Here is a 54438-nt window from a genome sequence, read left to right as displayed (position 1 = left end):
ATTGGCTTGGCAAACAAGCGGACAGCGATGGAGCCTTGATCCTTTCAGGGAACCCGCCTCTGCCTATCAGCGACAATCACTTCGAGGGCGATTAATCTTGGACGCGCCGCAAATGGTAGCTCTCGCGCTTACCGTAATGTCAATCTAGGCTGGGACATGACCCAAATCTCGGACCAAACGACCACCCTGTTGATGCTCTGTGACTTGCACGAGCAGCTAGGCCTCCAAGGGCTGACGAGTCCAAAGGCGATCCGCAACGACATCATCCGGCAGAATTTCGTTTGGGGAAACACCCGGGGGCGAGAGCAGGAGCTTACGGATCACTACATCGACTTCGTGATCGATGTGCTGTCGATGTGGCGGCACATCGAACTGAGCGTTGGAGACGACATCATCCTGTTCTTTTTCCCGAAAGAAGGACAAGCCGGAGGACTTTTCCATGGGTTCGACGACGAGGACGGGCGCAACTTCGCCGCTTTGGGCAACCATCTCGTCGACGACCTTGGTCTTCTCCAGCATTTCAAGGGGAGGGGTCTGCAAGGGAACGTGGAGGGGCTCAATGACAGCTATGAGCGGATGCTTCCTGTCTACCGCGAGACTATCGCTGGAGACACCAAGACGCCGATGACGATGGACCAGCTAGAGATCGTTCTGGGGCCACATGCAGTACCCAAGCCAAGGCGCTGGTTGGATGTGATGGACGATGAACCAGCCTACGATATCACCGACGTGTAACGGTGCCATTTACTCTGTCCGGTCCTCAGTCGCGACAGCTATGGGTCGAAACCGGAAAGGCGAACCAGACGCGCGAGCGGACATGAAAAAGCCCCGCCGGCGCGAGGGCGGCGGGGCGAGCGCGGCTTCGCTAGGCGCTCGGCGGACCGAGCCCCGACCTCGGCCGGCGACTCCACAATCGCGGTTCGACGATGTGCAACCTCTACCGCCAGCGCAGCGGCCCGCAAGCCATCGTGGACATGGCCAACGCCATGCGCTCGACGGTCGGCAACCTGGCACCGGGCGACATCTATCCCGACTACAGCGCGCCGATGGTGCGCACCGGGACCGATGGCGTTCGCGAACTCGCCTTGGCGCGCTGGGGATGCCGTCGTCCAAGAAGGCCCAGTTCGAGGCCGCGTCCAGCCGGGCGGACAAGCTGCGCGCAAAGGGCCAGGACGTCGACTTCCCCAAACTGCTGGAGCTGGAGCCCGACAAGGGCACGACCAACGTCCGCCACACCACGTCCAGCCACTGGCGCCCTCACCTGACCCCGGCCCAGCGCTGCCTGATCCCCTTCACGGCGTTCAGCGAGCCCGGCCGTGACGCCGCCGGCAAGTATCGACCCGTGTGGTTTCGGCTGGCCGGCGACGACCCCGAGCCCCTGGCCTTCTTCGCTGGCATCCACCTTCTGGCCTGGACGGGCGTTCGCAAGATCAAGACGGGACCGGAGACGATCGACCTGTTCGCCTTCCTGACGACCGAACCCAGCGAACCGGTGAAATCGATCCATCCAAAGGCCATGCCGGTGATCCTGACGGAGCGGGACGAGATCGAAACCTGGATGCGCGCGCCTTGGGAAGAGGCGAAGGCGCTTCAGCGGGCGTTGCCGGATAGGGCGCTCGTAGTGATCGCCTGACCGACGAAACGCCGCCCCGGACCTACCGAGCGGCCTCGGATGCGGAGGCCGGGCCTCCACGCCTATCAGCGTCCAGCTGAGCCATACGCGAGCATGATGTCCGCGTATTGCTCAGCCTTTAGCTGGGCGGGCGCAATCTCTCGGCCTGGGTTCGCGCAATCGCTCGAAGCGGCGATTTAGCGGCAACGCGTTTCGCGATTCAGTGCTGCGTCAAGCGATAGCTTTGCGGGTATCTGCCCGCCGGCTGGATGCTCTCGCTAAAACGGGTTCGCGCTTCGCATCGGCGTCTTCAAGTCTGAACGACGCCGATTATGCTTCAGCAGCAGAGGCCCTAGGAATGACTGTACGCATTGCTTGGCAGCCGATCAAATGACTTCGGTGGATATGACTGAAGCCGCCGTGCTCGCCTGCTCATGCGGACCAAAGTGACGGCGGATAAAATTCCGTGTTATCGGTTCCGCCCATGCGCGTCCTCATGTTCCTGCTGCTGCTTACCACGCCGTTCCTGGGACACCCGTGGGGGCTAATGAGCGTTCTTGCCCTGTGCGGCTGGGCTGTTCTCGACTCGATGCGGCGCGAGCAAATGCTGAAAGTGCGTCTGCGTAATACGGTTGAAGCGATGGATTTTGCTGAGCGTAACGGCCTAACAGTTCCAGAGCTTCGCGCGCGGATTGAGAGTCAGTGGCGCGATAGACGGCGTTCAGCGCTTTCTGAGCCGGACCCGAGTACGCCAGACCCGTGGCAATGATCGGGGCGCCCATCGTGGCGAAGTTGGCGGCCCCCGAAAGGACGCCCAGCATCCCCAGCCTGTCGGCCGTCCCCGGGTTGCCGATCAACGGCGGCATGACCTTGTTCGCGTCGGTCGCCAAGCCCTGCATGATCGCACCACCGCGCGCCCGTTGAGACTGACTGGCCCCGGCCGCCACGGCGCTGGAGTATTGCGCCGGGCTGAAAACGCCCTCGTTCCGCAAGGCTCCGCGAGAGGCCGCCGCCTTCTCCGCTCGCTTGAGCTTGGCATAGCCCCGGTTGATGTTGCGGATGGCTTCGCCTTCGGCCGGGTTCTGGCGGGCCACCAGATCGCGAACCAGCTTCTGCGCGTCCCCGATCATGAAGCCCAGATCACGCGACGCCCCGTCTCCCGACTGCATGGCGGAGCGGGCGAGCGTTCCGAGTTGGCTTTCAAGCGCCTTGAACTGTTCTCCGGTCACGGGGCCGCCGCTTCCGAAGTTTCGCAGCACCCGCTGACGAATGATGTTCTCGAACTGCTTGGCGTAGTTGTCGGGGAGCCTTACCGCCGCGTCGGTTAGAAGGTCGTCCACGTCCCGGAGGAAAGAGCGGTCAGCCTGGGCGGTGACGCGGGGGAGGATCGCGTCATAGGCTTCGCTCATCTTCGTTTGGGCGTAGTCGATGGCTTCAAAGCCCGCGTTGACGCCCTTGGGGAGACGTTCGCCGATTTCCTTCAGCCCGGCGTTGATGGCCGCCCGGTTCATGGTCTGCGTTGCCCGGTCGCGAGCGCTGACCACCGCGCCCCCGGTGAAGGGGATCGAGGCCCACGCGTCCTCTGCCCGGCGGAACAGTCCTCCGACCGCTGGCGTCTGGCCGAGGATTTGCCCCGGCGTCAGGTCAACGCCTTCACGTGAGAGGCGGCGGGCCGCGTTGACGTTCGCGGCTCGCAAGGCTGGATCCAGGGTTTCGACCAGCTTCTGACCACCGGCCCCCGTGGCGAAGCCCGCAAGCGCGCCGATCCCGGCCCCCTGCGCCCGGTCTGAAAAGCCCCCGTCGGTATTGCCGGCGCCATAGAGCGCACCGAAGCCGGACGACGCGACGCCTGCCCGGGCCGCGCGCTCCAGCGCATTGGCTCCCCCGCCGATGAACTTCCCCGAAGCCGCGACGCCGGGGAGGAAGAGGCCAGCCCCGAAACCACCGACACCGCCCGCGATACGCGCTCCCCGGTCGCTTTGGTTGTATAGCTCCCGGTCCAGCATCTGCTGTTCGCGGATGGCGTCATAACCCCGGCCGGAGACCAAGCCCGCGCCCGCCGCGACCGCTTCGTCAGCGAAGGGGACTTGTTCGGAGAAGGCCGTCCCGAACGCCGCCGCCGTGTCCAGGGCGTTGGGCTCGCGAAGATTGATCCCGCCATCGGTCATGCGATCCGAGGCGCGGCGGTTCTGGTCGATGAAGGGCGAACCTCTCAACGTCACCACCTCGCCCGAAGGCAGTTGCACCCGATCTCCCCGGCCCAGCTGCATCCGCTGTTCTGGCGAGAGGGCTTCCCAAACCACCGGAGTCGAGTTGTCAGGCGGCGGCGTGTCGCCACCGGCCGCCGGGTCTTCCATCCGGCCGAAGGCGGCGAACGGGTCGCCCGCGTCGGTCATCTGCGCCGGAGCGCCGCCCGAGACGCCGTTTTCAAACTCGCGCATCGCTGCGGCGATTGAGCCCATTTGCTCCGCCGGAACTACGTCGTTGACGCCAAGGCCGGTGCGTCCGCTGAGGTGTCCGATGTAGTTGGCCACGCTCTCCGGGCTGTTCTCCGGGCCGGGCGGGGCGTAGCGATTCACAATCTGCCCGAGGGTCATCCCGGCATAGTTGGCCCGCAACAGGCTTTCCTGCGCCGCGCGTCCGGCCTGAGGGTCCGCGAAGATGGCGAAGCCGTCGGGATCGGACCCCTGATAACCGGGCTGACGGCGGGCGAACGGCCCATCCTTCAGGTTGCCCTCGTTGTTGTTTCTGATCCCCCGGGGCTGACGGGGCGCTTGCGGCCTGGGTTGCTGCTGCGCCATCGGTTGGGCCGGGCGCATCGGGTGCGGCCATTTGCCCGCCAGATGCCGCGCCAGTGGCCCCATATGCCGCGAATGGGTCACCACCGCCGGAAGGGGCTGACGCGACTCCAGCGGCCATCCCCGGGGCCTTGGCGGGCATTTGCTGTTTATCGATGCGTTGGCCGAAAGCGGCGAACGGGTCGTTAGGATCACTGGCGAACATAGACGCTCCCATTCGGTGCGCGGTAGCGGGTGCCGAGCGGTAGGCGCGCGGCTTCGTCGGGAGTGCGAACGTCCACGACTTCGCCGTCGCCCCCGCCACTGTAGGCGGATGCCGTCGATCCGCTTTCGAGCGCACGGATGCGGCCCTCGCGGAAGGTGATGGCGCGGTCGTTCAGGTCTTCCAGGCGCTGAAGCTGGGCGGAGACCACCCGCTCGTCGTTCATGTTCTGCATGATCGTGTTGAGGGCGCGTTGGGCGTCGCCTTCGGTCTGGACGCCCTTGTGCAGCATTAGGATTTGGTTGCGCCAGCTTTCCAGATCGGCCCGGAAGGTCGCCTGATTGATGCTGTTCGCGTCGGAGAACCCGATATTGTTCCGCGCGGCTCCGATGGCGTTGGCCACCGGCCCAAGGTTCAGAGCGCCGTCCTTAATCAGCCCGCGATACCTGGCCAGTTGTCCGTTCATCGAGTCCAGGCTTTCGACCTGGGCGTAATAGTCCTCCAGCGTCGATTGAGCGCGGGCGCTGAGGGTTGGGGCCTTCGCCGGGCCTGCAATGGAGTTGATCGGCTGGCCCGTGGCGGGGTCCAGAACCAGCGTCTGCCCGCCCTCCGGCGTGTTCGTCACCGTGAGAGGTCGGAAGCCCTGCGCCACAGTCCGCCCGTCTTGGGTGTTCACAAGGGTGTCGTTCTGGCCGAGGGTCGCGCGCTCAGCCTTCAGTCGGTCGGTTTGCTCCGCCGCCGTCATGCCCCGAGCGTTCGTGTAGCGCGTTCCAGCGTCCGGGTTCGATGGGTCGAAGTAGCCGAAGCGGTCTTCGAACTTGTCGGTAATCGGCGCGGTATAGACGGGCCGTCCGCCGTTCTGACCCGGAATGACGACGCTCGTTCCCATCGCCGCCGTGACAGGGCGGAGCGCATATCCGGCGTTCTCCGCCCATGCCTGGGGGTTTGCCGCATAGATGGCCATTTCGCGGGGATCGCTGATGAAGCCGGAAGCCTGCTGCATCCGCTGGGCTTGCTGCGCCTGCTGCATCAGCGCCGCTTGGTTCGGCCGCGATCCGTCGTTGTAGTAGGAAACGGCGTCGCTGAGGCGCTGAAGGAAACTGAGGCCGCCGGGCTGTTGCCGTTGGCCTTGCCCCTGCTGGGCGGGGAGACGTTGCGCCTGGGCCTGCGCTTGGCGGGCCGCCTCAAGCTCTTGTTGCGTCCGCACCGCATCCTGCGAAACGTCCGCCATCTTCGCCGCCGCCGCCGCGCGCGCACCGCCGAACAGTCCGCCCTTGGGCGAGGCGGTCATTTCGGGGGAAGTCCCTTCCCGGGAATGGGCGCGGGCGTCATCGCGAAGGCCGCTTGACCCGCGCCGATGGCCTCCGGGGAGAACCCCATTTCGACTAGCTGACGAATCTTGTCGTCCTGGGTTTGCGCCGAACGGCGTCCGCCAAACAAGGCCATCAGATCACCCCGCTTTCCGACCGAACAGCCCGCGCGAAGGGAGCGCCCGAGGCTGAGGCGCATTTCCCATGCGCCGTTGATTTTCCATCATCTGCTGACGCCACAGGTCTTGCGTCCCGCCGCTCCAGCCCCCCAACGGGTCTTCGGCCGGCGCCCCATCGTTGTAGGCTTGAGCGAACTTCTGCGCGGCCCCCAGGATGCCACCCGGCCCTGCGGGGGCTGGCCTTGTCCGGCCTGGGCCTGCTGTTGAGGCGAGGGGATGCCGAGGGCGTTGTAATCGACCGTGGCGACGCCGCCCGGTCCCATTCCGACGGCCTGGGGATTAGTCTGCGCTACCTCGTTCGCCATCGGGCCGATGAAGGATTGCCCGGAGGATCGCCCTTGTAGTTGAACTGATAGAGAGCATCCCCCGACGGGGCGGCCATGCCGAGCGGTTGAACGTTCGACTTCATGCGCGGGTCGGAAATGCCCGTCCCGACACCGCCGAGGATGCTTGCGGCCGGTCCAGCGCCCGGGATGAACGAGAGACCCGCGCCGAGAAGGCGCCCCAATCCATCGAGGAACCCGATTGCGTGGTCGTGCTGTTCGTGTTCGAGGTCTGCCCGTTGAAGAGGCCGAGAGGCAGGCCGCTAAAAAGCTGGGTCTGGAGTTGCAACAGGTCCAGCGGAGCGGCGCGCTGTTGGCGATCGATCTCCCGTTGTTGGGCGCCAAGGTCCGCCATCAGGCCCAGGTTGGCCCGTTGGTCGCTGCTCATCTGAGCCCCCAAGTTGCCGAGGAACTGGCCACCCGAGAGCATCCGGGCGAGGGCGTTGTCCTGCTGACCCGCGTTGAACTGCGCGCCTTGATTCGCCGCCGCCGCGTTCCATTGGTTCGCTGCGTCCGTGCGCCCGGTGAAGTCCGACATTGACTGATTCCAGGCGTCCGCCCCGAACCGGCCCGCCGTGTCCGCCCGGTTGGCGTAGTCGAGCGCCGATTGCCCTTGGATGCCGAGAAGCTGCGAAAGGGCGTCGTTCTGAGCCCCGGCGTTGGCAAGGTTCGTCTGCTGCTGGAACCCGGCGTTCTGAAGCGCGAAGTCGTTGGCGGCTCCGGCATTGAACTGGTTTGCCGTGTTCGCCGCGCCCGCGTTGAACAGGCTGGCGTTATTGGCGGCGTTGGCTCCAAACTGAGAGGCCGTGTTCTGCGCGTTCGCGTTGTTCGCCGCCGCCTGGTTCTGATAGCCCAGGTTGGTCTGCGTCATCGCGTTCTGCTGGCCTGCATTGAACTGCCCGGCCGCGTTCGCCGCGTCCATGTTCGCCAAGCCGAACTGGTTTTGCGCCGATTGGTTCGCGAGGTTGGTCTGCTGCTGATAGCCGCTGTTCGTGAGCGCGAAGTTGTTCTGCTGGCCGGCGTTGAACTGACCGGCCTGATTTGCCGCATTTTGGTTGCCTTGCGCCCCCTGGAACTGCAGCCCGGCCAGTTGCGAGGCCCGGTTCGCGTCGATCTGCGCTTGAGCCAAGGCTCCTTGCGTTTGGTTCGACGCGTTCGCCATCGAAACCTGTGCTGAACGGTTCAGGTCCGACGTGGCCAGGTTTCCGGCCTGGTCGTAGGCGTTGGCGCGGATGTTCGCGAGGCCGGTGTTCGTGGCGCGGCTCAGTTCGCCGTCCAGAACCGCCGCCCGGATTGCGTTGTTCGAGTTCCGAGCCCCACCATTCGCCGCGGCCGAGGCCGACTGCTGGGCTCGCGCGGTCCCGTTGTAGGCGTCGTAATCCGCCTGCGCCGCCGTGATCTGGTCGCCAAGCCCGGCGTTCAGGTAATCGTTCAGGTTCAGGTCGGTGATGTTGCGCGACGACGCCCGGCCGATGCCGCTGACCTGCGTCGAGCCGATGCCGATCCCGACAGGTCCAGCATGGTCGGGTTGTATGTGGAGGCCTGCCCCGCGCTGGCAGCTTGTCCAAGGACCGCCTGTCCCGTGGTCGGGTTATAGGTCTGCGCCGTCCCGGTCTGCGCGTTGTAGGTCGTGGGGCTATAGCCCTGCGATGTGGCGCTCGTCGCCTGATAGCCCTGCGCCTGTCCAGCATTGGCCGCCGTGGCGAGCGCGGGGTTGTAGCCCTGAACCTGAGCCGGTCCAGAGGCGGTGTAACCTGTCGTGGGGGCGGGACCGGCCGCCTGATAACCCTGCGTCGTCGCGAGGTTCGGCCCGGCCGTCGCGGCTCCGAAGCCCAGCAGGCCCGCGAGGTCATAAAGGCCCATCCCGCCGCTTGCGGCCGTTCCGGGCGCCGCTCCGGTAGGGGCTCCCGGCGAGGTCGGGGAGGTGGAAGTCCCCTGAGGCTGATTGCCCGGCCCGGCGCTCGTCGGCATGACCTGGGGGCCGCCGTTCGGGGCCGTGGTCGGCTTGCCCGCAACGCCGCCAGGGCCTGCGGAGGTCGGCATGACTTGCGGGTTTAGGTCCGGCCCCGTGACCTTTCCGCCCGTCGGCCCAGCCGAAGCGGGCATGACCTGGGGGCCTTGCGGCTGCTGACCACCGCCAAAGCCCAAGCTCCCCAGGCCGCTAAGCCAAGAGAGCGTCGGCTGATTGCCGAGGTTCATCCCGCCGGAAAACGCTGCGTTTTGCAGATCGTTCGCCGGGGCGAAGTAGGTCGATGGGTCTTGACCGCTAAGCCCCGTAATCTGGTTCGCTAGGTTCTGGACGCCGCCCGTCACCCACGCCGGATTGGTCGGCGTCGTGGTCGTCGTCGCTTTCGTGGTTTCTTTTTTCTTCGAGCTGGACACCTAGCGGGCTCCGGGTCAGGCGGCTTCGGGGGGAGCCGGGTCGTCCGGCGGGGATTGATAGTTGGCGGGCTTGGCCTTCGGCGGACGCGAGCGAACGAGGCGCATTTCCGCCATGTCGCGGGCGGTCAGGTCCGGCTTGGGGTGCGGTGCGGGATTGCGAGTTTTCGCGGGCATCGACATCAGACCAAATCCTTTACGAGGGTGACGGACTGGACCCGGTAGCCGTGGCCCTTGAGGGCGCGGACCCAGCCCGCCCGTCCGGTGATCGTGGCGCGGTGACACCCCCAGCCGCGCGCCTGATCTTCGGCCCGCTCGCGTTGGAAGGTCAGAAGCTCCCCGAGGTCGCCGCCGCCTAGCCAGACATGGATTTCCCGAAGGTCGGGGCCGTAGTCGTCAAGCTCCGTCACCATGACTGAGCGCTCGCCGGGCCACAGCGCCGCCGTGTTCGCGTCCAGGCGGGCCGCCACGTCATCGAGCGTCAGGCGTCCGGCCTGGTCTAGCGCCGCCTGAAGCCAAGGCGCGCACCGTTCAAACTCTTGGCGGACAGCGGGGAGCATCATTGCAGCGCCCCCGGGGAAGCGGGCGGCGTCTCTCCCATCAGAGCATCAACCACCGGGATCGGCGTCGCGATAAGCAGCGCGCGGCCCATGTTGATGATCGCATTAGGGTGCGTCGTGACCGTCTCGACCGGATCGGCCCGCAATGAGCCGAAGTGATAGGCCAGCACCGTGGCGCCGTTGTCCACGTCGAACGTGACCGATGCGGCGGCGTGGATGCCATCGGTCGCCGCCTTCAGATGATCGACGCGCGAGACCAGACAGGGCGCTTCCATCATGCCGATGCGAAGCGCGTTCCACAGGTAGGCCCCGAACGTCGCGCAAAGGCCGGTGCGGGCTTCGGGCGGGATGCTGTCTCCGAACAGGACTTGCGAGGTCGGGCGGCCCATCTTCCGGCGAAACTCCATCGCCAGAAGCGGCATTTCGCCAGCGTCGCGAACGCCCGTCAGAGCCCAGGCCAGAACCGCCGCCGCTTCGGCTGGGCCGATTTCGCGACCAGCGGGCTCCGTCGAAAGGATGCGAACAAGCCGCTCCGCCGTCTCCCGGCCGCAAGCGACTTCCACCGGCCGCACGAGGCTTTCCATCTGAACCAGCATCAGGCCGCCGCCTCCGCCGGGATGAAGGGGCCATCAACGCCCGCTCGAATGTCCGAGGGGGAGGGCGATTGCAGGGGCGGGGTCTGGGCCGGGTCGCTCAACGTCTCATTGACCACCGAAGCGGCCAGGGCGTCGGCAAGGGTGCGGTGCAGATGGCGGAAGGTGTTTCCGCTGACCACGCGGCAAGTGACCAGATCGGCCGGCGCCCGTCTGTCGCCATAGAGGGCGGTCACGGATACGCCGTCCACGGCATAGGCCATTTCGATTGCGCCGCCGCCGTCGCTGTCCTCTCGCAAGGTCATCGTGACCACCCGGGCCGCGTCGTCCGCCTGCGTCAGGGCGCGAATAACGGCTTCGACCGGGTTCGCCGCCACAAAGGCCAGTTGCGGGTTAGTGGCGACGTTCGGGAGCGTCAGATCAAACGTCCCGTCATGGCCGCTGAGGATGACTTGCGAGAGCGGGAGGCCTTGCGCGCTCCTCCAAAAGCTGGCGGTCATCCTCGACCATCGCCGTCCAGATCAGGAAGGCTCCGGCCATCTGAAACCACGTCCAGGGCTCGCCCTCTTGGCGATAAACCCCAGCGGCTTCCACGCATCCGGGCCAGCGGACGGCGTGATCCGCGCCGAAGATGATTTCAAGCGCGGAGCCGATGACCTGGGCGGGATCGAACGAAGCGGGGCGGTTCATGGTTAGAGTCTCCCTGAGGCCGGACCTTAAGTCTGTCCGTACAAACGCAGTTTTTGGGGGTTATCGGGCGGCGTCGTCTGTCGAGACGCCAAGCCCTTGGGCGAGGTGCTGGAGCGCGTAGCGGATGACGCGCGCCCGGTTCGGCCCGGCGTCAGGCCACAGGTGCGCCGCCAGCTTGTCGATGACCGCAAGCTCCGAGTCGTTCGCCCGCATTTCCAGGCGGCTTTCCTTCGGATCGCGCCATGCGGACATTTGCGTCCCGGGCGGGCGGGGCTGACGGATGCTCATGCGGCCTCCGCCAGAACGTCCGCCGGGGCGAGGCATCCGGGTTCGCCGGGGGCGGTCCCATCGCGCCGCGATCCCACGCGCCCTCATTGCGGTAGTTGGCGACTGCGATCCGCCAAACGTCGGGTTCCCACGTCGCCACGTCCTGAACCGGCGAGGCTTGGCGGTTGCCGAGGCGAGAAGCGATCCCCCGCGCCGCCGCTGTCAGGTAGCCTTGCGGATCGGGGGTTCCGCCTTGCTGGGCGGTCATGATCGACGGGCGCAGTTGATGCGCGGCTAGGCGGTGATCGCGCAGCAGTTTCCCGAACATCGACCGGGCGGCTTTCTCCGTCATCCGACCGTTGGCCGTCAGCAGGGATACCCCCTCCTTCCATGCCATCGCATCCGGCGTTTCCGACGCCCCCGAAGGGGTTATATTCTTTCTGGCATCTGGCTGCTTGTCGTTTGCTTGGTCGTTTGCTGAAGCATTTGCTGACGCCGCATCGTTATTTTTCAGCGACTTAGCCTCTGCGCCGCGCTTCCCAGCGGCAGAGCGATCCGCGCGTATGGCCTCGACCTTTTGGCGCTCCGAAAGCAGTCGCTTGTTGGAAATGGTGGCGGCGTCCGCGTCGAAATACGGCGCCAAGGTTTGCCAGCGGCGGCCCCAAGCTTTCGGGGAGCAACGGGCGATCCGGGCGAGGCGGCCGGGGTCGTTCGGTAGGGCGCCGCCGCCGTTCCACATGGCCCCCAGCAGCAGCATATAGGAGCCCATTTCCGCGTCGGACAATGCGAGGGTGTCACCGACCAGATCGGAGAAAAACAGCTTGAAGAAAGGCGCGCGGCTCATTGTGCGCCCCCATCAATCTCGCGGTTTCCGACGGCCGAGGTCGCCGGGTCGCACCACGCTTCCACAATGCCCGTGGGGCCGTGGCTGTTCTTCTCGACCACAAGCTGAAGGACGCCCTTCGCCTTCATCGCCGCCGCCTCGCGGGCCGCGCGATCAACCGGGGATTCCTTGGACGGGTCCAAGGGCGGCCGGAGGTAGTAGGCCGGGCGATAGATCATCACCACCGCCCGGGCGTCTTCCTCAAGCTCTCCGGCTTGTCTCAGGTCCGATAGCTGGGGCCGCTTGTCGTCCCGGCCCTCAACGCCCCGGTTCAGCTGACATAGGGCCACCACCGGAACCCCCAGCCGCTTGGCCATTTCGGCGGCATGGCGGGACACGTCCGCGACTTCGGCCGTCTTGTTGCCGTTGCGGGCCTTCTCCGGCCGGACGATCCCAAGATGGTCGATCACCACCGGGCCGGGCTCGATCCCCTTCTTGCGCCACTTCCGATGCGCCCGGCGAACCGCGCTTTCGATCCGTGACATGGTGAGGCCGGGGCGAGCGTCCAGCAGCAGGGGAAGGCGGGAAATATCCGCCTGGGCGTCGTCCAGCCGCTCCCATTGCTCCCCGGTTAGGTTGCCCTTCGCGGCGGAGACGTACCACGGGTTCCCGTTGGTCGTGGGCTGGCCCGAATAAAGGGGCTCCGTGCGGTCGTGGGCCGTGGCGCAGGCCATCCGAAGGCCAAGGGCTTGGGCGGACATTTCCAGCGATATGAGCGCGGTTCCGAGGCCGCGACGGGCGTTCGCCAGCGCGATCCGGGCGGCAACGCCGGTTTTCATGGATCCAGGGCGGCCCGCGAGGATGACACTTTCCCCGGCATTGAGGCCGCCGGTCATGTCGTCCAGCCCATCAATCCCCCAGGTGTAGCGGATCACACCGTCCCGAGCCTTGGCCTGGGCGATGGCGTCTGCGATGGCGGAACCACCATCTATCCATGCGTCATCGGCTCCCCGGCTGGCGATTTCCGCTAGGCCCGCCTCCAGCGCTGCAATCTGCGCCTGGGCGTCCGTATCGGGGTCGGGGGCGGCATGGATAGCCGCCTCCGCCGCCGCGACCAGCTTTCGCCGCGTCGCCAGATCGGCCACTAGCTCCGCGTGTTGCCGGAGCATGGTCGGGCCGCAATGATCGAGAAGGTTCGCGAGATACTGGAAGCCGCCGAACGCCTCAAAGGCCGGGTGATGCTTCACCCTGTCCACGACGGTTGCAGGATCGGCCCGGCGGCCCCCGCAACCGTCGTGGCGATGGCGTCGAACAGGTCTTGGTGAAAGGACTCCGCGAAGCTCTCAGGCTCCAGAAGGCCGGACACGTCCTCTAGGCGCTCACTGTCGAACAGCAACGAACCAAGGATGTTCTGTTCCGCCTCCAGGTTCTGGAGCTTCTGGCGCGCGAGCGAGACCGCCGCGCCGTCGGTCGGAAGGGTCGCCACGGTCATGCGTCCCCCTCCGATGCCTTGGCGGCCAGATAGGCGGCGGTTTCCTCCGGGGTGCAGGCCGTCCAGACGATGGCCTTGCATCCGCCCTCGCCGGTTTCCCGCTGTCCGCTGTCACGGATCAGGCCCAGGCGGGCAAGCTCCGAACAGCGCGGGCGGATCGAGGTCAGGACGGTGCGGACGCCTTCGGCTCGCAGGTCCGCTAGGACCGTCTCAGGGATAGCCGGCGCCTGTCGGATGCGGTCTAGGACCAGATGGCGAAGCGTGGGCTTCTTTCCGGCCTTGGCGGCTTCGCGGGCTGTCTCTCCGATGCTGGCGCGCTTCCACAGGGCGGGGGCGTTGAGGTCGGGCGTCATGCCAGCACCTCCGCCGCTTTCCAGAGGCCGCGCGCTTGCTTCGCGTAGAGACCGGCGAGGGCCAGCAGCGTGAGGCCGGTTGCGTCGTGATGCGATCCCGAGAGACGGGCGCACCGCCGGGCGGCGGCCTCAAGCTCGCGAGCGCGGTCCTGGGCTTCCGATGCCGTCGCGGGCATGAAGGCCGGAGCGTCGCAAAGGTTGGAGCCTTCGACCACCGGCCGCTCTCGCTTGGCGCGAGGGAACGGGACGACATGGCCGTGTTGATTGTGGGGGAGCGCTGCGCTAGTCTTGCTCTTGTCCCGCCAGACAAGATGACTACCGGATGCCCCGCCCTGAGTGGCGGGGTTTTCCATGTGGGGAGGCATCGGTCAGGCCGCCTCCGCCAGACGGGAGGCGAACCACGCATCAACCGCTTTCGCGGGGAAGGCCACGCGGTTGGCGCTGAGGCGGATCGGACGGGCAAGGTTCCCGCGCTCGATCTCCGCATAGACCGTCGAGCGGCTGAGGCTGGAGCGCTTGCAGAACTCTCCGATGGAAATGAAGTCGGGCTGAACGTCGGCCATTTCTCGCTTTCTCCTCGCGTCCCAACGACGGAATGACGTTGGGCGGTACGGGGAAGTTGCGGCCGGACAGTCCGCCTAAATAGGCAGCGGGATTATATCGGGGAGGCGGTTTCCGAGGCGGTTTCCGAGGGGGTTTCCGGGGAGATTTCCGGTGAGTTATAGACCATCAGGCGTCTTCGCCCTGTGAGGTTTCGGCGCGAAGGCGAGGGCGCCCCCTTTTCTCCAGGCGGGCGCATTAACCTCGTTGACCGCTCGCTCGCGAGCGCGCTCAAACTCCCTACCGCCGATAGAGCGGCCTAGATCATTTTCCAGCATCTGCCTGAGCGTTGGCGATTCAATCCGTTCCGTCGGCTGACGTTCAACGATGGCGCGGATGCGGCGATAAAGCTCGTTCTCGCCCTTGATCGTCGCCGCCGGTTTGCGGCTTCCGAGGTAGGCGGTCAGGCTGTCTTGCGTGACGTAAAGGCGGCCGTTCAATCCTCCGATTTCGCCAAGCGTGGATACTACGGAGCGAAGGGCCGCCGTAGAGCGCCACAGCGCGAAAGGCGGCTCATAAACGTTCCCGGCCACGTCCACAAAGCGGGCCTCAAGCTCCCCATAGGCCAGCGCCCGGCAGACCTCGTTCGCGGCACTGTAGAAGCGTCCGACCGCCGCCGCGTCGTCTTTCACAAAGCGAGTGTTCTCGCGACCCAGGCGAGACCATTCATGGTCCGGCCATGACAAATCAAACGTTTCCGTAGAACCTTCGGCGTGAAGCCGCCGCTGAGTAGCGCTTGCTTCCTCTAACGCACGATGGACGAACGCCATCCCGACCCCATGCCCCCGGGGATATTTGACCTGCATTGGTATGATGGGAACCAGCGTCGGTTCCTTGCCAGTCCACCCCTCAACAGCGAGCGGCGCAATCTGCAAAAGCGCGTCCGGCATAAAGACAAGTCCCGGCGGTGCGAACGGCGGCCAAGCAGCCTTTGATGTCCACGCTTCCGGCGAGTGAACAAGCGTCACAGCGCTGCTTAGATAGATCGGTCGATTCATGCCGCCCCCGGATCGGGGCCACGTTCGACGGCCTGGGCCGCTCCCCGACGATTTCGAGCAACAGCCCTTCCCACGCCTCCAGCGCCCGGCGCTTCTCGGAAACATACTCGTTGGCGTCATAGTGGATGGACGACACGGCGGCCCCGCCTCCGGCGTCGGTCCCATGCCCCAGCACCTTGGACCGGATGAAGGGCGACACGCCCAGGCGCTCGCTTGTCATGATGGTTGAGCCCGTCCGCCTCAGGTCGTGGACAGTCACGTCCTCCAGCCCCAGCGCGCCACGGATGCGGGCGACGGCCTTCGTCAGCGCGTCTTCCCGGATCGGGGACGCCAGGTCTTTAGGCGACGGGAAAACCACCGTCACAGGGTCTTTCGTCCGCTCCGCCGTGATCGCGAGGCTTTCGCGGATCAATGCGACGGCGCGGGGCGGGAGGGGGACTTGATGCGGGCGTCCGGCCTTCATCCGCTCACCGGGGATGATCCAAGTCCCGGCCTCTAGGTCCACTTCCGCAACCGCCATATGCGCTATCTCGACGCGGCGCTGTAGCAGCAGGATTGAAAGCTGAACCGCGATCCCGACTTGGCGCGAGACATAGACCCGATTCCCGTCCGCGTCCCTCAGGCCGGAGGAATCGCTACAGGTCGCCCAGAGCTTGGCGAGGGCGTCGTCCGGCCAGATGCGGCGGCGCGGCACGTTGTCATGTGGCGACGGGACGTTGAGCGCCGGGTTCATGGCGGCAAAGTCGTTCGCGAGCGCGAAGTTGAAGGCTTGGCGGACGATGGCGTGAACGCGGTTGGTCTGCGCTCCAATGCCCTTGTTCAGCATTTCGGCCAGCAGCGTTGCCACCGTGCCCCGCTTGATCGACGCCAGCGACAGAGACCGGAAGTCCGCGCCTATGTGTCGATCCGCAAGCCGCTTCTCATAGGCCAGCGTCTGAGGGCGCTTTCTCTTGCGCTTGGGCTTCCACGTCCCGGCCTCGCAAGCGGTCCAGTAGGCCGCCAGCAGATCATCGAAGGTCCGAACCGTGATGGCCTTGGCTTGCTCTCGCGCGGCCCGTTTTGTCTCCAGCGGGTCCAGGCCCTTGTCTAGATCCGCCTTGAGCCGTCCGGCCTCCAGCCGCGCCGCTCGCAGGCTGAGGGTCTTTGGGTCGCCCAGCTTGAACCGCTGAGACGCCCCGGCCTGGGTCCGGTATCGCAGCACCCACGATTTCACACCCTTTTCCGTCACCCTCAGAGTGAGGCCCGGGGTTAGGGCGTCGTGCAGTTCCAAGCGCTCGCCCGGCTTCGCTTTCGCGGCCGAAACGGCGCGGTCGGTCAAAGAGACCTTCGGCATCCTGTTTGTCCTTCGTCGCCAGACGATGTGTCCCCTGTGTCCCCGGGCCGAAGCTGGGGACACATGAAACATGGACAGTATGATGCGCCCTCAACACGGACGGACGCAAGGCGTGCAGCAATCCCGGGGCTTCGATCTTGGGGACGAACGCCCCCGGACACCCTCAACACGCGGTCCCACGGCTTTCCTAAAGCCGAGGTCGGAGGTTGGAGTCCTCCCGGGGTCGCCATCGCGCCGGTCAAACCGCCCCCGCAGGATGACACCAGCGGCGCTGTGGGGCGCTGCATCGCGCCGCCGCTTCGACGTGGGATCGATCCTCTCACGCAACCGTCAGCCCGACGACGCAACTTCAAGCGATCAGGAGCGTATGATGGAAGCCGGCGCCCCTTGGCCGGATATCGCACAAGTCCCGGCTTTCGCGCCGTTCGCACGGACCTTATCCTTCAACGTCCCTTGGGACTTCATGGTCAGGAACTCTGGTTATGCGTCGTTTCCATATGATCATTTCGGCGCTTTCGGCGGTGACGTGACCCCCTGAAACTCCTCCAGGAATAGCTAGAGTCCGCCCAACGAAGGACGGACAGAATGAAGCGATCGAGGTTCACGGAAGAGCAGATCATCAGGATCCTGCGGGAGCAGGAGGCCGGTGTAGCGACGGCGGAGGTGTGCCGACGCCACGGGGTCAGCTCGGCGACCTTTTACAAATGGAAGGCCAAGTTTGGCGGGCTCGACGTGTCGGAGGCTCGGCGGCTCAAGGCGCTCGAGGATGAGAACGCCCGGCTGAAGCGGATGCTGGCGGACGCGATGCTGGACAACGTGGCCCTGAAGGACCTGCTGGGAAAAAGTGGTGACGCCCGCCGGCTATCGCGAGGCGGCTGGCCATCTGCAGGCCGCCTACGAGATGAGCGAAAGGCGGGCGTGCCGTGTTCTGGGCGTCGATCGGACGAGCGTGCGCTATCAGGCGACGCGCCCGGACGACGGCGCTCTGCGCGACCGGCTGAAGGCCCTGGCCCAGGAACGTCGACGGTTCGGCTATCGTCGCCTGCACGTGCTGCTGCGGCGCGAGGGCCATGCGGTCAACAGGAAACGGGTCCAGCGGATCTATCGCGACGAGCAACTGACGGTGCGCCGGCGCGGCGGCCGGAAGCGAGCGATGGGCACGCGGCGACCGCTGGACCTGCCGCTGGCGCCCAACCAGCGCTGGTCGCTGGACTTCGTCGCAGACCAGCTGACGGACGGGCGGCGCTTCCGCATCCTGACGGTGATCGATAACTGTACGCGCGAGTGCCTGGCGCTGGTGGCCGACACCTCGCTGTCGGGCGCGCGGGTCGTGCGGGAGTTGGACGCCGTCATCCGGCAGCGAGGGCGGCCCGACACCATCGTCAGCGACAACGGCACGGAGTACACCTCGAACGCGGTCCTGGCCTGGGCCGACGACACCGGCGTCGGCTGGCACTACATCGCGCCGGGCAAGCCCCAGCAGAACGGCTTCAACGAAAGCTTCAACGGGCGGCTGCGTGACGAGCTGCTGAACGAGACGCTGTTCCGCTCGCTGCCGCACGCTCGCGCCGTGCTGGAGGCGTGGCGACGCGATTACAACGAGCAGCGTCCGCACTCGAAGCTCGGGTGGCTGACGCCGCAGGCTTATGCAGAAGCGCTCACCGGACACATCGGCCGGCCTGCTGCGCTGGTTGATGGCTGCGCAGACCGGCCTCTTGCCAACCCAGCCGATCACAGCTCAGATCAACCTAGGACTCTCGTTATGGCTGGATGAGAAACGGGGTCACGTCAGCGGGCGTCCTTCTGGCGCCGGTCGACATGGCGTCGGCCCAGACGACGCCGTCTGATGTTCGTGACCTGATCGGGGTCCGCGGCTCGAGCGGCGAGGCGCAATTGCAGCAGCGGGGGTACGAGAACACCGGTGGTCAGGTGGGAAGCGACCGGGTCTGGACCTACTGGTGGAACGCGCGCCGCGGCGTATGCCTGACGGTCGCGACGGTCGACGGGCGTTATCAATCGATCGTGTCCGGCCCGTCGGCCGACTGCCGCCGTGACGGCGACCGCCCGACGACGCTGCCCGGACCGGTGGGCGGGCCTGTCGCCAGCGGGCCGACCGAGACCATCCAGTTCGCGCGCGGAACGTCGTCGGCGACGCGGCGGGGCGCGATCACCGGCTATGAGACGCGGACCTATCTGCTGACGCTTCGTGCAGGGCAGACCTTGAACGTGACCATGCAGACGTCGAACCGTTCGAACTATTTCAACATCACCGCGCCCGGCGCGCAGCAGGCCCTGTTCAACGGCTCGAGCAGCGGGGCTCGGTATTCCGGTCGCACCCGCGCCAGCGGCGTCTATCGGATCGAAGTCTATCTGATGCGCAACGCCGCGCGTCGCGGCGAGACGGCGCGCTACACCCTGAACGTCGGCGCGCGTTGACCGTCTGAGGCCTCTACGCCCGTCGGGCCGGGCCGGCGGTTGAGGCTGGCCCGTCGAAGGGGCGGGAGCACGACGGCTCCCGCCCTCCACCGGTTCAGAACCGGGCCTTGACGCCCGCCAGGAAGCGGGGGCCGTAGTATTCGACCTGGAGCGGACGATCCTCGTCGCCGAGGTAGTAGAACAGCTTCTCGTCGGTCAGGTTGGAGGCTTCTCCGAACAGGGTCACCCGGTCGGTGAGGTCATAGGCCAGGTTGAAGTCCAGGCTGGTGTACTCGCCGTAGTAGCTGTCCGAGGCGGCGTCGGAGCCATATTCCTCGATGAAGGCGCCCTTGTAGTTCAGGGCCAGGCGGCCCGACAGGCGGCCGTCGTCGTAATAGACGGCGACGTTGCCCAGATTGTCGGCCTGGCGCGGGATGGCGGCGTGGCGCCCGTCGGGCAGTTCGAACTCGGACTGGATATAGGTGTAGTTGGCGTTCACCCCGACGTGCGACAGGGCGCCCGGCAGGAAGGTCAGGCGGCGCTGCAGGTTCAGCTCCAGGCCGTACAGCCAGCCCGGCTCGCCGTTGGCCGGCGTCAGGAAGGCCACGCCGTCGACGCCGCGGAAGCTGCCGATGGTGCGCGAGTCGAAGATCGGGTCCTCGATCCGCTTGTAGAAGGCACCCGCCGAGATGACGCCGACGTCGCTGTAGAAGCGCTCGAACATCAGGTCGAGGTTGGTCGAATAGGTGGGCTTCAGATCGGGGTTGCCGCCGGCGAACTCCAGGTCGGCCTCGATGAAGGCGCCGCCGGGGGCCAGGTCGCCGAAGTCGGGCCGGGCGAAGGTCCGGGTGACCGCGGCGCGCAGGTTGGTGTCCGCGTCGAGGCTGTAGGTGAGGTGCAGCGACGGCAGCACGGCCAGATAGTCGTTCGACCGGTGCTCGGGCGACAGGTCGCCGTCGATCAGCACCTGCCCGTCGACCGCCGTGTCGGTGTGCTCCAGTCGCAAGCCGCCCAGGACCGTCCAGCGCGGGTCGGGCCGCCAGGTCGCCATGGCGTAGGCGGCGCTCTGCTTCTCGTTCAGGGTGAAGGTCCGACCCAGGGCGCCCCCGTTCTCCAGCGTCGCCGAGCCGGCGGCGTCCAGGATCAGGTTCTGGCGATTGGCCCTGTACCAGGCGGTGATGTCGTCCTCGGACACCACCTGGGAGAACTGGTTGCGATACTGGGCGCCGATGTCCAGTTCGTCCAGGAAGTCGCCGCGCCCCGGCTGGTCCATCAGGGCGAAGTCCGCCAGCGTGGGGACCGGGCCGGCCGCCGGGTTCCAGGTGTAGAACAGGTCCTCGAAGGCGGCGTCGCGCTGCTTGTCGCGATATTTGGCGCCGAACTTCAGCTCCAGGCTGGAACCGATCTCGCGGGTGTAGTCGACCTGGGCCACGACGCGGTCGCGCTCGGTGACGGCGACCTTGTAGAGTTCGACATTGGCCAGGCGCGTCAGGGCCGGGTTCATCTGGAAGCCGGCCGGCAGGTGGTTGCTGATGGCGTCGGCCGGATCGGTCCCGCCGTCGATGGTGTTGTAGGCCAGGGTGCCCGCGCCGCGGTTCTCCAGCCCCTGGTAGCCCACGCCGCGCTGGTCGAAGCGGACCACGAAGTAGGAGTGATCCTGCCCGTCAGGCGTGTCGCCGTAACGGAACTCGTTCTGGTAGGAGCCGATCTTCCAGTTCAGGTCCCCGCCCGCCAGCGGATGACGGCCGCCGATCTCGCCGCCGCTCATTTCCGTGATCAGGGTGTTGAAGATGTGCTGCACCTCGACGCGGTTCGAGGCGAAGTTCAGGCGGTGCTTGTAATGGGTCTCGTCGTCTTCCAGCGTGCCGTAGATGGCGCGGCCGAAGACCTGGCCGCCGTTGTCGAAGTTGTATTCCGCCGCGCCGTTCAGGCCGACCGTCTCGCGCGTGCCGGTGTAGTCGCGCAGCTCCAGGCGGGTGACGCCGATGCCGTCGCCGCCGCGCCGCGGCTCATAGTTGTCGGTGGCCCAGTCGCGGACATAGCGCGTGCCGCTGAGCAGGAAGCCGAACTTGCCGTCCATCAGCCGATCTCCGACCGTCAGGCTGAGCAGATCGCCGTATTCGCCGGCCTTGTCCGAATAGGTCAGGCCCCCGGTCGCCTGCACGGTCCGCTCCGCGGGCGCGGTGCGGGTGATGAAGTTGACGCTGCCGCCGATGGCGTCGCCCTCCATGTCCGGCGTCACGGCCTTGGAGATTTCGACGCGGTCGATCAGTTCGGACGGGAAGAAGTCGAAGGCGGTGGCGCGGCTGGTGGTCTCTTCCTCGGCGGTCGGCAGGCGGTCGCCGTTGATCAGGGTGGAGTTCCACTGAGACGGCAGGCCGCGCACGGCGACGAAGCGGCCCTCGCCCTGGTCGCGCTCGATAGCGACGCCCGGCGCGCGCTGAACGGCCTCGGCGGCGTTGCGGTCGGGCAGGCGGCCGATGCCGTCGGACGAGACGACGTTCAGGATGTTGTCGGCGTTCTTCTGGATGTTGAGCGCGCGCCGTTCGCCGCTGACGATGGCGCCGGTGACGACGATGTCGTCGACCTGGGCGGGCTGGGCCGAAGCTTGGCCGGAAGTCTGGCCGGAAGTCTGGGCCAGCGCCGGAGCGGCGGCGGCGAGGGCGACCGAACTGGCCGCGACGAGGAGGAAGGCGCGCTTCATCGGAGGTCTCTCAAGAGGTTTCGCCGACGTTCGCGTCCGGCGATGGACCTATCACCACGACCGCGTCATGCGAACCATTTGATTGCCTCAATGCCTCTCATAGATTTCGCGAGAGATGTGCTTCGCAAAAACGTCACGTAACGCCGGGCGATCTTCAACGCAGCTTTCGTGAAAAGTATACGGCGCTGATTATAGTCAGGACACAGCCTATAATCGACGACCACACCGCGCTGGCCATAAAGAAGGACAGCCACGGCATGGAGACGGTCGCCAGATTGCGCGTCAGGGTCAGCACCACGCTGCCCAGATAGCCCGAGGCGTCGGCGAGGTAGATCAGGAACCCGGCCGTGCCGACCTGACGCGTCGCGGCGATCAGGCGGTCGAACAGCATCGCATTGAACGGCGTATAGGCCAGGTAGAGGCCCGCGCCGGAGGCGATCATCCACGGCAGGGGCGCCAGGAGACCGTGCTGGAAGGCCACGGTGGACAGGCCGATCAGGGCCAGGCCGAAACCGGTGATGGCGTGGATGGCCATCAAGGCCTGTCGGTTGTCGCGCAGCAGCATCAGGGCGCCCAGGGCCGCCAGGCTGATCGCGGCGACGGGCAGTTCGCTGGCGGTGAAGACGCTGGAGACGCCCTCATAGCCCAGCTCGATCCAGATCTCGGCGGCGAAGTTGTCGCGGAAGTCCCGCAGCGCGGTCAGCATCACATAGGCCAGGACCAGCATCAGCACGCCGAAGCCGTAGCGGCGCAGGAAGTCGCGGCGCTGGGCCGCATACATCGGACGGCGCTCGACCCGCTCGGCGATGTCGGCTGCATCGGGGGCGGCATCCGCGACAGGCCGGCGACCGACAGCGCCAGCAGGGGCATGAACAGCAGTCCGGTCGCGGCGGGCATCCACCACTCCGTGACCCCGCGGTCGGTCATCAGCCACACCGCCACCGACTTCACCACGCCCGAGGCGACGATGAAGCTGGCGCAAAGGATGGCGCCCAGGACTTCGGACGTGCGCCGGCCTTCCAGATAGCTGAACACCAGCCCCCAGATCAGGCCCAGCGGCAGGCCGTTCAGAAACAGGGCGAACACCTTCCAGCCGGGCGGGACGACGGCGAAGAGAACCAGGGCCAGCCAGGAGACGCCGATCAGCCCCAATATGGCGGCGCCGCGCCGCGCGCCGTTCAGTTCCGAGATCAGCTTGACGCCCGCCAGCTTGGACAGGGCGTAGCCGACGACCTGGGCCACGACCAGGGCGACCTTGAAATCGACCACCGCCGACCAGCCGACCACACCCTCATAGGCGGCGGCCGCGAACGGCTTTCGAAAGGCGTACATCGACAGATAGACGCAGAAGGCGGCGACGCCGCCCATCAGGATCACGCCGGCGTCTCGCGACGGGCGGGCGGCGGAGACGTCGGCGGTCATGGTTGGATCCCCGGCTCAGGCGCGGACCGGAGCGATGCAGACACAGTCGGCCTGGCCCGGCTTCAGGCCCCGCGCGACATGGTCGTCGATGATGGCGAGGGCCTGCGACAGCTGTGCGACGCTCTCGATCACCACATCGGCGCCGGCCGCCTCGTGCGCCTCGGCCGCCTCGGCCAGGCGCGTCGCCCGATCCTGCGGCGACAGGTCCAGATAGTCGGCCAGGGGCAGGCCGACGCCGTTGCCGGACCCCGCCAGCCCCACGGACCAGCAGCCGGCGTTGCGTCCCGCCTCGACGCCCACGGCCGCGTCGTCGACCACGACCGCCGCATCGGTCGGCCAGGCGCCCAGCTCGACCAGCGCCTTCCAGATCATCAGGGGGCGGGCCCCCCTCGCGCGTCTCGCCCGCGCAGACGACCGTCTCGGGGCGATAGCCCTGGTCCGCCGCGCGGGGCAGGATCCCGGCCATCATGGTGCGGGTGTAGCCGGTCGTGGATCCGACCTGGACGCCACGCGCCCTGAGCGCCTCCAGCGCCTCCAGCGCGCCGGGGATCAACTCGGCCGTGGCCTCGGCCTCGCGGCGCATGGCAGGCTCCAGGGCGGCCATCAGCTCGTCGATGTCCGCCTCGGTCCAGTCCGCGCCCTTCTTGGCCCGCCAGAGGTCGCCGGTTTCGGTCTCGGACAGGATGGCGGTCACATGGGCGCGCTTGGCCATGCCCATGTATCGCCGCGCCGGACCGTCGCCGATCGGCACGCCCGCGTCCGCGAAGACGGCCTTCAGCGCCCGCACCGGGGCGCAGGAGCCGAAGTCCACCATGGTGCCCGCCCAGTCGAAAACGACCGCCTTGATCGCGCTCATCACGCCGCTCCCTTCAGTGAAATCCTCGTCGCGGCCGACACCACGTCCTCGCCGATGGCGAAGCCGGTCGACATGCCCGCGCCGCAGGTCACCACGGTCATGTGCACGCCGGGCAGGACCTCTTCGGTGAACCACGCACGCCGGGGGGACCAGGCGTAGAAGCCGATCCACCGCTCGACCGCCGGGGTGTCGTAGCCCGGCATGGTGTCGCGCAGGGCCTGCAGGATCAGGTCGTCGACCTCGCGGCGCTGGAAGGGATCGGGCGAGGCTTCGTATTCATGGCTGTCGCCGACCACCAGACTGCCGTCGGCGGACTGCACCGCGATCAGATGCACGCCCAGGTCCAGCAGGTCGGCGCGCTCCTCGCGCAGCCGCTTCAGCAGGGCGTCGGCCTCGGGCAGGGCGGCGTAGCCTTCGTAGCGGGCCAGGCTGAGATCGGCCATGATCGGGGTGGCCAGGCGCCGGCCCGGCGACGCGAGGCGCAGCATCTGCAGCTTGCAGCGCTGAACCGCGTGACGGGCCAGAACCTCGGGGAAAAGACCGTTCAGGTCGTCGCCAGGGCAGATGAAGACGGTCTCGGCGGCGATCTCGCCCCGGCTGGTCGACAACCGGCCGGTCTCGCAGTCCAGCACCGTGGTCGAACCCATGAATTCCACGCCCCAGCGCGTCTTCAGCCAGGCGGCCAGGGCCGGCAGGGCCAGGCGCGGCTCGACCCGCAGTTCATGGCTGCTGCACAGGGCGGCGCGGAAGGGGGCCAGCCCCGCGCAGTCCATCCGGTCCGCCAGGGTGCGGGGCGAAACCCGTTCGCAGCCCTCGGCCATTTCGGTCGCCATGAAGGCGTCCAGCACCGCCTCCGCCTCGGGACGATGCGCCAGGACCGTCAGCCCCGCCTGTTCGACCGCCACGCCGGCGGCCGGGGCGACCTCGGCCCAGACGTCGCGCGTGCGGCGGGCCAGGGTCCACATCTCGCCCCGCGCCTGTCCGGTCACGGTCACGAAGCCGAAATTGCGGATACTGGCGCCCCGGGCCGCGGGCTCGCGGTCGATCACCACGACCTTCAGGCCGGCGCGCGCCGCCGCGTGGGCGTGGGCCAGGCCGAGGATGCCCATGCCGACGACGGCGACATCATAGCGAGGGATCATGGACGGGCCTTTCGATGGAAGCGGGCCGACCTCTCACGCCCCGCCGCGCGCGGCCATGTGATTATGGGAATGGGGGGCATAGACGCAGGCCTTGGCCAAATCGTCGCATTTCATCGCTAAGCGGACGGTCGGGGGACCTTGTCATGGCCGTCAATTTCCAGCAGCTCCGTTCGTTCCACGCCGTCGCCAGCGACCGCAGCGTGACGCGCGCGGCCAATCGTCTGGCCATCACCCAGCCGACGCTGTCGAAACAGATCAAGGATCTGGAGGCGCGCTATCAGGTCCAGCTGTTCACCGGCAGTCGTCCGCCCCTGACCCTGACCGCCGCCGGCGAAGCGCTGTTCGAAAAGACCCGCGACCTGTTCCAGACCTCGGCCGACATCGAGGCCCTGCTGGGGGACACGCCGCCGGAGGAAGGCGGCCTGCTGCGGATCGGCACGGATTCGCCCCCTACGCCGCCGACCTGATCGCCGCCTTTGCGAAAGAGGCGCCCAATCTCGACTTCAAGGTGACCATCGGCAACGCCAAGGACACCAATGCGCTGCTGATGAACGCCTCGGTCGACATCGCCGTGGTCTGCGAACCGATCGGCCACAACGACTATACCTACCGGCCCTATTACGAGGATCGGCTCGTGGCGATCGCCGCCGTCGATGCGCCCGAAGCCCAGGCCGAGGTCTTCAATCTGGAAGCCCTGTCCCGTCGCGTCCTGCTGACGCGCGAACCCGGCTCTCGCACCCGGCTGGCGATGGAGCGGATGCTGGAGGCGCACCAGGTCCAGCCGTTCCGCGTGATGGAGGTGCACACCCGCGAGATGATCCGCGAGACGGTGGCGCGGGATTTGGGGGTCAGCTTCATGTTCGCGCGCGAATGCCCGCCGGACGCCCGCATCCGGGTGATGAAGCTGGCCTTGGAGCCCGCCCTGATCTCGGTGTCCGGCTATATCGCCTGCCGCACCGAACGCCGCCGCCACCCGGCGATCCGGCGTGCTCTGGACCTGGCCGAGACGCTGTCCGCAGGCTGACGACCGTCAACGGCGCGCGACGGTCAGGACATAGTCGCCCGTCTCGCCGCGCCGGGCCGTGGCGCGCGGCTGGAACGGGGTGACGACCAGGGTCATGTCCCGTGTCGCCGTGACCACGGCGGTCTCGCCGTCCACCTCGCCCCTGTGCAGGGCGCCGCCGCTCGTGTCCGCCGCGTCGCTGACGTTGAAGTAGAGATTGGCGTTGGACGGTTCAAAGGCGATCGTCAGGGTCTGGCCCGCCGCCAGGGCGAAGCCATAGGTGGGCGCCGTATAGCCCCGCACCGTCCCCTTCAGCACCAGGTCGCCGGTCGCCGGCAAATCGGGAAGCTCCAGGCTCCCTCCGTCCTGGACGAACCGCTCGACGGAGGCCCGGTCGACGACGGGATTGGGCGTCGTCGTCGGCGTTTCGGAAGCGTCGGCGGCGGGGGCGGGGGCGGGGGCGGGAGCCGGGGCCGGCTCCGGCGCCGATGGCGCGGGATCGCAGGCGGCGCAGGCCAGGGCGGTCGTCAGGACGACGGCCAGGGTGACATGGGGGCGCAACATCAGGTCGTCTCCGTCGCCGGTCCGGTGCGGACAGCAAAGCGTCACCCTCGCAGAGGCGCGCACGCTGTTCAACGCGAGGGTTCAGGCCTAGCGTCGCGGCCGGGCCTGGGAGGCGACATGACCACCAAGAAACAGAGGCGCGGCTATCCCTTTCAGCCGGGATCGGACCAGGCCTTGTCGGGACGGGGCTGGGCCCTGGTCATGGCCGGTTGTCTGTCGGGATTTCTGGCCCTGGCGACGGTGGGGGCGGGGGTTCCGGGCGCCGCCGGCCATTGGTTGTCCGTCCTGTTGTTTCTGGGCTTGCCGTTGGCTGGGCTTCGGCTTGCGGCGGGACGGGGCTGGAGCCTGATGTTTCCGCCGCCGACCGGGCGCGATGTCTGGATCGGTCTGGCCTTCGCGCCGGCGGTCCTGGTCGCCTCGGCGATCGTCGCCCTGATCGTGGTTCGCGCCGGCCTGACCACGGCCAATCCGGTCGTCGGCCTTCTGGCCGGCCTGAAGGGCTGGGACCTGGCCGTGTTCGTCGCCAGCACCCTGCCGCAGCTGCTGGGCGAGGAACTGATCACCCTGTTGCCGTTCCTGGGCCTGCTGGCCCTGTTTCATGGCCGTTTCCGCATGGGACCGAAGTCCGCGGTGATTTGCGCCTGGCTGATCTCGGCCCTGCTGTTCGGCGCCCTGCACCTGTCGACCTACGGCTGGAACCCGGCCCAGGCCGTCGGGGTGATCGGCGTCGCCCGCCTGGTGCTGACCTTGCCCTTCCTGATCACCCGCAGCGTCTGGTCGTCGACCGTCACCCACGTCACCCATGACTGGCTGCTGTTCGGGTCGATGCTGCTGTTCGGCGCAGCCTAGGTTCGACTTCAGCCGAGCCTTCCTGTCTGACGCAGGCCCTCCCACAGGGCCATGCCCGCCGTCACGGACAGGTTCAGGGAGCGGGCCTCGGGGCGCAGGGGGATGACGACGCGGGCGTCGGCGGCGGCGTGGACGTGCTCGGGCGCGCCGGCCGTCTCCTTGCCGAACAGAAGGGTGTCGCCGGGCTGGAAGACGAAATGATCGAGCCGTGCGGCCCCCGGGTGGTGAACAGCACCAGCCGGCCGGGCGGCCGGTCGCGCTGGAAGGCGTCCCAATCGACGTGGCGCGTCATGTGCGACAGGGGGCCGTAATCGAGGGCGGCGCGCTTCATCGCCCGATCGTCGAAGCGGAAGCCGACCGGCTCGATCACGTGCAGGTCCACGCCGAAGCAGGCCGACAATCGGATGCAGGCGCCGACGTTCTGAGGAATGTCCGGTTGAAAAAGGGCGAGACGCATTCTAAGGCCTCCAATACGCGCGACCTGGGGTTTGTCGCGGTCTGTTTTGCGAACGTTTCTCAAGAAGCGTCAGCAACTTGCGGCGAGGGGCCGCAAGCCACGGGCCAGCGGGGATCCTTCGGGTTCGTACATGTGGGTCCGCGCCGGATCGGGAGGCTCCCGAAGAGGCGAGGGCGGTGTTCGAGAGGTGAAACGTGACCGAATCGGTCGTGCATTCTGAAGGCTCCCACGGCCCCGAGAGCGGCGATCCCAATCGCCGTGACTTCATCCACATCGCCGCGGGCGCCGCGGCGGTGGGTGCGGGCGTCATGGTCGCCTGGCCCCTGATCAACCAGATGAACCCCGCGGCCGACACCCTGGCGTTGGCCTCCATCGAATTCGACCTGACCAAGGTTCAGGAAGGCCAGCAGGTCGTCATCAAGTGGCAGGGCAAGCCGGTGTTCGTGCGCTATCGCACCCCGGCCGAACTGCAACGCGTCATCGCCGACGACCACGCCCCGGACCTGAAGCAGCCGCAGACCGACGCGGAGCGCACCAAGCCGGGCCACGAGCCCTATCTGGTCGTCATCGGCTCGTGCACCCACCTGGGCTGCGTGCCGACCTTCGGCGCCGGCGATTACGGCGGCTGGTTCTGCCCGTGCCACGGCTCGCACTACGACGCCTCCGGCCGCATCCGCAAGGGACCGGCTCCGCTGAACCTGGTCGTGCCGGACTACGAATATCTGTCCGACACCCGCGTGAAGATCGGTTGAGGACCAGGGGAGGATCATGAGCGATCACGAGAGCACCTACGTCCCGAAGACGGGCGTCGAGAAGTGGCTGGACAGCCGTCTGCCGATCATCCGCTTCGGCGCCGACTACATGTCGCTGCCGACGCCGAAGAACCTGAACTACTGGTGGACCTTCGGCGGCATCCTGGCCCTGTGCCTGATGACGCAGATCGTCACCGGCATCGTCCTGGCCATGCACTACACGCCGAACGTCGACCTGGCCTTCGCCTCGGTCGAGCGCATCATGCGCGACGTCAACGGCGGCTGGCTGATCCGCTACGTCCACGCCAACGGCGCGTCGATGTTCTTCATCGCCGTCTATCTGCACATGCTGCGGGGCCTCTACTACGGCTCGTACAAGGCGCCGCGCGAGATGATCTGGATCATCGGCTGCGTGATCTTCTTCCTGATGATCGCCACCGCCTTCCTGGGTTACGTCCTGCCGTGGGGCCAGATGTCCTTCTGGGGCGCCGAGGTCATCACCAACCTGATCGGGGCCATTCCGGGCATCGGCGAGCCGATCCTGATCTGGCTGCGCGGCGGCCCGGCGATCGACAACGCCACGCTGAACCGCTTCTTCTCGCTGCACTATCTGCTGCCGTTCGCCATCCTGGGCTGCGTGGTCCTGCACCTGTGGGCCCTGCACCACGCGGGTCAGAACAACCCGGTCGGCATCCTGATCCCCAAGGATCGGGCCAAGAAGGACCTGGTCCCGTTCCATCCGTATTTCACGGTCAAGGACGGCTTCGCGATCATCCTGTTCCTGATCCTGTTCGCCCTGTTCGTCTTCTTCATGCCCAACGCCCTGGGCCATGCGGACAACTACATCCCGGCCAACCCGCTGCAGACGCCGGCGCACATCGTGCCCGAGTGGTACATGCTGCCCTTCTACGCCATCCTGCGCGCCATCCCGGACAAGTTCGGCGGCGTGGTGGCGATGTTCAGCGCCATCGGCGTGCTGTTCGTCCTGCCGTGGCTGGATACGTCCAAGGTGCGCTCGATGCGCTACCGCCCGACCATGCGGACCTTCTTCCTCATCTTCCTGGCGGTTGGGCTGGGCCTGGGCTGGTGCGGCGGACAGCTGCCGGACGCGCCGGTCTGGCCGGGCATGCCGAGCCCGGTGATCTTCGATGGCGCGCTGAACTCGTACCTGTGGCTGACGCGTCTGCTCACCCTCTACTATTTCGTCTTCTTCCTGGTGATCATGCCGCTGGTGGGCCTGAAGGAGACGCCGCTGCCGATCCCGGCGACGATCTCCGAGCCCGTGTTGCCGGGGCCGGACGCCCCCTGGGCGCCCCTTCGGCGGCCGTGCCGGCGTCGCCCGAGAAGAAGGGCTGAGCGCGTCATGATGATTGGGAAACTCACCGTGTCGACGACCAAGATCATCGCAGCGGCGGCCGTGGCGCTGGGCCTGGCGGTTTCGGCCGCCCCGGCCCTGGCCGCCGGCGGCGCGGCGCACCCGCGCTCGGGCGGCTTCAGCTTCGAGGGTCCGTTCGGCGTCTATGACCAGGGCCAGCTGCAGCGCGGCTACAAGGTCTATCACGAGGTCTGCGCCGCCTGTCACAGCATGAACCTCATGCACTACCGGAACCTGGGCGACGCCCACGGCCCGTTCTGGAATCCGAAGTATCCGAACCCGAACGACAACCCGGTGGTGAAGGCGCTGGCCGCCGAAAACCAGGTGCCCGACATCGACAGCGAGACCGGCGAGGCGATCATGCGCGACGCCACGCCGGCCGATAAGTTCCGTCAACCCTATCCGAACGCCACGGCGGCGGCGGCGGGCAATGGCGGCGCGGCGCCGCCCGACCTGTCGGTGATGGCCAAGGCCCGGCACGACGGCGCCAACTACATCTATTCGCTGCTGTCCGGCTATCGCGCCGCGCCGGCCGGCCTGCAGATCCGCGAGGGCCAGCACTACAACCCCTATATGGCCGGCGACCTGACGCCGTTCTGGACCGGCGACCACGACCATGTGCCGGAAGGCGGCTTCATCGCCATGCCGCCCCCCTGCAGAACGGCCAGGTCACCTATGACGACGGCTCGCCCCAGACGGTGGACCAGTACGCCAAGGACGTCGCGGCCTTCATCGCCTGGACGTCGGAACCCAAGATGGTCGAGCGCAAGCAGGCCGGCTTCGGCGTGATGATCTTCCTGCTGATCTTCGCGGGCCTGACCTACGCCAGCTATCGCCGCATCTGGAAGGGCGTGGCGCACTAGGCCTGATCCGGCCGTCAAGGCCGCGAGACCGAACCCGTCAGGCGTCGCCTGGCGGGTTTTCTCTTTGTCGCGCGCGAGGATAGGCGCCGGCGCATCGACAGCGCCGCTTCGCCTGCCTAGGGTCGGCTCCGAAATTCCCTGGAGCCGAGGTCCTCATGCGTTTCATCTCCACCTTCGCCGCGGTGCTCATGACGGGCGCGGCCCTGTCGGCCTGCGCCACCGCCGACGGCTCCGGCGCGGCTCCGGCGTTCGACGCCGCCCGCATCGCGCAGGACATCCGCATCCTGTCCGACGACAGCTTCGAGGGACGCGGCATCGCGACTCCGGCCGAGGAAAAGGTGGTCCGCTACCTGAGCGAACAGTACGCCGCCGCCGGCTTCCAGCCGGGCGGCCCCGACGGCCAATGGACCCAGGACGTCATCCTGAACCGCTTCACCCAGTCCAACGTCTCGGCCGCGCTGAAGCTGGGCGACTGGACCCTGCCGATGACCCAGGGGCGCGAGGTCGCCATCTCCACCCGCCGCCCGGCCGAGCATGTCAGCCTGAAGGACGCCCCCCTGGTCTTCGTCGGCTACGGCATCAACGCGCCCGAGCGCCAGTGGAACGACTTCAAGGGTCAGGACCTGCGCGGCAAGGTTCTGGTGGTCCTGGTCAATGATGCGGACTTCGAGGAGCCTGCGTTGAACACCTTCGGCGGCAAGGCCATGACCTACTACGGCCGATGGACGTACAAGTACGAGGAGGCCGCCCGTCACGGCGCGGCGGGCGTGCTGATCGTGCACGAGACGGCGCCGGCCTCGTACGGCTGGGCGACGGTGGCCAACTCCTGGGGCGTGCCCCAGTTCGACATCCTGCGCCAGAATGCGGCGGCCGAGCGCGTGGCGATGGAGGGCTGGATCCAGCGCGACGTGGCCGTGGACCTGTTCCGCCGCGCGGGACTGGATTTCGAGGCGTTGAAGGCCCAGGCGCGCCGCCGCGACTTCCAGCCGGTCCCGCTGCCCGGCGCGTCCTTCTCGACCGAGTTCGACGTGGCGACCAGCCAGGTCACCACCCACAACGTCATCGCCCGCCTGCCGGGGACGACCCACCCGGACGAGACGGTGCTCTACACCGCCCACTGGGATCACATCGGCATGGGCGAGCCGGACGCGACCGGCGACCGCATCTTCAACGGGGCGGTGGACAACGCCTCGGGCACGGCGGGCCTGCTGGAGCTGGCGCGGATGTTCGGGCGGGCGCCCCGCACCGAGCGGTCGGTGGTGATGATCAGCTTCACCGCCGAGGAAAGCGGCTTGCTGGGTTCGGAATACTACGCCGTCAATCCGGTCTATCCGCTGGCGAAGACGGTCGGCGGCTTCAACATGGATTCGATGAACGTCTATGGCCGTGTCACCGGCCTGGGCGTGACGGGCTATGGCCAGTCGGACTTCGATGAAAGGCTGGCGGCCGCCATCCAGCCCCAGGGGCGCGTCCTGGTCCCGGATCACGAAAACGCGGCGGGCACCTATTACCGGTCGGACCACTTCCCGCTGGCCAAGCGCGGCGTGCCGATGGCCTACGCCGGCAGCCGGGGCGAATTCCGCGACGAACCGATCGCCGCGCGCGAGGCGGCCCGCAGCGAATACGGCGCCAAGCGCTACCACCAGGCGGCCGACGAATGGTCGCCGGACTGGGACTACAGCGGCATGATCGAGGACCTGACGGTGTTCTACGATGTCGGCCGCGCCCTGGCGAACGGCCGCGACTGGCCGGAATGGAAGACCGGATCGGAGTTCGGCCCGGTCCGCGCCGAGACGGCGGGCCAGCGCCAGGACTGAAGATGACGAAAATGTAAGGCGGCCGCCTTGCATCGCCGCCTTACAGCTTCGGCCGTCTGTCACCGAGAGTTTTCGATGCGCTTTTTGCTCGCCACCAGCGTCGCCGTCGCGGCGATGATCGCCACCGCGGCGGCGGCCCAGGACTTTTCCGCCCAACGCCTGTCCGACGAAATCCGCGTCATCAGCGCCGACGACTTTCAGGGTCGCAAGCCGGGCACGGAGGGGGAAGAGAAGACGCTGGCCTTCCTGCAGGCGCAGTATGAAGCGATGGGGCTGCAGCCCGGGGCCCGGACGGTCAGTGGCGGCAACGCATCGAACTGAGGCGTTACACCCCGGTCCAGGGCGCCGCGGCCCTGTCGCTGACCGGAGCGGACGGCCAAGCCTATCCGCTGGTGCTGGGGACGGACGCGATCGTGCGCGCCGCAACCAACGACGGCCGGGCCGACGTCTCGGATGCGCCCCTGGTCTTCGCCGGCTTCGGCGTCACCGCGCCCGAGCGGGGCTGGGACGACTATGGCGATGTCGACGTGCGCGGCAAGGTCGTGGTGGTGGTCGAGGGCGAGCCGGACGGCGACCTGTTCAACGGCGCCTACACGACCCACTACCAGTCGGCGGGCTACAAGGCCGACGAGGCCTTCCGCCGGGGCGCGGTCGGCCTGGTGATCCTGGCGGGCGAACGCGGCTGGGCGCGCGCGCGGGGCGGGGCGGATCAACGCATCCTGACCCCCGGCGCGGCCGACCTGGAGTTCATCGCCACCCTGGACGAGGCGGGCAAGGCGCGGCTGGCCCAGGCGGCGGGGGTCGATCCGGCGCGCCTGACGGGCGGGCAGGACGGACGCTTCAAGGCCTTTGAACTGACGGGCGCGACCCTGACGGCGCGTCAGTCGGAAACCATCGACACCCTGGTCACGCACAATCTGCTGGCCCGGATCGAGGGAAGCCGGCGGCCGGACGAGGTCATCGTCTATTCGGCCCACTGGGACCATATCGGGGTCGGCGGCGAGCATGCGGGCGGCGAGGACACGATCTTCAACGGCGCCTGGGACAACGCCTCGGGAACCATCGGCGTGCTGGAGATGGCGCGCGAACTGTCCAAGGCGCCCCGGCCGGAGCGCACCATCGTCTTCGCCCACATGGCCGCCGAGGAGATGGGGCTGCTGGGCGCCTACGCCTATGTCGCCGATCCGGTCTATCCGCTGGAGACGACGGTCGCCGACATCAACATCGACATGCTGCCGCTGTCCGGGCCGACGCGCGATGTTCCGATCTTCGGCAAGGGCCAGAACACGCTGGAGGACGACCTGGACGCCCTGGCCAGGGCCGAGGGGCGTTATGTGTCGGACGACGGCCAGCCGCAGCAGGGCTTCTACTACCGCTCCGACCACTTCCCGTTCGCGCGGGCGGGCGTGCCGGCCCTGATGCCCTGGCATGGGGTGGATTTCGTGGGCGGCGGCAAGGAAGCCGGCTGGGCAGCGTGGCGCGAACGCTTCGGCCGTGTCTATCACCAGCCGTCGGACGAATGGTCGGCCGACTGGGATCTGACCAGCGCGGTCGAGAACCTGACCCTGCTGTATCGCCTGGGCCTGAACCTGGCCAATGGCGACGAATGGCCGACCTGGAAGCCCACGTCGGAGTTCGGCCAGGTCCGCGCGCGCAGCGAGGCGGCGCGGTCTTCCCGCTGAGGGCTGGGGCTGAACCCCAGCTTGGCCTTGGGCGTTAGGGCGGGATGAAATCGTCCTCGCCGCTGCTCCTGGCCCTGCTGCTCGCCGCCTGCGGTCCGGGGACCGTCAATCCGCCAGACGAGCCCGCCCGGCCGGTCCAATCCCCGGACGCCCTGCAGGAGATCCAGGCGCCGGGGCCGTCGTCCCTGGCCAATCGCGGCGCCAAGAGCTTCGTGGGACGGTGGGCGGCCAGCGCCGCCTGGTGCGTCGATCCGCAGGGCGACAAGCGGCCCATCGACATCACGCCGATGCGCTTCGAGGGCTACGAGAACCGCTGCGACATCGAGCGGATCGCCGAGGTCGCCAGCGGCTACGAACTGTCCCTGGTCTGCGCCGCCGAGGGCCGGACGCGGCGCGAGCGGGTGTTCGCGGCCGTCAGCGGCGACATGCTGAGCTTGGTCTATCTGGATCGTTCAGGCGATGCCGCGACCCGTCTGGGCCGCTGCCCGGGCTCGCCGAAGCCCGAGGCCCAGACCAGCGGCCTGATGAAGATGCTGAAGAAGGGCGGCTAGCGCCCTTCCCGCCGCAGGTCACAGGCCGCCGCTGGCCGACAGCAGCTGTCCCGTCACCCAGCCGGCGTCATCCGACGCCAGGAACACCGCCACGCCGGAGATGTCGTCCGGCTGGCCGACACGCCCAAGCGGCGTCATGGCCACGATGCCCGTCTGCATGTCCGAGCCGATGTAACCGGCCGCGATGGAGCCTTCGGTCTCGACCATGCCCGGAAGGATCGCATTGACGCGGATGCCGCGCGGACCCAACTCCTTGGCCAGGACACGCGTGATGGCGTCCACGGCGCCCTTGCTGCCGGTGTAGACGGCCGAGTTCGCCGGCGCGATCGTGGTGATCGACGACGAGACGTTGATGACGCTCCCGCCTTCGCCCAGATGGTCCAGCGCCGCCTGGGTCGTCAGCAGGACGCCCAGCACGTTGATATCGAACATCCGGCGATATTGGTCCTGGGTCATCTGCTCGAGCGGCCCCATCTCATAGACGCCGGAGTTGTTGACCAGCACGTCGAGCCGGCCGAATTCCTGAACGGCGCGCGTCACCAGGGCCTGGGCCTGGTCCGCGTCGGACACGTCGGCCTGAACGGCGATCGCTTCTCCGCCCGCAGAGCGTATGGCCGCGACGACGGCGTCGGCCCCGGCCTTGCTCGACGCGTAGTTGACCACGACCCTTGCGCCCTCGGCGGCGAGGGCGGCGGCGATGGCGGCGCCGATGCCCTTGGAGCCCCCGGTGACGAGAGCGACTTTGCCATCCAGCTTGGCCATGTTCGATTCCTCTTCATTCGGATCAGCGCGCCGGGATTGGCCTTTTCATCCGAAGTTCGGGAACTTGGAACAATTGATCTCGCATTCAAGGGGCCGCATATGAAAAGTCATGCGACCGCTTTTTCACCCCGCGATCGAGGACGTCCGCCCGGAAGCCATCCTGCACGCCCTGTCCGATCCCGAGCGTGTGCTGATGTACGCCCAGCTTCTCGGCTCGAAACGACGGAAACATGCTCGGCCCTGTCGCACCTGGGCGAGCGGGTGATACCCAAGTCGTCCCTGTCGAACCACATGAAGGTTCTGCGCGAAGCGGGCCTGATCCGCAGCGAACGCCAGGGGGTCGAAATCCGCAACCAGACCCGCAGCCGCGAACTGGACGCGCGGTTCCCCGGCCTGGTGCCGGCCATCCTGGCCGCCTATGGGCGCAAGGTCAGTTGTTGAACAGGAAGTGCATGACGTCGCCGTCCTTGACGACGTAGCTCTTGCCCTCGGCCCGCATCTTGCCGGCTTCCTTGGCGCCGGTTTCGCCCTTCAGCGCGACATAGTCGGGATAGGCGATGGTCTCGGCGCGGATGAACCCCTTTTCGAAGTCCGTGTGGATCACGCCGGCGGCCTGGGGCGCGGTGTCGCCCACGTGGATGGTCCAGGCGCGCGCCTCCTTGGGGCCGACGGTGAAATAGGTCTGCAGGCCCAGCAGGTTATAGGCCTCGCGGATCAGTCGGTTCAGGCCCGGCTCCTCAAGACCCAGCGTTTCCAGGAATTCCTTCTGTTCGGCGTCGTCCAGGACGGCGATCTCGGATTCGATCTGGGCGGAGATGACGACGGAGTTGGCGTTGTCGGCGGCGGCGCGCGCGGCGACCTTGGCCGACAGATCGTTGCCCTTGTCGGCCGAGGCTTCCTCGACATTGGCGACATAGAGGGCGGGCAGGGCGGTCAGCAGCTGCAGCATGTCCCAGGCCTTCTTGTCATCCTTGGACACCTCGGCCAGGCGCGCGGGCTTGCCGGCGTTCAGCTGGGCCAGGGCCAGGTCGATCAGCTTCAGGTTCAGCTGGCTCTCCTTGTCGCCGCCCTTGGCGCGCTTTTCGACCTGGACGCGGCGGCGTTCCAGGCTTTCCAGGTCCGCCAGCATCAGCTCGGTCTCGATGATCTCAAGGTCGGCGATCGGGTCGATGCGGTTCTCGACGTGGGTGATGTCGTCGTCGACGAAGCAGCAGCGGGCGACGAAGGCCACGGCGTCGCAGTCGCGGATGTTGGCCAGGAACTGGTTGCCCAGGCCCTCGCCCTTGGAGGCGCCGCGCACCAGGCCCGCCACGTCCACGAAGGTGATGCGGGCGGGGATGATCTCCTTGGACCCGGCGATGCCGGCCAGGACGTCCAGACGCGGCTCGGGCACCGCCACGTCGCCGGTGTTCGGCTCGATGGTGCAGAACGGATAGTTGGCCGCCTGGGCCGCCGCCGTCTTGGTCAGGGCGTTGAACAGGGTGGACTTGCCGACGTTGGGCAGGCCGACGATCGCGACTTTCAGAGCCATGGGTATCCTCTCGAGGCGCGAGCCTTTAGCCGGTTCGAACCGGTTTGTCAGGCGTTGGAATGATAAGCGGCGACGCGCCTTGTTTCCGGGAACAGGCGAGTTTGATTTGAGGAACGTCGCTGGAAGATGGCGGCGATTATCTCGCCAGCGGCAGAGATTCGCCTTCGGAAGGGGCGCGACAGACGCGGTCCATCACCCGATAAGCGACGGAGCCTTCGGACGGCGTGGTCCAGGACGCCGAGTCGTTGTTCTGGCTGGCCAGTTGCCCATGTAGATTGTGGCCTTCGAACAACGTCATTGAGATGACGCGATGCCGCCGTTCTTCGCAGTCGATCACGCGAGTCTGGAGGTTGGACGACGTCTGAAAGGGGCCAATCGTCGTCGGCCTGTAGTATTCGTGCCTGATCTGGGCCTGAAGGTCGCCATCGGCGCGCACAATGACACCATCGGGGCTTCCCAAGGCCACCGCCATCCCGTCGGCGGCGATGACGGCCCATCCTTCCATTTCGATGTAGGTGTCGAGCCAGTCCGATACCCCCGCATCGTCCAGCCGCTCGGGAGGCGGTGTCGCGGGTTCAGTCTGCAGCGTCGCAGACGTGAACGACCCGAAGAGGATCGCGACCAGAAGGTTGTGCATCCGATCCTCCCGCGCTGATCAGCGCATCACCCCACCTTCACCCGCGTCGCCGCCTCGGGCAGGTCCTCGCCGAAGGCGCGCTGATAGAACTCCGCGATGGTCGGGCGTTCCAGCTCGTCGCACTTGTTCAGGAAGGTCAGGCGGAAGCTCAGGGCCACGTCGCCGCCGAAGATCAGGGCGTTCTGGGCCCAGGTGATGACCGTGCGCGGGCTCATGACGGTGGAGATGTCGCCGTTCATGAAGGCGTTGCGGGTCATGTCGGCGACGCGGACCATGGCGGCGACCTGGCGACGGCCGTCGGCGGTGGCGTATTCGGGCGCCTTGGCCACGACGATCTCGGCCTCCACGTCGTGGTCCAGGTAGTTCAGCGTGGTGACGATGTTCCAGCGGTCCAGCTGGGCCTGATTGATCTGCTGGGCGCCGTGGTACAGGCCGGTGGTGTCGCCCAGGCCGATGGTGTTGGTCGTGGCGAACAGGCGGAAGAAGCGGTTGGGCCGGATCACGCGGTTCTGGTCCAGCAGGGTCAGACGGCCCTGCGCCTCCAGCACGCGCTGGATGACGAACATCACGTCCGGGCGGCCGGCGTCGTATTCGTCGAACACCAGGGCGATCGGGCGCTGCAGCGACCAGGGCAGGATGCCTTCGCGGAATTCGGTGACCTGCTTGCCGTCCTGCAGGACGATGGCGTCCTTGCCGATCAGGTCGATGCGGCTGACGTGGCTGTCCAGGTTGATGCGCACCAGCGGCCAGTTCAGGCGGGCGGCGACCTGTTCGATATGGGTCGACTTGCCGGTGCCGTGATAGCCCTGGACCATGACGCGGCGGTCGAAGGCGAAGCCGGCGCAGATGGCGATCGTGGTCTGCGGGTCGAACCGATAGGCGTCGTCGATCTCGGGCACATGGCTGTCGCGCTCGGCGAAGGCGGGCACGGTCATGTCGCTGTCGATCCCGAAGGCTTCGCGCAGCGTCACGCGGCGGGTCGGTTCCAGCGTCAGCAGCGGATCGGGGGAGGCGTCGAGCGGGGAGGTCATGGGTGTGCGATTAGCGCAGGCGGACCGGGTGGTCGAGGCCCATGCCGATCCCGAGGACACGATTGATCAGCGGCGGAAAACGGATGGCGATGGGAGGGACCGTCCGCTTCGCCAGCTCGGCGACGGGGCCTGTGTTCCTAATGAAGCCGGTCAGGGCGCGCACGTTGCGAACGACGGCGGCGTCCACGGGATGGCGCAGGCCGTGATAGGATTCGAGACGATCGGTCTCGCCGCTCAAAAAGTCGGCGGCGCAGGCCGCGAAGACGTAGGCGTCCTCGATTCCCAGGTTCATGCCCCGCGCCCCCACGGGAGAATGGATATGGGCGGCGTCTCCGCCCAAAGCCACGCGGCCGATCGTCAGCCGTTCGGCTATGCGGTGGGATATCCTGAATTCACTGCGCCAATGGATTTCCCCCACGCGCCAGCCGTGCGGGATACGTTCGAGCAAGGGGCGACCGAAGGCGAACAGGCGAAAGGACCGACCAGAAAAAGGCAGGCAGATGAAGCCGCCGTCCGGCTGAAAGTCGATCCAGCCCTCATCGGCGGGCGGGCCATCCAGGTCCACATCCATCAGATGCCAGGGCTCCGGCCAGCCGTCGCCGGGAAAACCGATCTCCAGAGACCGCCGGGCGACAGAATGGGCGCCGTCAGCTGCGAAGACAACAGGAGCGGTGATGGTCTGGCCATCGACCAGCACGGCCGTCGCCGCGTCGCAGGTCTGGGCTATGGAGGCGAGCGCGCAGCCCCGTTCGACCTGGACGCCCAGACGGGACAAGGCGTCGATAAACAGGGCCTCGGAACGCGCTTGCGGCAGGATGACCATCGGATGGCGGGCGCCCAGGGCTGTCCAGTCAGGCGTGATCTTCGCCAGCGGGCGACCGCGATGGTGCAGCGCCAAGGCGCGGATGGGCTGCGCTTCGGCCAGGATGGCGTCGGTGACGCCAGTTTCCTCAAGGAGGTCAAGGGTGCGGGGATTGACGCCCAGCGCGCGCGAGGTTGTGCGCGGCGCGGGCTCGGCGTCGAGGATGCGGACCACAACGCCTCGACGGGTCAGGAAGAGGGCCGCCGCCAACCCGACCGGACCGGCGCCGACGATCAGGACGGGCGGGACGGCGGCCATGAGATCACACGGCGCTCAGCCGCACGTCCACGTTGCCGCGGGTGGCGTTGGAGTAGGGGCAGACCTGGTGGGCCTTCTGGATCAGGTCGTCGATGACGGACGGCTCCAGGCCGTGGTCGGAGACGGTCAGGTCGACATCCAAGTTGAAGCCTTCGCCCTTGGTGTTCTTGCCGAAGCCGACGCCGGCGGTGACCTTGGTGTCGGAGCCGACGGGCGTGCCGGCCTTGCCGCTGACCAGACGCAGGGCGCCCAGGTAGCAGGCGGCGTAGCCGGTGGCGAACAACTGCTCGGGGTTCGTGCCGTCGCCGCCCTTGCCGCCCATCTCCTTGGGCGTGGACAGTTTTACGTCGATCTTGCCGTCGTCGGTGGCGGAACGACCGTCTTCGCGGCCGCCGCCGGATGCGGTGGACTGGGCGCGGTACAGGACTTCCATGGGACAGGCTCCTTTGCGGTGAGGCTTGCGATATGGGGCCTAACGGGAGAGGAGGAAGGGGCGTTGCATCGGCGCCCTAGCATCAAGGGGGCGACGCGGGCTAAAGCAGCCGTTCGGGGCGCGTCTTTCGGAGTGCATGGGTGAAGATTGCCGAACGCTGGTTCGTGTGGGCCGGAATGCTTCTGCTGGGCGCGATCGCCCTGGCGGGCCTTGTGGTCGCGGTCTATGCGGCCTGGCTGTTCCACGACCTGCCCGACGCGTCCGAGCTGGCCGACTATCGCCCGCCGACGGCGACGCGCGTCTACGCCGGCGACGGCACCCTGATCGGGGAATTCTCCGACGAGCGCCGAATCTACGTTTCCTACGACCAGATTCCGGACACCGTGATCCACGCCTTTCTGGCGGCCGAGGACCGCAGCTTCTTCCAGCACGGCGGCATCGACGTTTCGGGCATCGCCCGCGCCTCGATCAAGAACGTGCTGAACCTGGCCAGCGGGCGACGGCTGGAAGGCGGGTCGACCATCACCCAGCAGGTGGCCAAGAACGTCCTGCTGACCAACGAGACCAGCCTGAACCGCAAGCTGAAGGAAGCCATCCTGGCCAACCGCCTGGAGGCGACCCTGTCCAAGGAGCAGATCCTCGAGCTGTATCTGAACGAGATCTTCCTCGGATATCGGTCGTTCGGCATCGCCTCGGCCGCCTACAACTATTTCGGCAAGTCGCTGGCCCAGCTGACCCCGCAGGAGGCGGCCTTCCTGGCGGCCCTGCCCAAGGGGCCCAACAACTATCATCCCAAGCGCCATCCCGGCGCGGCCAAGGGCCGGCGCGACTGGGTGCTGGGCGAGATGGAGCAGAGCGGCTGGCTGACCGAGGCCGAGCTGCAGCAGGCCCGCGCCGCGCCGCTGGTCACCCGCGACGCGCCCCAGCGCGCCGACTACAAGGACGCCGACTTCTTCGTGGAAGAGGCGCGTCGCCAGGCCGCGGCCAATCCCCAGTTCGGCGAACAGCTGCGGGCCGGCGGCTTCTACATGCGCACCACCCTGGACCCCACGCTGCAGACGGCCGCGCGCGAGGCGTTGATGCAGGGGCTGGAAAACTACGACCGCCGCCACGGGTGGCGCGGCGCCTGGGGCACGACCGACTTCGCCGACGGCTGGGAAAAGGCCGCCCTGGAACAGCAGAAGACCCCGCCCGAGCGTCGCTCGTGGGAGGTCGCCGCCGTCGAGAGCGTCAGCGGCAATACGGTGCGCATCCGCACCGCGCGCGATGACGCCGCCGGAACCCTGATCGCCGCCGACGCCGCCTGGGCCAACGCCAACCGGCCGCTGAAGCGCGGCGACCTGATCCATGTGCAGAAGACGGGCGGCCAGTACGCGCTTAAGCAGGTGCCGCGCGTCAACGGCGCCCTGGTCGCCATCGAGCCGCAGTCCGGCCGGGTGCTGGCGATGGTCGGCGGCTATTCCTACGCGCTCTCCAGCTTCAACCGCGCGACCCAGGCCAAGCGCCAGCCGGGGTCGTCGTTCAAGCCGTTCGTCTATGCAACGGCGCTGGAGGGAGACTTCACCCCGGCCTCCATCGTTCTGGACGCCCCCATCAGCTTCGCCGGCGGACCGAACGGCCAGCGCTGGTCGCCCGAAAACTACAGCCGCGAATACTACGGGCCGCAGACGCTCCGGCGCGGCCTGGAGCTGTCGCGCAACGTCATGACCGTGCGCCTGGCCCAGCAGGTCGGGATGAAGCGGATCGTGGAGCAGTCCGAGCGGATGGGCCTGCCGGGCCTGACGCCCAATCTGTCGGTCTCGTTGGGGGCCGGCGAGGTCACGCCCTACGACATCACCGCCGCCTACGCCGCCTTCGCCAATGGCGGGCGCCGGGTGCAGCCCTATCTGATCGACTACGTCCAGGACCGGAACGGCGAAACGATCTTCAAGGCCGACGGCCGCCAGTGCCGCGAATGCGGCCGCGGCTTCTCGGGCCAGGAATCGCCGCGCCTGCAGCCACGCGGAACCCAGGTCATCGACCCGATCACCGCCTATCAGATCAGCTCCATGCTGGAGGGCGTGGTCCAGCGGGGCACGGCGACCGGCGCGCGGGGCCTGGGCCGCTGGGTGGCGGGCAAGACCGGCACGACCAACGAATATCGCTCGGCCTGGTTCGTGGGCTTCACCACCGACATCGTGGTGGGGGTCTTCATCGGGTTCGACGACAACCGGCCGCTGGGTTACGGCGAGACCGGCTCGACCGCCGCCGTGCCGGTGTTCACCCAGTTCATGCAGACGGCGCTGGAACAGCGCCCGGCCCGGCCCTTCGTGCGACCCAAGAACGCCGTCTTCCGCATGGTGCGCGGCGTGGAGGAGGCGTTCCGGCCGGGCACCGAGCGCCAGGCGCCGCCGCCGGTCCAGGCCCCGGTCATCCCTGAAGGGCCGCAGAACTACTATGACGTGATCCGCCGCGAGCAAGAGGGCCGCGGCCGCTGCGGCCGCCACCGCGCCGCCGCCGTCCGCCCCGCCGCCGCCCAAACGAGAGCCGGCCGAGGATCTGAGCGGCCTCTACTGAGGGCCGCTCTCGCCTGAATCCGGGGCCTGATCCCTCGGATCAGGCTCAGGCGCGGAACAGCAGCGAGCCGTCGCCGTAGGAGTAGAAGCGGTAGCCTTCGGCTACGGCGTGGGCGTAGGCCGCCTTCATCGTCTTAAGCCCGGCGAAGGCGCCGACCAGCATGAACAGGGTCGACTTCGGCAGGTGGAAGTTGGTCATCAGAACGTCGACGGCGCGGAAGCGATAGCCCGGCGTGATGAAGATGGCCGTATCGCCGTGGAAGGGACGGATTTCGCCGTCCTCGGCCGTCGCGCTTTCCAGCAGGCGCAGGGAAGTGGTGCCCACGCAGACGATGCGCCCCCCCGGGCGTGGACGGCGTTCAGGGCGGCGGCGGTTTCGCCCGACACCTCCCCCCATTCGCTGTGCATCCTGTGGTCGGCCAGGTCGTCGGCCTTGACCGGCAGGAAGGTGCCGGCGCCCACGTGCAGCGTCACGGCGTGGGTTGAGACGCCTTTCGCCCGGATGGCGTCGAGCAGGGCGGGGGTGAAATGCAGTCCCGCCGTGGGCGCGGCGACCGATCCGTCGTGCTCGGCGAAGACGGTCTGGTAGTCCGACCGGTCGCGATCGTCCTCGGGCCGCTTGGCGGCGATGTAGGGCGGAAGCGGCATGACGCCCACGTCGCGAATGGCGTCGTCCAGCGCCGGGCCGGACAGGTCGAACGTCAGCGCGACCAGGCCGTCCTCGCCCTTGGCCTGGACCGTGGCGTCCAGCCGGCCCAGGTCGCAGGCGGCGTCGGTTCCGCGTGCGAAGCGGATGCGGTCGCCCGGCTTGATGCGCTTGCCGGGCTTCATGAAGGCGGACCAGACGTCGGGCGCGTCGCGGTGATGCAGGGTCGCCTCGACGTCGACGACCAGGGGCTCGCCCTCGGGTCCGGAACGCTGGCGGACGCCGGAAAGGCGGGCGGGGATCACGCGGGTGTCGTTGAACACCAGGGCGTCGCCGGGCTGCAGGAAGTCGGGCAGGTCGCGGATGATCCGGTCATCCAGGGCGCCGTCCCTGACCACCAGCAGACGGGCGGAATCGCGCGGATCGGCCGGACGCAGGGCGATGCGGTCCTCGGGCAGGTCGAAATCGAAATCGGCGGTTTTCATCAGGCCGGGCACAGGCCACGAGGCGGGCAGGGGGTCAAGGGGCCGACGCCTGTGAACCGTGCGGCGACTGGCGTGTTTGATGCGGATGAACCCGATCCGTCTTCTCCCCTCCGTCCTCATCGGCGCGGTCGCCAGCGCCCGGTCCATGACCCCGATGGCCGCCATCGCCGGGGCGCGCCTGGCCCATGCGCGCACGCCCGGCCGACTGGTCCTGCTGGATCATCCGCTGTTCAAGTTCGGAGCCCTGGCGATGGGCGTCGGCGAATTGTTCGGCGACAAGATGAAGTCCGCGCCGGATCGCACGGTCTTCCTGGGGCTGCTGGCGCGCGTCATGAGCGCCGGCATCGCCGGGGCGGCCCTGGCGCCGCGCGGCCGCGAAAAGACCGGGGCCGCTCTGGCCGTCGGCACGGCCGTGCCGCTGGCCTATCTAACCCTGGCGGGCCGCAAGAGGGCCATGCGGCGGATCGGCCAGACCAAGAGCGGCGTCATCGAGGACGCGCTGATCGTGGCGGCCGGCGCGGCCGTCACGGCGTGGGCGGTCGGCCGGCGCCGCTGAGGCGTTGACCGGGGCGCGTGGACGGGCCAAACGCTCGGCCCATGCTGCAGAACCTCGAAACCCTCGCCCGCGAGGCCCGCTCGTGGCCTTTCGAACAAGCCCGCAATCTTCTGGCCCATGTGCTCAAGAAGCGGCTGAGCGACGCCGAGCGTGACGCGGCCAAACTGCTGATCGACGCCGGCAAGACCGACGAGGCGCTGGCGACGTTCGAGGCCTTGCAACGGTCGGTGATCCTGGAGACCGGCTACGGTCCCTCGGGCCTGCCGCACATGGGCACCTTCGGCGAGGTGGCGCGCACGACCATGGTGCGCAACGCCTTCCGCGCCCTGACCGGCGACCATTGGCCGACGCGTCTGATCGCCTTCTCCGACGACATGGACGGGCTGAGGAAGGTGCCGGAGGGCATCCCCAATCCGGAAATGCTAGCCGAAGACCTGCACAAGCCCCTGACCCAGGTGCGCGATCCGTTCGGCACGCACGACAGCTTCGGCGCGCACAACAACGCGCGGCTGCGGGCCTTCCTGGACTCGTTCGGCTTCGACTACGAGTTCATGTCCTCGACCGAGACCTACAGGTCGGGTCGGTTCGACGAAGTGCTGCTGCGCCTGCTGGAACGATTCGATGCGGTCCAGGCCATCATGCTGCCCACCCTGGGCGAGGAACGCCGGGCGACCTATTCGCCGTTCCTGCCGATCAGCCCGATCACCGGCCATGTGCTGCAGGTTCCGACGCTGGAGCGGAACGTCGAAAAGGGCACCATCGTCTTCGACGATCCGGCCGGCGGACGCACCGAGGTTCCGGTCACCGGCGGCCATGTGAAGCTGCAGTGGAAGCCGGACTGGGCCATGCGCTGGACCGCGCTGGATGTCGACTACGAGATGTCGGGCAAGGACCTGATCGAAAGCGTGCGGGAATCGTCCAAGGTCTGTCGCGCGTTGGGCGGCACGCCGCCGGAAGGCTTCAACTACGAACTCTTCCTCGACATCGAGGGCAAGAAGATCTCCAAGTCCAAGGGCAACGGCCTGACGATGGAGGAATGGCTGCGCTACGGCACGCCCGAGAGCCTGTCGTGGTACATGTTCCAGTCGCCGAAGTCGGCCAAGAGCCTGCATTTCAACGTCATTCCGCGGGCGATCGACGACTATCTGGCCTTCGTCGAAAGCTACAAGACGCAGGAGCCGGCCAAGCGGATCGACAACGCCGTCTGGTCGATCCACGCCGGCGATCCGCCGTCGCATACGTCGCCGGTGTCGTTCGCCCTGCTGCTGAACCTGGTGGGGGTGGCCAATGCGTCCAGCAAGGATCAGCTGTGGGCCTATTTCGCGCGCTACCTGCCGGAAGCGACCCCGGAAAATGAGCCGCTGCTCGACCGGCTGATGGACCACGCGCTGAACTACTACGAGGACTTCGTGAAGCCGGCGAAGTCCTACCGTCTGCCGGACGCGAAGGAAAAGGCGGCGCTCTTGGATCTGGCGGAACGGTTGAAGGCCCTGCCGGCGGACACGACCGATGGCGAGGCGATCCAGAACGAGGTCTATGCCGTGGGCAAGGACCATGGGTTCGAGCCTTTGCGGGGGTGGTTCGGGGCTCTGTACGAAGTGCTGCTGGGCGCATCGCAGGGGCCGCGCTTCGGGTCGTTCGCGGCGATCTACGGCCTGCCGCAGACGATCGCTCTGATCGAGGCCGGCGCGAACGGGGAGTTGGCGGGGTAACGATCCTCTCCCGCGAAGCGGGGAGGGGGCCCGCCCGAAGGGTGGTGGAGGGGGCGGAAACGGGCGCGATGTGTCCGGCGGGATCCGGTCTTAATCCCGTCCTCCGGTGCGGCGTCCGCCCCCTCCACCGCTTCGCGGTCCCCACCCCCGTTACGCTGCGCTTCACGGGGAGGATTGACGACCTGCGGCTCAAGCAGGCCGAAGGCCGGCAGCCGCAGCGAACATGAACCGAAAATAACCGCGCGGCTCCGGGAGCCTTCAGCTTGGCGGCGGCATTGTTCTGTCCATCGACGCACTCGATGACAGGAGAAGAGCCATGTCGAACAAGATCTTGAACACCGGTCTGGCCACCGCCGCGGCGCTGGCCGCCCTGGTCACCGCTGCTCCGATGGCGGCCCAGGCCCAGGCCAACGGCGTGACCAACTGCGACGCCCCGGGCGGCCGCCAGCAAGCCGGCGCGCTTCTGGGTGCGGTGGTCGGCGGCGTGGTCGGCTCCAATCTGGCCCGCAACGAGCGCACCCTGGGCACGGTGGTCGGCGCCGGCGCCGGCGCTGCGGCCGGTTCCTACATCGGCTGCAACCAGCAGCGCGCCCGCGCGGCGTCTCAGGCGAACGCCAACACCTATCGCGCCTCGTCCAACCTTCGCATCCGCAGCGGTCCGGGAACCGGCTACCGCCAAGCCGGCAGTCTGTCGGCGGGCCAGCCCTTCACCGCCATCGGTTCGCAGGGCGAGTGGATTCAGATCGCCGGCGGCGGCTGGGTCAACGCCCATTACGTCACGGCCAACTGAGGCCCCTGGCGTCGTGAGCCGCCCGGGACCTCCTTCGCCCCCAAAGGTCCCCGGCGATCACGATGAATCGCTCGCGGTGCGCCGCTGAGCACGAACCCCCGTCCGGTCCGCCGGGCGGGGGTTCTCTATTGGCTGACCCACAGGATGCGCGCCATCCACTCGATATCCGCGCGCGGCACGACCCGGGGCGGATAGTCGGGATTGGCCGAGGTCAGGGTCGCGGTCCGGGAGGTCAGGCGCGCCAGTTCCTTGGCCACCACCTCGCCCGTGGCCAGTCGGGCGACAATCCGATCCCCGCGTCTCGGCGGAGCGGCCTCGCGGTCGACGATGACCCGGTCTCCGTCGCGATAGGCCGGAGCCATGGAGTCGCCGCTGATCCTGAGGCTGAACAGGCCGGCGGACGGTCGGGGCAGTTCGGTCTGATCCCATCCGTCGCCGACCGGCAGACCCGCCTCGTCGAAGAAGCCGTCCTGGCCCGCGCGGGCCAGGCCCAGAAGCGGAATGACGGCGGGCGTTGGGGGCGCATCGTCCGCCAGGGCGGCGAAGTCGGCCAGCGAGACCCCGGTCGCCTCCAGTATGCGCGTCAGGCTTTCGGTGGAGGGCCAGCGCGGCCGAGGGGGATCGCCGGCGCCGAAACGCTTGGACGGGTTGAAGGCGGTCGCGTCCAGACCCGCCCTCAGCGCCAGACCGGACGGCGACAGGCCTTCACGGCGCGCCAGGGCGTCCAGCGCCTTCCACAATCGGGCATGAGACAGGGGCATGACGCCCTCCGGAAGCGATTCGCCTCAGCCTATCGCAACGAGATAGGAATGTCTGCCTATTCCAGCCCGGCGGCCCGCCGCTCCTGCCAGGCCCAGAAGGTGCCGACGGCGATGCAGCCGATGGTCAAATAGCTGACCAGATTCATCACCGTGTAGAGCGAGGTGATCGGCAATCGCGCATCCGTCATGATCAGGAGGTGGCTCATCACCGTCATCAGTTGCAGCCCGGCCGCCCACACGGGCCAGGTCCGCCGATACCGCCAGCTCAGGGCCACGAACACCACCAGCGTCATCAGGTCGATCAGGAACATGCCGTAGGGTATGGCGGCCGTGGCCGTATCGCCCTGCACCAGGATGGAGGCGAACCAGGCCAGCAGATAGGCCCCGGCGCCGATACGCTCCACATCCCCGCCTTTCAGAAAGGCGAAGATGCACATCGCGATCATCACGATGGCCCCGATCTGGGCATAGAGCATATTGAACATACGACATCGCCCCCAAAGCCGATCAGCCTTGGGGGCGATAATGACCTAAAATGAGCGGTGCGGGTACCGGATACCGCTCAGGTTACCGTATTTCACGCAACGCGAAGGTGGTTCTTGGTGCGTTCGCGCGGCTGCGGGTCGAGCCAGTCGTCGGGCTTGCCGACCGGGCCCGCGGCGTAGGTGCCCCAACCCAGGCGGCGGTGGTCCTTCTGCATTTCGGCGTGGCAGGCGACGATGGCTTCGCGCGCCGTCGCCAGGGCGGCGATCGCTTCCATCGCCTTGGCTTGCGAGCCCGTGGCGGCGACAGGGGAAAGCTCGAGGGCCGCACGGGCGCCGATGAACGATTGCACCAGGGTCGTGGCCTGGGTGATGGCGGCGTCGATGGCGTGTTCGGTGGCGTAGAGATCGCCGGCGACGCCAGCGACGACTTCAGTGCGGTCCATGAAAAGCCCCTATGGGTATGGTCAACGAGGCCTTAACCCTAACACGATTTAACCTTGTTTCCTAGGGGTCTGTTTACTTGCCTGCAATCAGGGGAAGTTGACCGCGCGCGCCATGCGCGTGCATCATGAGTGACGGGATGTGCGGATCGGCGCAAACGCCGGTCTAGGCGCCGTCTTCCAGCAGGAAATGCGCCGTCAGCGAGGCGATGGGTTGGTCGCGGCTGTCCTGCCACGCCTCGGCCAGCACATGGGCCACGCGGCGACCGGCGCGGCTGATGCTGGCGCGCGCGAAGACGTCGCGTGGCCGGCCCGTGCGCAGATAGGCGACGGTGACGTTGATGGGACGTGGCAGCCGCGCGCCGGGAAAGGCCAGGGCGACCTGGGCCATCGCCGTCATCTCCAGCAGAGCCGCCGTCGAGCCCCCGTGCAGCGCCGGCAGCATCGGGTTGCCGATCAGTCGGTCCGCGAACGGCATCACCACGGTCAGCTCGTCTCCGTTCATCTGCGTCCGCAGGTCCAGAAACCGCGCATAGGGAAGACGGTCCAGCAGGGGCGGGGTCATGCGGCGGCCTCCGTCTTGGCGGATCGGGAGGTGTTGACCACATAGGCGGCCTGGGACGCCGCGACCGGGTTCGAAGGGTCGTCCTCGAACGCCCAGCCGCGCACGAAGGCGATGGTCGGGGTCAGGCGAAAACAGCGCGCCTGGGCGAACAGGTCGCGGCCCGGCTCGGCCGCCCGCATGTAGTCGACCCTGAGGTCCAGCGTGGCCACGGGCTGGAAGGCGTCCATGGCGACCCAGACGGCGAGGCCGCCGACGTGATCCAGCAGGGTCGTCACCAATCCGCCCGCCAGGACGCCGGTGTCCGGGTCTCCGATCCATTCGGGGCGGTACGGGACGCGGATGCGTGGCGACGCCTCGTCGTGCAGCCCCTCGAAGACGAAGCCCAGGGCGTGGGTGTGCGCCGCGCCCGAAGCGAGCTGGGGCAGGATGTCGATCAGGGTGCTGTCGGCCATGGGGGTTCCGTGCGATTCCGTCGGGCCACTCTAGGAAGCGCGACCGGAGCGCGTCGAGGGCGTTAGAGGGAGATGATCCGACCCGAAGACTTGCTGCACCCGACGCCGGCCGGCCTCTATTGCCCGCCGGGCGACTTCTACGTCGATCCCGTCCGGCCCGTGGATCGGGCGGTGATCACCCACGGCCACTCCGATCACGCCCGAGCAGGGCACGGCTCGGTGCTGGCCACCCGGCAGACGCTGGCCATCATGGCGGAACGCTATGGCGACGACTTCGCCGGCCGCGAGCAGGCGGCGGAGTACGGGCAGGCGACGGCGATCAACGGGGTGGACCTGCGCCTGGTCCCCGCCGGTCACGTCCTGGGTTCGGCCCAGGTCGAGGTCCGGTGGAAGGGACTGACCATGGTGGTGTCGGGCGATTACAAGCGCCGGCGCGATCCGACCTGCGCGCCGTTCGAGCCCGTGCCCTGCCATGTCTTCATTTCGGAGGCGACCTTCGGCCTGCCGGTCTTTCGGCATCCCCGATGGCGAGGAGATCGGCCGGCTGGTGCGCTCGCTGGGACAGTTCCCAGAGCGGGCCCATCTGGTCGGGGCCTATGCGCTGGGCAAGGCGCAGCGCATCATTCGTCTGTTGCGCGAGGCGGGCTGGAGCCGGCCCATCTACGTCCACGGCGCGATGGAGCGGTTGAACGCCCTTTACGAGCGCGAGGGCGTGGCGCTGGGCCCGCTTCTGCCGACCCGCGACCTGCCTCGCGGCGCCCTGGGGGGCGAGGTGGCCATCGCGCCGCCGGGCGCCATCCAGGACCGCTGGGCGCGTCGATTCGCAGACCCTATCCCCGCCTTCGCCTCGGGCTGGATGGGCGTTCGAGCGCGCGCGCGCCAGCGTGGCGTGGAACTGCCGCTGGTGATCTCAGACCATGCGGATTGGGGCGAACTGACCGCGACCTTCGAGGAGTTGGACCCCGAGGAGGTCTGGATCACCCACGGGCGCGAGGAGGGGTTGCTGCGCTGGGCGGAACTGCGGGGAATGAAGGCCCGCGCGCTTCGCCTGGTCGGCTATGACGAAGAGGACGAACGGCCCGACGAGGCGGCCGAGGGCGCCTAGGCGGCGGAGCGGCCGTCGGCGGCCTCGCTGGCCTCTTCGTCTTCGGTCAGGGCGGCGTTCATGGCCATGCGCAGCCGTTCCGGCTTGATCGGCTTTTCGACCACCGCGGCCATGCCGATGGACAGATAGTGTTTGGCGTCGTCCGGATCGGCGTTGGCGGTCAGGGCCACGATCGGGGTGCGTCCCGCGGCGCCGGGCAGGGCGCGGATGGCCTGGGTGGCCTGGACGCCGTCCATGCGGGGCATCTTGATGTCCATCAGGATCAGGTCGAAGCGTTGCTCCTGCACGGCCGCCAGGGCCTCCATGCCGTCCTCGGCCAGTTCGGAGCTGCAGCCGAACATCTCGCACAGCGCCTGGGCCACGACGCGGTTGGTGGCGTTGTCGTCGACGATCAGGATGTGGGGCGCGCTCTTCAGCTCCAAGTCCGCCAGGTCCGAGACGTTGGACGGTTGCTCCTGCTCGATCACGGCGCGTTCCGCCGTCAGGTCGAAGGCGAAGGTGGCGCCCCGGCCGGCGTTGTTCTCGGCCCAGATGCGCCCGCCCATGCGGTCGATCACCTGGCGGCAGATCGACAGACCCAGGCCGGCGCCGTCCGGGCCGGATCCGTGCACGAAGGGCTCGAAGATGGAATCCACGCGGTCGGGATCGACGCCGGGACCGTCGTCGCGCACGCGGGCCTCGATGCGGACGCGGCCGTTGTCGACCCAGGCCTTCATCCCAGCCTCGACCACGCCGTTGCGGGCGAATTTCAGGGCGTTGCCGATCAGGTTGTTGAACACCTGCTTGACCCGCACGCCGTCGATGACGGCGGCCAGTTCGGTGTCGCCCTCATAGCTGACCAGCAGGGTCACGCCGTCCTGCGACGCCCGCGGCTCCCACAGGGCCTGGATGTCGTCGGTCAGGGCGCGAAGCGAAGGGCGTGGGCGCCGGCGACAGCTCCAGCTCGCCGGCCTCGGCCTTGGACAGGTCGAGCGCGTCTTCCAGGATGCGCAGCAAGGTCTCGGACGAGTCCATGATGGTCTGGACGTGGGCCTGGGCGGCCTCGTTCAGCGGCTGGCGGCGCAGCAGTTCGGCGACGGCCAGGACGCCGTTCATCGGCGTGCGCAACTCGTGGCTCATGATCGCCAGGAACTGGCTCTTGGCGCGGGCGGCGGCCAGGGCCTGAGCGCGGGTGTCGCTGAGCGCCTCGGCCTGTTCGGCCAGTTCGCGGTTCTGGTCGCGCTGGCGCTGGTTGACCGCCTGCAACAGCGTCGCGGCGGTTCCGACGCCGTAATAAAGGCCGTTGCGCGTGACGATGAAGCCGCGCAGCAAGGCGGCGGGGCCGCCCTTCAGCATGATGTCGCAGAAGGCGTCGATGCGGACGCCCGCTTCGACCACCGCCGGCTCGGCGTCCATCACGAAGGTGACGGCGCGACCTTCGTACAGGGCGTGGCCGAACGGGCCGGCGATCTTTTCCAGGAAGGTCGTGCGTTCGATCAGGCCGATGGGGCGGTCGTCCTCGACCACCGGAATGACCAGCGTGTCCGGCTCCCTGCGGAAACGCGCAAAGACCTCCGACCCCAACGTCGTCGGGGCGATCGGCTTCGGACGCTCACAGAGGGCCTCGATGGTCGGCATGCGGCCTGATACTCCACTACTGAAGGGACCATGCCGTTGAAGGCTTTGCGGAATCGTTAAGTGCGGGGCGCCGCCGGCGATCGGCGCAGCGGCGTCATCCCGCGGCTTTTGCAGCGGCGGCCGGGGTGGTGTAGAAGCCGCGCCCGACCCATATGCGGTCCCCACCCCCTTTGCATGCGCGCGGCCGGCGGCCGACCGCAGGTTTGTCATGAGCGTCATCCAGGAAACGACCCCTTCGACCTCGGCCCTCGTCCTGTTCTCGGGCGGGCAGGACAGCGCCACCTGCCTGGCCTGGGCGCTGGAGCGGTTCGAGCGGGTGGAGACGGTCGGCTTCGACTACGGCCAGCGTCACCTCGTGGAGATGCAGGCCCGCCAGGCGGTGCGTGACGGCATGGCCAGGGCCTTGCCGGCCTGGGCCGGGCGGCTGGGCGAGGATCATGTGATCGACCTGACCGGATACGGCCGGATCGCCGAGAGCGCCCTGACCGCCGATCGCAAGATCGAGATGGACGCGCGCGGCCTGCCGACGACCTTCGTGCCGGGGCGCAACCTGATCTTCCTGGTCGCGGCCGCGGCGCTGGCGGATCGGCGCGGGCTGGAGGTGCTGGTCGGCGGCATGTGCGAGACGGATTATTCGGGCTATCCCGACTGTCGCCACGAGACGATGGAGGTGATGGCGCGGGCGCTGTCCCTGGGGCTGGACAAGCCGGTGGTGATCGACACGCCGCTGATGTGGCTGACGAAGGCCGAGACGTGGGCGCTGGCGCACCGGATCGGCGGCGACGGGCTGGTCGAGCTGATCGTCGAGGACAGCCACACCTGCTACCGGGGCGACCGGGCGCATCGTCATGCCTGGGGCTACGGCTGCGGCGAATGCCCGGCGTGCGAGTTGCGCGCGGCCGGATACGAGGAATGGGTCTCGGCCCGATGACCTATTCGGCCAAGGAGGTCTTCCTCACGGTGCAGGGCGAGGGGGGGCAGGCGGGCCGGCCGGCGGTCTTCCTGCGCTTCGCCGGCTGCAATCTGTGGAGCGGGCGCGAGCAGGATCGGGCGAGCGCGGTCTGCACCTTCTGCGACACGGACTTCGTCGGCGTGGACGGCGACGGCGGGGGCAAGTTCTCCACGGCCGGCGTGCTGGCGGACCATGTCGCGGCGATGTGGCGGGGGCGCGAGGGCGATCCGAAGCTGGTGGTCTGCACGGGCGGGGAGCCGTTGCTGCAACTGGACGAGCCGCTGATCGCGGCGCTGCACGCGCGCGGGTTCGAGATCGCCATCGAGAGCAACGGCACGCTGGCGGCGCCCGACGGGATCGACTGGGTCTGCATCAGCCCCAAGGCCGACGCGCCGGTGGTGCAGACGCGCGGGCAGGAGCTGAAGCTGGTCTATCCGCAACCGGCCGCCATGCCCGAGCGGTTCGAGGCGCTGGAGTTCGAGCGCTTCTGGCTGCAGCCGATGGACGGTCCGGACCAGGCCGCCAACACCGCCGCCGCCATCGAATACTGCCTGACCCACCCCCAATGGCGCCTCAGCGTCCAGACCCACAAATACATCGGCGTCCGCTAATGCCCGTCTTCGAGATCACCAAACAGGCGACATTCGACGCCGCCCACCACTTTCCGAACGAGCCGGAAGGCAGCATCTATCGCCGGGTGCACGGCCATTCCTTCACGGTGGAGGCGACGGTGCGGTCCGAGACGCTGGACGCCGAGCATGGCTGGGTCGCGGACCTGGGCGCGCTGGACCGGGCGCTGAAGGCGGCGGCCGAGACGCTGGACCACGGCATGCTGAACG

55 protein-coding genes, 1 tRNA gene and 7 pseudogenes (1 of these 63 only partly in view) are annotated in these 54438 nt (G+C 67.8%); 25 read left to right on the top strand and 38 right to left on the bottom strand.

The genetic code is table 11. The annotated features are described in order from the left end of the window. Positions 1-156: 156 nt before the first annotated feature. Positions 157-735: a YfbU family protein gene (locus MU852_RS04125; protein ID WP_249751143.1), complete on the top strand. Its 579-nt coding sequence runs from the start codon at positions 157-159 to the stop codon at positions 733-735. A 364-nt stretch (positions 736-1099) separates the two neighbouring features. After that, a complete protein-coding gene (locus MU852_RS04120; protein ID WP_249751142.1) occupies positions 1100-1633 on the top strand; it encodes an SOS response-associated peptidase family protein in 534 nt (177 codons plus the stop codon). Between the two features lie 491 nt (positions 1634-2124). On the opposite strand, the gene MU852_RS04115 is transcribed toward MU852_RS04120, so the two are convergent. From MU852_RS04115 to MU852_RS04035, 17 genes are all read right to left on the bottom strand, one after another. Next, positions 2125-4413: a hypothetical protein gene (locus MU852_RS04115; protein ID WP_249751141.1), complete on the bottom strand. Its 2289-nt coding sequence runs from the start codon at positions 4411-4413 to the stop codon at positions 2125-2127. A 188-nt stretch (positions 4414-4601) separates the two neighbouring features. Then, positions 4602-5903, bottom strand: coding sequence for a hypothetical protein (locus MU852_RS04110; RefSeq protein ID WP_249751140.1), 1302 nt, complete (start codon positions 5901-5903; stop codon positions 4602-4604). A 603-nt stretch (positions 5904-6506) separates the two neighbouring features. Then, entirely contained in the window at positions 6507-7553 is a 1047-nt protein-coding gene (locus tag MU852_RS04105; protein ID WP_249751139.1) for a hypothetical protein, read from the bottom strand. 308 nt (positions 7554-7861) lie between these two features. After that, the gene (locus MU852_RS04100) at positions 7862-8806 is read right to left on the bottom strand and encodes a hypothetical protein (RefSeq protein WP_249751138.1); all 945 of its coding nucleotides are present in this window, start codon (positions 8804-8806) and stop codon (positions 7862-7864) included. Between the two features lie 15 nt (positions 8807-8821). Beyond that, on the bottom strand, positions 8822-8986 hold the full coding sequence (locus MU852_RS04095) for a hypothetical protein (RefSeq protein ID WP_249751137.1): 165 nt from the start codon (positions 8984-8986) through the stop codon (positions 8822-8824). Continuing rightward, positions 8986-9273 (bottom strand): hypothetical protein, encoded by a 288-nt coding sequence (locus MU852_RS04090; RefSeq protein WP_249751136.1) that lies wholly within the window; start codon positions 9271-9273, stop codon positions 8986-8988. The genes MU852_RS04095 and MU852_RS04090 overlap by 1 nt, the downstream gene beginning before the upstream one ends. A gap of 89 nt (positions 9274-9362) precedes the next feature. Continuing rightward, positions 9363-9959 carry a hypothetical protein gene (locus tag MU852_RS04085; protein ID WP_249751135.1) on the bottom strand — a complete coding sequence of 199 codons (597 nt, stop codon included), beginning with the start codon at positions 9957-9959 and terminating at the stop codon, positions 9363-9365. Continuing rightward, positions 9959-10456: a hypothetical protein gene (locus MU852_RS04080; RefSeq protein WP_249751134.1), complete on the bottom strand. Its 498-nt coding sequence runs from the start codon at positions 10454-10456 to the stop codon at positions 9959-9961. The genes MU852_RS04085 and MU852_RS04080 overlap by 1 nt, the downstream gene beginning before the upstream one ends. After that, complete coding sequence (locus tag MU852_RS04075) at positions 10389-10646, bottom strand: hypothetical protein (protein WP_249751133.1); 258 nt, start codon at positions 10644-10646, stop codon at positions 10389-10391. The genes MU852_RS04080 and MU852_RS04075 overlap by 68 nt, the downstream gene beginning before the upstream one ends. A 151-nt stretch (positions 10647-10797) precedes the next feature. Beyond that, positions 10798-11757 (bottom strand): DUF1376 domain-containing protein, encoded by a 960-nt coding sequence (locus tag MU852_RS04070; protein WP_249751132.1) that lies wholly within the window; start codon positions 11755-11757, stop codon positions 10798-10800. Next, positions 11754-12983, bottom strand: a complete 1230-nt coding sequence (locus MU852_RS04065) for a replicative DNA helicase (RefSeq protein WP_249751131.1) — start codon at positions 12981-12983, stop codon at positions 11754-11756. Before MU852_RS04065 ends, MU852_RS04070 begins: the two co-directional genes overlap by 4 nt. Next, positions 12980-13228, bottom strand: a complete 249-nt coding sequence (locus MU852_RS04060; protein WP_249751130.1) for a DnaB-like helicase N-terminal domain-containing protein — start codon at positions 13226-13228, stop codon at positions 12980-12982. Before MU852_RS04060 ends, MU852_RS04065 begins: the two co-directional genes overlap by 4 nt. Continuing rightward, positions 13225-13581 (bottom strand): hypothetical protein, encoded by a 357-nt coding sequence (locus MU852_RS04055; RefSeq protein ID WP_249751129.1) that lies wholly within the window; start codon positions 13579-13581, stop codon positions 13225-13227. Before MU852_RS04055 ends, MU852_RS04060 begins: the two co-directional genes overlap by 4 nt. Next, positions 13578-13796 (bottom strand): hypothetical protein, encoded by a 219-nt coding sequence (locus tag MU852_RS04050; protein ID WP_249751128.1) that lies wholly within the window; start codon positions 13794-13796, stop codon positions 13578-13580. The genes MU852_RS04055 and MU852_RS04050 overlap by 4 nt, the downstream gene beginning before the upstream one ends. Before the next feature lie 153 nt (positions 13797-13949). Then, positions 13950-14144, bottom strand: a complete 195-nt coding sequence (locus tag MU852_RS04045) for a helix-turn-helix transcriptional regulator (protein WP_249751127.1) — start codon at positions 14142-14144, stop codon at positions 13950-13952. Between the two features lie 156 nt (positions 14145-14300). Further along, positions 14301-15071 (bottom strand): hypothetical protein, encoded by a 771-nt coding sequence (locus MU852_RS04040; protein ID WP_249751126.1) that lies wholly within the window; start codon positions 15069-15071, stop codon positions 14301-14303. Continuing rightward, positions 15031-16512, bottom strand: a complete 1482-nt coding sequence (locus MU852_RS04035; RefSeq protein ID WP_249751125.1) for a tyrosine-type recombinase/integrase — start codon at positions 16510-16512, stop codon at positions 15031-15033. The genes MU852_RS04040 and MU852_RS04035 overlap by 41 nt, the downstream gene beginning before the upstream one ends. A gap of 149 nt (positions 16513-16661) precedes the next feature. On the opposite strand from MU852_RS04035, the gene MU852_RS04030 reads away from it, so the two are divergent. From MU852_RS04030 to MU852_RS04020, 3 genes are all read left to right on the top strand, one after another. Next, positions 16662-16741 (top strand) — tRNA-Ser (locus tag MU852_RS04030). A gap of 356 nt (positions 16742-17097) precedes the next feature. Next, positions 17098-18286, top strand: a protein-coding gene (locus MU852_RS04025) for an IS3 family transposase (RefSeq protein ID WP_430641187.1) whose coding sequence is annotated in 2 segments (ribosomal slippage) — positions 17098-17351 and positions 17350-18286 — 1191 coding nt in all. Because the reading frame shifts where the segments join, the coding sequence is not laid out codon by codon here. After that, positions 18283-18948, top strand: coding sequence for a hypothetical protein (locus tag MU852_RS04020; protein ID WP_249751123.1), 666 nt, complete (start codon positions 18283-18285; stop codon positions 18946-18948). The genes MU852_RS04025 and MU852_RS04020 overlap by 4 nt, the downstream gene beginning before the upstream one ends. 94 nt (positions 18949-19042) lie before the next feature. Here MU852_RS04020 and MU852_RS04015 read toward each other — a convergent pair whose 3' ends face one another. The 5 genes and pseudogenes from MU852_RS04015 to MU852_RS04000 all read right to left on the bottom strand — a co-directional run bounded on the left by MU852_RS04015 (position 19043) and on the right by MU852_RS04000 (position 25051). Then, the gene (locus tag MU852_RS04015) at positions 19043-21631 is read right to left on the bottom strand and encodes a TonB-dependent receptor (RefSeq protein WP_249751122.1); all 2589 of its coding nucleotides are present in this window, start codon (positions 21629-21631) and stop codon (positions 19043-19045) included. A 154-nt stretch (positions 21632-21785) separates the two neighbouring features. Next, positions 21786-22963 (bottom strand): annotated as a pseudogene (locus tag MU852_RS04010) (DUF5690 family protein). A 105-nt stretch (positions 22964-23068) separates the two neighbouring features. Further along, entirely contained in the window at positions 23069-23425 is a 357-nt protein-coding gene (locus MU852_RS04005) for a hypothetical protein (RefSeq protein ID WP_249751121.1), read from the bottom strand. A 49-nt stretch (positions 23426-23474) separates the two neighbouring features. Continuing rightward, positions 23475-23867, bottom strand: a pseudogene (locus MU852_RS17695) (phosphonoacetaldehyde hydrolase); the annotation flags it as partial. 41 nt (positions 23868-23908) lie between these two features. Continuing rightward, on the bottom strand, positions 23909-25051 hold the full coding sequence (locus MU852_RS04000) for a TIGR03364 family FAD-dependent oxidoreductase (RefSeq protein WP_249751120.1): 1143 nt from the start codon (positions 25049-25051) through the stop codon (positions 23909-23911). A gap of 143 nt (positions 25052-25194) precedes the next feature. Here MU852_RS04000 and MU852_RS03995 point away from each other — a divergent pair, with 143 nt between their 5' ends. Together MU852_RS03995 and MU852_RS03990 are read left to right on the top strand one after the other, a co-directional pair. After that, on the top strand, positions 25195-25518 hold the full coding sequence (locus MU852_RS03995) for a LysR family transcriptional regulator (protein WP_249751119.1): 324 nt from the start codon (positions 25195-25197) through the stop codon (positions 25516-25518). Between the two features lie 41 nt (positions 25519-25559). Then, the gene (locus MU852_RS03990) at positions 25560-26075 is read left to right on the top strand and encodes a LysR family transcriptional regulator substrate-binding protein (protein ID WP_249751118.1); all 516 of its coding nucleotides are present in this window, start codon (positions 25560-25562) and stop codon (positions 26073-26075) included. Positions 26076-26081: 6 nt separating this feature from the next. On the opposite strand, the gene MU852_RS03985 is transcribed toward MU852_RS03990, so the two are convergent. Then, the gene (locus tag MU852_RS03985; RefSeq protein ID WP_249751117.1) at positions 26082-26618 is read right to left on the bottom strand and encodes a hypothetical protein; all 537 of its coding nucleotides are present in this window, start codon (positions 26616-26618) and stop codon (positions 26082-26084) included. Between the two features lie 117 nt (positions 26619-26735). On the opposite strand from MU852_RS03985, the gene MU852_RS03980 reads away from it, so the two are divergent. Further along, positions 26736-27467, top strand: a complete 732-nt coding sequence (locus tag MU852_RS03980) for a CPBP family intramembrane glutamic endopeptidase (protein ID WP_249751116.1) — start codon at positions 26736-26738, stop codon at positions 27465-27467. 8 nt (positions 27468-27475) lie between these two features. Here MU852_RS03980 and MU852_RS03975 read toward each other — a convergent pair. After that, positions 27476-27924 (bottom strand): annotated as a pseudogene (locus tag MU852_RS03975) (tRNA (cytidine(34)-2'-O)-methyltransferase). A 194-nt stretch (positions 27925-28118) separates the two neighbouring features. Here MU852_RS03975 and petA point away from each other — a divergent pair. From petA to MU852_RS03940, 7 genes and pseudogenes are all read left to right on the top strand, one after another. Continuing rightward, entirely contained in the window at positions 28119-28676 is a 558-nt protein-coding gene (gene petA, locus MU852_RS03970; protein WP_249751115.1) for a ubiquinol-cytochrome c reductase iron-sulfur subunit, read from the top strand. A gap of 16 nt (positions 28677-28692) precedes the next feature. Continuing rightward, positions 28693-29979, top strand: a pseudogene (locus tag MU852_RS03965) (cytochrome b); the annotation flags it as partial. 63 nt (positions 29980-30042) lie between these two features. After that, positions 30043-30914: pseudogene (locus MU852_RS03960) on the top strand (cytochrome c1). 155 nt (positions 30915-31069) lie between these two features. Next, positions 31070-32731, top strand: a complete 1662-nt coding sequence (locus tag MU852_RS03955; protein ID WP_249751114.1) for a M28 family metallopeptidase — start codon at positions 31070-31072, stop codon at positions 32729-32731. Between the two features lie 75 nt (positions 32732-32806). Next, positions 32807-33052 (top strand): hypothetical protein, encoded by a 246-nt coding sequence (locus MU852_RS03950; protein ID WP_249751113.1) that lies wholly within the window; start codon positions 32807-32809, stop codon positions 33050-33052. 92 nt (positions 33053-33144) lie between these two features. Next, positions 33145-34413 (top strand): M28 family peptidase, encoded by a 1269-nt coding sequence (locus MU852_RS03945; RefSeq protein WP_249751112.1) that lies wholly within the window; start codon positions 33145-33147, stop codon positions 34411-34413. Positions 34414-34457: 44 nt separating this feature from the next. Beyond that, entirely contained in the window at positions 34458-34964 is a 507-nt protein-coding gene (locus MU852_RS03940) for a hypothetical protein (protein WP_249751111.1), read from the top strand. 18 nt (positions 34965-34982) lie between these two features. Here the strand turns inward: MU852_RS03940 and MU852_RS03935 are convergent, their stop codons facing one another. Continuing rightward, positions 34983-35726, bottom strand: a complete 744-nt coding sequence (locus MU852_RS03935) for a glucose 1-dehydrogenase (protein WP_249751110.1) — start codon at positions 35724-35726, stop codon at positions 34983-34985. 109 nt (positions 35727-35835) lie between these two features. On the opposite strand from MU852_RS03935, the gene MU852_RS03930 reads away from it, so the two are divergent. Together MU852_RS03930 and MU852_RS03925 are read left to right on the top strand one after the other, a co-directional pair. Further along, complete coding sequence (locus tag MU852_RS03930) at positions 35836-35991, top strand: hypothetical protein (protein WP_249751109.1); 156 nt, start codon at positions 35836-35838, stop codon at positions 35989-35991. Continuing rightward, the gene (locus MU852_RS03925; protein ID WP_249751108.1) at positions 35988-36167 is read left to right on the top strand and encodes an ArsR/SmtB family transcription factor; all 180 of its coding nucleotides are present in this window, start codon (positions 35988-35990) and stop codon (positions 36165-36167) included. Before MU852_RS03930 ends, MU852_RS03925 begins: the two co-directional genes overlap by 4 nt. Here the strand turns inward: MU852_RS03925 and ychF are convergent. The 5 genes from ychF to MU852_RS03900 all read right to left on the bottom strand — a co-directional run bounded on the left by ychF (position 36157) and on the right by MU852_RS03900 (position 40478). Further along, complete coding sequence (gene ychF, locus MU852_RS03920) at positions 36157-37257, bottom strand: redox-regulated ATPase YchF (RefSeq protein ID WP_249751107.1); 1101 nt, start codon at positions 37255-37257, stop codon at positions 36157-36159. The two genes, MU852_RS03925 and ychF, sit on opposite strands and share 11 nt — an antisense overlap. Positions 37258-37393: 136 nt before the next feature. Then, positions 37394-37894, bottom strand: coding sequence for a surface-adhesin E family protein (locus MU852_RS03915; protein WP_249751106.1), 501 nt, complete (start codon positions 37892-37894; stop codon positions 37394-37396). Positions 37895-37920: 26 nt separating this feature from the next. Next, positions 37921-38925, bottom strand: a complete 1005-nt coding sequence (cobS, locus tag MU852_RS03910; protein WP_249751105.1) for a cobaltochelatase subunit CobS — start codon at positions 38923-38925, stop codon at positions 37921-37923. Positions 38926-38935: 10 nt separating this feature from the next. Then, positions 38936-40045 (bottom strand): FAD-dependent oxidoreductase, encoded by a 1110-nt coding sequence (locus MU852_RS03905; protein ID WP_249751104.1) that lies wholly within the window; start codon positions 40043-40045, stop codon positions 38936-38938. 4 nt (positions 40046-40049) lie between these two features. Continuing rightward, positions 40050-40478 (bottom strand): organic hydroperoxide resistance protein, encoded by a 429-nt coding sequence (locus MU852_RS03900; RefSeq protein ID WP_249751103.1) that lies wholly within the window; start codon positions 40476-40478, stop codon positions 40050-40052. Between the two features lie 140 nt (positions 40479-40618). Between MU852_RS03900 and MU852_RS03895 the strand changes: the two genes are divergently transcribed. Next, the gene (locus MU852_RS03895) at positions 40619-43051 is read left to right on the top strand and encodes a penicillin-binding protein 1A (protein ID WP_347342335.1); all 2433 of its coding nucleotides are present in this window, start codon (positions 40619-40621) and stop codon (positions 43049-43051) included. A gap of 28 nt (positions 43052-43079) precedes the next feature. Here the strand turns inward: MU852_RS03895 and queA are convergent. Continuing rightward, positions 43080-44164: pseudogene (queA, locus tag MU852_RS03890) on the bottom strand (tRNA preQ1(34) S-adenosylmethionine ribosyltransferase-isomerase QueA). A 145-nt stretch (positions 44165-44309) separates the two neighbouring features. On the opposite strand from queA, the gene MU852_RS03885 reads away from it, so the two are divergent. From MU852_RS03885 to MU852_RS03875, 3 genes are all read left to right on the top strand, one after another. Beyond that, positions 44310-44720: a hypothetical protein gene (locus tag MU852_RS03885; RefSeq protein ID WP_249751102.1), complete on the top strand. Its 411-nt coding sequence runs from the start codon at positions 44310-44312 to the stop codon at positions 44718-44720. A 41-nt stretch (positions 44721-44761) separates the two neighbouring features. Next, positions 44762-46432: a lysine--tRNA ligase gene (locus tag MU852_RS03880; protein ID WP_249751101.1), complete on the top strand. Its 1671-nt coding sequence runs from the start codon at positions 44762-44764 to the stop codon at positions 46430-46432. A gap of 316 nt (positions 46433-46748) precedes the next feature. Continuing rightward, a complete protein-coding gene (locus MU852_RS03875) occupies positions 46749-47222 on the top strand; it encodes an SH3 domain-containing protein (RefSeq protein ID WP_249751100.1) in 474 nt (157 codons plus the stop codon). 125 nt (positions 47223-47347) lie between these two features. On the opposite strand, the gene MU852_RS03870 is transcribed toward MU852_RS03875, so the two are convergent. From MU852_RS03870 to MU852_RS03850, 5 genes are all read right to left on the bottom strand, one after another. Continuing rightward, the gene (locus MU852_RS03870; RefSeq protein ID WP_249751099.1) at positions 47348-47983 is read right to left on the bottom strand and encodes a S24 family peptidase; all 636 of its coding nucleotides are present in this window, start codon (positions 47981-47983) and stop codon (positions 47348-47350) included. A gap of 56 nt (positions 47984-48039) precedes the next feature. Next, positions 48040-48468: a hypothetical protein gene (locus MU852_RS03865; RefSeq protein WP_249751098.1), complete on the bottom strand. Its 429-nt coding sequence runs from the start codon at positions 48466-48468 to the stop codon at positions 48040-48042. A 92-nt stretch (positions 48469-48560) separates the two neighbouring features. Next, the gene (locus tag MU852_RS03860) at positions 48561-48911 is read right to left on the bottom strand and encodes a hypothetical protein (protein WP_249751097.1); all 351 of its coding nucleotides are present in this window, start codon (positions 48909-48911) and stop codon (positions 48561-48563) included. A 163-nt stretch (positions 48912-49074) separates the two neighbouring features. Further along, positions 49075-49473: a PaaI family thioesterase gene (locus tag MU852_RS03855; protein WP_249751096.1), complete on the bottom strand. Its 399-nt coding sequence runs from the start codon at positions 49471-49473 to the stop codon at positions 49075-49077. Continuing rightward, entirely contained in the window at positions 49470-49925 is a 456-nt protein-coding gene (locus MU852_RS03850; RefSeq protein WP_249751095.1) for a PaaI family thioesterase, read from the bottom strand. The genes MU852_RS03855 and MU852_RS03850 overlap by 4 nt, the downstream gene beginning before the upstream one ends. A 72-nt stretch (positions 49926-49997) precedes the next feature. Between MU852_RS03850 and MU852_RS03845 the strand changes: the two are divergent. Further along, positions 49998-51030: pseudogene (locus MU852_RS03845) on the top strand (ligase-associated DNA damage response exonuclease). Here the strand turns inward: MU852_RS03845 and MU852_RS03840 are convergent. Further along, positions 51027-51881, bottom strand: a complete 855-nt coding sequence (locus MU852_RS03840) for a response regulator (protein WP_249751094.1) — start codon at positions 51879-51881, stop codon at positions 51027-51029. The pseudogene MU852_RS03845 and the gene MU852_RS03840 sit on opposite strands and share 4 nt — an antisense overlap. Further along, entirely contained in the window at positions 51859-52647 is a 789-nt protein-coding gene (locus MU852_RS03835) for a histidine kinase dimerization/phospho-acceptor domain-containing protein (RefSeq protein WP_249751093.1), read from the bottom strand. Before MU852_RS03835 ends, MU852_RS03840 begins: the two co-directional genes overlap by 23 nt. Before the next feature lie 208 nt (positions 52648-52855). On the opposite strand from MU852_RS03835, the gene queC reads away from it, so the two are divergent. The 3 genes in view from queC to MU852_RS03820 are tightly spaced (each overlapping or abutting the next) and all read left to right on the top strand, a layout consistent with a single transcriptional unit that may run on beyond the window. Beyond that, entirely contained in the window at positions 52856-53578 is a 723-nt protein-coding gene (queC, locus tag MU852_RS03830) for a 7-cyano-7-deazaguanine synthase QueC (protein WP_249751092.1), read from the top strand. After that, positions 53575-54210: a 7-carboxy-7-deazaguanine synthase gene (gene queE / locus MU852_RS03825; RefSeq protein ID WP_249751853.1), complete on the top strand. Its 636-nt coding sequence runs from the start codon at positions 53575-53577 to the stop codon at positions 54208-54210. The genes queC and queE overlap by 4 nt, the downstream gene beginning before the upstream one ends. Continuing rightward, positions 54210-54438, top strand: partial view of a 6-pyruvoyl trahydropterin synthase family protein gene (locus MU852_RS03820; protein WP_249751091.1) — the 5' portion only. 140 nt of this gene lie beyond the right edge of the window; 229 of the gene's 369 nt are visible here — the first part of the coding sequence; the start codon lies at positions 54210-54212; its stop codon lies off the right edge, out of view. Before queE ends, MU852_RS03820 begins: the two co-directional genes overlap by 1 nt.

The sequence above is a fragment of the Brevundimonas albigilva genome (genome assembly GCF_023503965.1).
GTDB classification, from domain to species: domain Bacteria; phylum Pseudomonadota; class Alphaproteobacteria; order Caulobacterales; family Caulobacteraceae; genus Brevundimonas; species Brevundimonas albigilva.
The sequence above is the reverse complement of the archived record's forward strand: the minus strand, read 5'-3'. Positions and strand labels throughout refer to the sequence as shown.

Bases quoted from the DNA above. Each gene is read 5' to 3' on its own strand.
- MU852_RS04125 (WP_249751143.1), top strand. From the start codon at position 157: ATGACCCAAATCTCGGACCAAACGACCACCCTGTTGATGCTCTGTGAC.
- MU852_RS04120 (WP_249751142.1), top strand. From the start codon at position 1,100: ATGCCGTCGTCCAAGAAGGCCCAGTTCGAGGCCGCGTCCAGCCGGGCG.
- MU852_RS04115 (WP_249751141.1), bottom strand. From the start codon at position 4,413: ATGGCGCAGCAGCAACCCAGGCCGCAAGCGCCCCGTCAGCCCCGGGGG.
- MU852_RS04110 (WP_249751140.1), bottom strand. From the start codon at position 5,903: ATGACCGCCTCGCCCAAGGGCGGACTGTTCGGCGGTGCGCGCGCGGCG.
- MU852_RS04095 (WP_249751137.1), bottom strand. From the start codon at position 8,986: ATGTCGATGCCCGCGAAAACTCGCAATCCCGCACCGCACCCCAAGCCG.
- MU852_RS04085 (WP_249751135.1), bottom strand. From the start codon at position 9,959: ATGCTGGTTCAGATGGAAAGCCTCGTGCGGCCGGTGGAAGTCGCTTGC.
- MU852_RS04080 (WP_249751134.1), bottom strand. From the start codon at position 10,456: ATGACCGCCAGCTTTTGGAGGAGCGCGCAAGGCCTCCCGCTCTCGCAA.
- MU852_RS04075 (WP_249751133.1), bottom strand. From the start codon at position 10,646: ATGAACCGCCCCGCTTCGTTCGATCCCGCCCAGGTCATCGGCTCCGCG.
- MU852_RS04070 (WP_249751132.1), bottom strand. From the start codon at position 11,757: ATGAGCCGCGCGCCTTTCTTCAAGCTGTTTTTCTCCGATCTGGTCGGT.
- MU852_RS04060 (WP_249751130.1), bottom strand. From the start codon at position 13,228: ATGACCGTGGCGACCCTTCCGACCGACGGCGCGGCGGTCTCGCTCGCG.
- MU852_RS04055 (WP_249751129.1), bottom strand. From the start codon at position 13,581: ATGACGCCCGACCTCAACGCCCCCGCCCTGTGGAAGCGCGCCAGCATC.
- MU852_RS04045 (WP_249751127.1), bottom strand. From the start codon at position 14,144: ATGGCCGACGTTCAGCCCGACTTCATTTCCATCGGAGAGTTCTGCAAG.
- MU852_RS04040 (WP_249751126.1), bottom strand. From the start codon at position 15,071: ATGCCGGACGCGCTTTTGCAGATTGCGCCGCTCGCTGTTGAGGGGTGG.
- MU852_RS04035 (WP_249751125.1), bottom strand. From the start codon at position 16,512: ATGCCGAAGGTCTCTTTGACCGACCGCGCCGTTTCGGCCGCGAAAGCG.
- MU852_RS04020 (WP_249751123.1), top strand. From the start codon at position 18,283: ATGAGAAACGGGGTCACGTCAGCGGGCGTCCTTCTGGCGCCGGTCGAC.
- MU852_RS04015 (WP_249751122.1), bottom strand. From the start codon at position 21,631: ATGAAGCGCGCCTTCCTCCTCGTCGCGGCCAGTTCGGTCGCCCTCGCC.
- MU852_RS04005 (WP_249751121.1), bottom strand. From the start codon at position 23,425: ATGATCTGGAAGGCGCTGGTCGAGCTGGGCGCCTGGCCGACCGATGCG.
- MU852_RS04000 (WP_249751120.1), bottom strand. From the start codon at position 25,051: ATGATCCCTCGCTATGATGTCGCCGTCGTCGGCATGGGCATCCTCGGC.
- MU852_RS03995 (WP_249751119.1), top strand. From the start codon at position 25,195: ATGGCCGTCAATTTCCAGCAGCTCCGTTCGTTCCACGCCGTCGCCAGC.
- MU852_RS03985 (WP_249751117.1), bottom strand. From the start codon at position 26,618: ATGTTGCGCCCCCATGTCACCCTGGCCGTCGTCCTGACGACCGCCCTG.
- MU852_RS03980 (WP_249751116.1), top strand. From the start codon at position 26,736: ATGACCACCAAGAAACAGAGGCGCGGCTATCCCTTTCAGCCGGGATCG.
- MU852_RS03955 (WP_249751114.1), top strand. From the start codon at position 31,070: ATGCGTTTCATCTCCACCTTCGCCGCGGTGCTCATGACGGGCGCGGCC.
- MU852_RS03950 (WP_249751113.1), top strand. From the start codon at position 32,807: ATGCGCTTTTTGCTCGCCACCAGCGTCGCCGTCGCGGCGATGATCGCC.
- MU852_RS03940 (WP_249751111.1), top strand. From the start codon at position 34,458: ATGAAATCGTCCTCGCCGCTGCTCCTGGCCCTGCTGCTCGCCGCCTGC.
- MU852_RS03935 (WP_249751110.1), bottom strand. From the start codon at position 35,726: ATGGCCAAGCTGGATGGCAAAGTCGCTCTCGTCACCGGGGGCTCCAAG.
- MU852_RS03930 (WP_249751109.1), top strand. From the start codon at position 35,836: ATGCGACCGCTTTTTCACCCCGCGATCGAGGACGTCCGCCCGGAAGCC.
- ychF (WP_249751107.1), bottom strand. From the start codon at position 37,257: ATGGCTCTGAAAGTCGCGATCGTCGGCCTGCCCAACGTCGGCAAGTCC.
- MU852_RS03915 (WP_249751106.1), bottom strand. From the start codon at position 37,894: ATGCACAACCTTCTGGTCGCGATCCTCTTCGGGTCGTTCACGTCTGCG.
- cobS (WP_249751105.1), bottom strand. From the start codon at position 38,925: ATGACCTCCCCGCTCGACGCCTCCCCCGATCCGCTGCTGACGCTGGAA.
- MU852_RS03905 (WP_249751104.1), bottom strand. From the start codon at position 40,045: ATGGCCGCCGTCCCGCCCGTCCTGATCGTCGGCGCCGGTCCGGTCGGG.
- MU852_RS03900 (WP_249751103.1), bottom strand. From the start codon at position 40,478: ATGGAAGTCCTGTACCGCGCCCAGTCCACCGCATCCGGCGGCGGCCGC.
- MU852_RS03885 (WP_249751102.1), top strand. From the start codon at position 44,310: ATGACCCCGATGGCCGCCATCGCCGGGGCGCGCCTGGCCCATGCGCGC.
- MU852_RS03880 (WP_249751101.1), top strand. From the start codon at position 44,762: ATGCTGCAGAACCTCGAAACCCTCGCCCGCGAGGCCCGCTCGTGGCCT.
- MU852_RS03875 (WP_249751100.1), top strand. From the start codon at position 46,749: ATGTCGAACAAGATCTTGAACACCGGTCTGGCCACCGCCGCGGCGCTG.
- MU852_RS03870 (WP_249751099.1), bottom strand. From the start codon at position 47,983: ATGCCCCTGTCTCATGCCCGATTGTGGAAGGCGCTGGACGCCCTGGCG.
- MU852_RS03865 (WP_249751098.1), bottom strand. From the start codon at position 48,468: ATGTTCAATATGCTCTATGCCCAGATCGGGGCCATCGTGATGATCGCG.
- MU852_RS03860 (WP_249751097.1), bottom strand. From the start codon at position 48,911: ATGGACCGCACTGAAGTCGTCGCTGGCGTCGCCGGCGATCTCTACGCC.
- MU852_RS03855 (WP_249751096.1), bottom strand. From the start codon at position 49,473: ATGACCCCGCCCCTGCTGGACCGTCTTCCCTATGCGCGGTTTCTGGAC.
- MU852_RS03850 (WP_249751095.1), bottom strand. From the start codon at position 49,925: ATGGCCGACAGCACCCTGATCGACATCCTGCCCCAGCTCGCTTCGGGC.
- MU852_RS03835 (WP_249751093.1), bottom strand. From the start codon at position 52,647: ATGCCGACCATCGAGGCCCTCTGTGAGCGTCCGAAGCCGATCGCCCCG.
- queC (WP_249751092.1), top strand. From the start codon at position 52,856: ATGAGCGTCATCCAGGAAACGACCCCTTCGACCTCGGCCCTCGTCCTG.
- queE (WP_249751853.1), top strand. From the start codon at position 53,575: ATGACCTATTCGGCCAAGGAGGTCTTCCTCACGGTGCAGGGCGAGGGG.